We start from the raw sequence: 56,103 nt of genomic DNA, 5'->3' as shown, positions 1-56,103 counted from the left end.
TCGAGGCCGCCATCCGGCCGGAAACCCGGATGCTGTGGGTGGAGACGCCGACCAACCCGCTGCTGAAGCTGGCCGATCTGGAAGCGCTGGCGGCTCTGGGGCGCAAGCACGGGCTGATCACCGTCTGCGACAACACCTTCGCCAGCCCCTGGGTGCAGCGGCCGCTTGAGTTCGGGTTCGATATCGTCTCCCACTCCGCCACCAAATATCTGAACGGCCATTCCGACATGGTCGGCGGGCTGGTGGTGGTGCGGGAAGCCGGCGAGCTGGCCGACAAGCTGGCCTTCCTGCAGAACGCCGTGGGCGGCATCCAGGGGCCGTTCGACAGCTTCCTGGCCCTGCGCGGCCTGAAGACGCTGGCGCTGCGCATGGAACGCCACTGCCAGAATGCAGCGGCCCTGGCGGACTGGCTGGAAGCGCATCCGGCCGTGGCCCGGGTGCGCTATCCCTTCCTGCCAAGCCATGCCCAGCACGATCTGGCCCGGCGGCAGATGCGGGCCGGCGGCGGCATGATCACCATCCATCTGAAGGGGGGCCTGGAGCCGGCCCGGCGCATGCTGGAACGCTGCGACCTGTTCAGCCTGGCCGAGAGCCTGGGCGGGGTGGAAAGCCTGATCGAGCACCCCGGCATCATGACCCATGCCTCGATCCCCGCCGACCAGCGGGCGGCGCTGGGAATCGATGACGGGCTGGTGCGTCTGTCCGTGGGCGTGGAGGATCTCGACGATCTGCGCCACGATCTGCAGCAGGCCCTGGGCTGAGACAGTGCCCGTCCCGCCGCCCGCAGGCGGCGGGACGGAGACCGGATCAGGCCCCGGCGTCCCGGGCCGCGCGCACGGCCTGCTTCAGCAGGGGCAGCCGGTCATTGCCGAACACCATTTCGCTGCCGCCGTCGGGGTGGTGGACCACGAAGCTGGGCACGCCGAAGCAGCCCGCCGCCACGGCCGCCTGGACGCTGGCGTCCAGCAGGGCGGCCGTCTCCGGATCGTCCATCTTCGGCTGGAACAGGTGCGGTTCGATGCCGGCGGTATCATTGGCGATAGACAGGCACAGCGCCTCATCGGCCGGGGTCCTGCCCTCGACGAAGATGGCCTTCATCAGGGCGCGGGCGAAGACCTGACCGGCATCGAAGCGCTTGGCGGCGACGCAGGCGATGGCCAGGCGCTGCGGATCGGGAATGACCACGTCGGCATGGTTGCGGAACGGCACGTTGTAGAGCCGGGCCCAGCGGGCGAGATCGGTGCTGCGGTATTCCGGACGGAACTGGCCGGATACGGCGGCGGCCTGCGACGGGTTGTAGCCGGCGGCATTGACCAGGGCCCGGCCCCAGAGCGGGTGCCAGTCCACGCGGCAGCCGGTTTCCACCTGCAACTGCATCATCTGAGTGCTGGCCAGGTAGGCGTAGGGACTGGCCGGGCTGAAATAGAAATCCACACGAATGGGGGCGGGCATGCGATCCGGCTCCTGCAACGATGATCGGCAGACGCTTTGCCAGTCCTGGCCGGCCGGCGCAACAGGGGAGAGGCCGCTTATGGCCTGTTCTCCCGCCGCCGCCGCGACGTGGATCCGTCATGCCGGCGTGGGGCGGCTCCATCGCGCAGCGATCCGGAGTTGAAATGTGGCGCCGCCCGTTGAAGCATGACGGATGCACCGCTGTCGTCGGAGACCGCTTCATGGCCTATCGCGAATACGACATCACCAGCCGCAGTGAAAGCCTGCGCAACGCGGCCCTCGTGGCCTGGATCTGCTATGCTGTCGGCCTGCTGACCGCCTGGGTGACCGGCCCCGTCGGCTTCATCATCGCCCTGGTCAAACGGGCGGATGCCATCAACACCGCCTATGAGAGCCATTTCAGCGCCATCATCCGCAGCGGCCTGATCATCTTCATCGGCAACGTGATCGGCTGGCTTCTGGTCTGGCTCGGGATCGGGTTCCTGATCCTGGCGGCCGTCTGGGTCTACAACATCTTCGTGGTGGTGAAAGGGCTGCTGCGTCTCAGCGAGCGCCGCCCCTATGGCTGACATTGTCTGCCGGCGTGATGCGGGCCATGGCTGGCGTCCGGCCCGCGGCGGGCGGGCCGGCGGCTGCAAGCGGGGTTGAGGCCAGGATCAGCGACGCTCAGTCCAGCGCGTCCACCGTGGCGCGGAAATCCTCCGTCGCCAGGCGCATCCGCCGGGCCACCACCCGTGCCTCCAGCGCGGCGTCGGCGAGACGGTGCGGCCCCCGTGGCAGGCTGGCCAGGAGGGCATCCAGCGCCATCAGCGTCGTCTCATGGCTGAGACGGATGAGCTCGGCCGTCGTCTCCCCCTGGAGATCGTCCAGCAGGCCATCCGATGTCGATTCCGTGAACCGTCCCATTGTCGTCACTCCCCGCCCGGGCCTGAAGCGGTTGGCCCGGGACATTCCCAGAGGGTTCGTGCGTTCTCATCCCGGAAGTGAAGAGTACCACATCCGGCGGATGCCTGCACAGGCATGGCTCGCGCGGCGAGCTGTGCATGGAGGGGGTTCCCCACGTCAAATCTGTGACCGGTTCGACCAAGGTCGCGTTGATTTGTCGGCCCGGCCCTGGTCTGACTGGTGCGGGTGACGGATCGGGGCCGCGCCACGGCGGCAGCCGGCGGCGTCCTGCTGGACCAGATCCCGGGCATGGTTCATTATTGCGAGGCCAAAGAAAATCGCCTCACCTTCATGCACCGTCGGTGCCGTCGGCGATCAAAACAGCCACGGCGGGGTGCCGGAGCCGAACAACCATTATCGGGGAGAGATACAGCCTATGAGCAACACGTCGTTCTTTCCGGTGCCCGATGCGCTGGCCCAGTCCGCCTGGGTGGATGCGGCCAAGTACCGGGAGATGTACGAGCGCTCCATCTCCGATCCCGAGGGGTTCTGGGGAGAGCATGGCCGCCGCATCCACTGGTTCAAGCCCTTCACCACGGTGAAGAACACCAGCTTCACCGGCGATGTCGGCATCCGCTGGTACGAGGACGGCACCACCAATGTCGCCTACAACTGCGTCGACCGGCATCTGGCCACGCGTGCCGATCAGACGGCCATCATCTGGGAAGGCGACAGCCCGTCGGACTCCAGGCACATCTCCTATGCCGAGCTGCACCAGAATGTCTGCCGGCTGGCCAATGTGCTGAAGAAGCATGGGGTCAAGAAGGGCGACCGGGTCACGATCTATCTGCCGATGATCCCGGAGGCGGCCTACGCCATGCTGGCCTGCGCCCGCATCGGCGCCATCCATTCCATCGTCTTCGGCGGTTTCTCCCCCGACAGCCTGAAGGACCGTATCCAGGATTGCGGCGGCTCGCTGGTCATCACGGCCGACGAGGGCCTGCGTGGCGGCCGCAAGGTGCCGTTGAAGGCCAATGTGGACGCGGCGCTGAAGGGGCTGTCCGGCGTCAGCTCCGTCCTTGTGGTCAAGCGCACCGGCGGCAGCGTGGCCTGGACCGATGGCCGCGATTACTGGTACGACGACGAGATGGCGACGGTCAGCTCCGACTGCCCGGCGGAGGAGATCAACGCCGAGGACCCGCTGTTCATCCTCTATACCTCCGGTTCCACCGGCAAGCCCAAGGGGGTGCTGCACACCACGGGCGGCTATCTGGTCTATGCGTCGATGACGCACCAGTACGTCTTCGATTATCACGATGGCGACATCTACTGGTGTACGGCCGATGTGGGCTGGGTCACCGGCCACAGCTACATCGTCTATGGGCCGCTGGCCAACGGCGCCACCACGCTGATGTTCGAGGGCGTGCCCAACTATCCCGATGTCAGCCGCTTCTGGCAGGTCATCGACAAGCACCAGGTCAACATCTTCTATACCGCGCCCACAGCCATCCGCGCCCTGATGCGCGAGGGCGAGGAGCCGGTGAAGCGCACCAGCCGCCAGAGCCTGCGCGTGCTGGGCTCGGTGGGCGAGCCGATCAATCCGGAAGCCTGGCTCTGGTACTACAATGTGGTGGGCGACGGGCGCTGTCCCATCGTCGATACCTGGTGGCAGACCGAGACCGGCGGCATCCTGATCACGCCGCTGCCCGGCGCCATCGGCCAGAAACCCGGTTCCGCCACGCTGCCCTTCTTCGGCGTCAAGCCGGTGGTGGTGGACAATGAGGGGACGGTGCTGGAGGGCGAGACGGAGGGCAACCTCTGCATCGCCGACAGCTGGCCCGGCCAGATGCGCACGGTGTTCGGCGACCACCAGCGCTTCATCCAGACCTATTTCAGCACCTTCGGCGGCAAGTATTTCACCGGCGATGGCTGCCGCCGCGACAAGGACGGCTATTACTGGATCACCGGTCGTGTCGATGACGTCATCAACGTGTCCGGCCACCGGCTGGGCACGGCGGAGATCGAAAGCGCGCTGGTGGCCCATCCCAAGGTGGCCGAGGCGGCGGTGGTGGGCTATCCCCACGACCTCAAGGGCCAGGGCATCTATGCCTATGTCACCCTCAATGCCGGTGAGGAGCCCAGCGAGGAGCTGCGCAAGGAGCTGGTGACCTGGGTACGCAAGGAGATCGGTCCCATCGCCACCCCGGACCTGATCCAGTGGGCGCCGGGCCTGCCCAAGACCCGCTCCGGCAAGATCATGCGCCGCATCCTGCGCAAGATCGCCGCCAACGAGCATGAGGCGCTGGGCGACACCTCGACCCTGGCCGATCCGGGGGTGGTCACCGATCTGGTCGGCAACCGGATGAACCGCAGCTGAGCCGGTCCGCAGACGGAAGGAACGGGGCGGCCGGGTGATCCGGCCGCCCTTTCCTATCGCAGCACCCCTTTCCCGCCGGACAGCGCCTCAGCGCGTGGCCGTGGTGGCGGTGGGCGGCAGGCCGGGCGGCAGGCTGAAGCCGTCCGGGAACAGCTGCTGGGCCGTATCGCGGACCAGGAAGCGGAAGCCGGCCTGATCCGGCCGCACTTCACCGGAGAGCTGGTTGCGGGCCGTGCTGAGCGCCTGATCATTTTTGCAGAAGGCCGCTGTCAGGCGCGTCGTGGTGGTCAGGGCCTGGAATTCCGGCGCTTCCGCCGGCAGGGCGGTGTCCTGTGCCACCGTGCGGCAGAGGCGGGCCGGATCCGGACCCCGGGTCCCGGTGGCACCATCCGCCGGCCCCTCATCGCCATGGAACAGCATGACCAGCCGGTAATCGGCGTTGCGGTCGAATGATTCATGCCGGGTGAAATTGGCTTCCGGATTGCGCAGCTGCTCCGGCAGGGACTGCATCACCAGATCGGCGAAGGCGTCCGGCTCCATGCCGGGCATGGCGCCCTGGACCTTGACGACGAAGCCGGGACCGGCCGGGCCTGCCGCGGTCGAGGTCGCACCGACAGGCGGCGTCTGCTGGGCCGCTGCCGGCCATGCCAGCAGCAGCAGGGCAAAAGCGATGGGTCGCAAGGTGGTCTCCTCCGTTGCGGCGCCTGGGGGCGGAACGGAAGGGGGGCGTGCTTGTTCCCGCGCGTGGCCCGGTCAGCTGCACCAGGGCTTGCGCTTGCCGCCGTTGTAGCTGCGGGCAAGGCCGCTGGCGATGAGGGCATGGGACAGATCGGTTCCGTCGGCCAGCAGCACCCGGGCGCGCACACGGCCGCCGAACTTGTCATCGACCACGTTGACCAGCCGGACCTGATCGGCCCCGGTGCGGACCAGCTCCTCCAGCTTCCGGCGCGCCTCCGCCGCCATGGCTTTTTCCTGGGCGCATTTGGAGCGGGATTCGGGCGTGTCGATGCCGTCCAGCCGCACGCGGGTCTGTACTTCCTGCCCCAGCCAGACGCGGGCGCTGACAGCCAGCGTATCGCCATCCACCACCTTCAGCACCGTGGCTTCCACCGGGCCGGGCAGCATGTCGGCGGCATCGGCCACGGCCGGGGCGAACGGGAGCAGGCAGGACAGCAAGAGGGCAGGGAACGGGCGCACGGGACGACATCTCCAGACGATGTCGAGGATTTTACGCCGCGTTCTAGAAAAACAAAAGAGCAACTATGACGACGATCCTATTGCGACAAAAAGTTGAGGAATTGTGGCTTATGTTCGTGTTGAGGTTGCCGTCCGGCGGCGCTGCGAACCGGGTGTCGCGCGGCGGGAGGCGATGTGGAGGAAGGGCGGGCGGCAGACCGCCCGCCGGGAATGCTCAGGCCGCCGCGCGGGTCCGGGCCAGATCGCGCAGATCGGCGGCCAGGGCATCCACCTGGGCCGGATCGGCATCCCAGGCGAACATGAAGCGGGCACCGCCGCCGATAAAGGTGTAGAAGCGCCAGCCGCGCTGGCGCAGCCCGTCGAGCAGCGGTTCCGGCGCCCGCAGGAACACGGCGTTGGCTTCCACCGGGAACATGGGCTCCACCCCCGGCAGGCCGCTGATCTGACGCAGCAACCGCTGGGCACACTCGTTGGCGTGGCGGCCGTTGCGCAGCCAGGCCCCGTCCTGGAGCAGACCGACCCAGGGTGCCGCCAGGAACCGCATCTTCGATGCCAGCTGGCCGGCCTGCTTGCAGCGATAGTCGAAATCCTCCGCCAGGGCATGGTCGAAGAACAGGATGGCCTCACCCACGCCCATGCCGTTCTTGGTGCCGCCGAAGCAGAGCACGTCCACGCCGGACTTCCAGGTCATCTCGGCCGGGCTGCAGCCCAGGCTGGCACAGGCGTTGGCGAAGCGGGCGCCATCCATGTGCAGGTGCAGGCCCAGCTCGCGGCAGACGGCCGACAGCGCCCGGATCTCCTCCAGGGTATAGACCTGTCCCGTCTCGGTCGGCTGGGTGATGGTGACGGCGCGCGGCTTCGGGAAATGGATGTCGGAGCGGCCGGTGGCAACGGCGCGCACCGCCTCCGGTGTCAACTTGCCGTTGCTGCCGGGGGCGACCAGCAGCTTGGAGCCGTTGGAAAAGAACTCCGGTGCGCCGCACTCGTCCGTTTCCACATGGGCCGTCGCCGAGCAGATGACGCTGTGATAGGACTGGCAAAGCGCGGCCAGAGCCAGGGAATTGGCGGCCGTGCCGTTGAAGGCGAAGAAGACTTCGCACTCCGTCTCGAACAGGGTGCGGAAGGCATCCGCGGCCCGCTGCGTCCACGGGTCCTCGCCATAGGCCGGAACATGCCCGCTGTTGGCTTCGGCCATGGCGGCCCAGGCTTCGGGACAGATGCCGGCATAATTGTCGCTGGCGAACTGCTGCGGATGCGTGGTCATGGCGGTTGACAGCCTCTTTCGTCACTCACAGGGCGTGAGCGGGCTGACGCGTCTGTGGCTGGGGCCCGTTGTTGCCGGATCGGCCACATCCTCCCCCGCGGGGAGCGCCACCTTGCTGGGGAGCAGGTTGGCGTTGGGCGTCAGCCCAACTCTTGATGCGGGGGCGACCATAGCGGCGGTGCTCCGCGCCGGCAAGTTGCCGGCGGCGCAGAACTGGGCTGCACAAGTCAGAAGTCGCTGCAGCGCCCCTTGTTCTCCCAGTCGCCGTACCGGGTGGGCTCGGGACCGGCAGGGCCACCGATCTCCCCGGCGGGTTGGGCGGCGGGTTGGGCGGCCGGCTGTGCGCCGGCCTTGGCGGCGGGCGTGCCGGAGGCTGCGGGGACCGGCTCTTCGGCCGGCGAGGGGACGGGGGTGGTTCGGGGCGTCTGTATCATGGCCCCGAGATATGGCGCAGGAAACCGCGTCCGCCAAGCCTTTGCGCAGGCCGGCCGCCATGCCCATATGTCGGTGATCCGGGTCCTGGGCGGCCCGTCCAGTCCGAGGGTATGAGACGCCATGCACGGCTATTTCCGCACCGCGATGCTCCTGGCCGGTCTGACCGGCCTGTTCCTGGCGGTGGGATACATGATCGGCGGCCAGGGCGGCATGATGATCGCGCTGCTGGTCGCCATCGCCACCAACGCCTTCGCCTATTGGAACGCCGACACCATGGTGCTGCGCATGTATGGCGCGCGCCAGGTCGATGCCGCCACCTCCCCCCAGTTCTACGGCATGGTGCAGCGGCTGGCCGCCAATGCCGGCCTGCCCATGCCCAGGGTCTATGTCATCGACAATGACCAGCCCAACGCTTTCGCCACCGGCCGCAACCCGCAGAACGCGGCCGTGGCCGCCACGACGGGACTGCTGCGGCGCCTGACGCCGGAGCAGGTGGCCGGGGTCATGGCCCATGAACTGGCCCATGTGCGCAACCATGACACGCTGATCATGACCGTGACGGCGACCCTGGCCGGTGCCCTGTCCATGCTGGCCAATTTCGGTCTGTTCTTCGGCGGGAACAGCGACAACCGCAACAATCCGCTGGGCATGGTCGGCGTGGTGCTGACGGCCCTGCTGGCGCCTCTGGCAGCCATGCTGGTGCAGATGGCCATCAGCCGGTCGCGCGAGTACGAGGCCGACAAGGGCGGAGCCGAGATCTGCGGCAACCCGGACTGGCTGGCTGACGCCCTGATCGGCATCCACAATGGTGCCGCCCAGACCGTCAATGTGCAGGCCGAGCACAACCCGGCCACGGCCCATCTGTTCATCATCAATCCGCTGCATGGCCGCTCCATGGACAGCCTGTTCTCCACCCATCCCAGCACCGAGGAGCGGGTACGGCGGCTGCGCGCCATGGGCGCTGGCCGTGGACAGGGCGGGCCGACGGCGGCGACCACGGCACCCGTTTCGAGTCCACCGCACCGGGCCGGCCGCGGCAGTGTTCCCTCCGCCGGCAGAGGCAGCCGGGGACCCTGGGGGTGAGCCATGTCCAGCCGCGTCGTCGATAGTTTCCGCACCCAGATCGGCTGGTGTCGGACGCTGGGGTCGCCCTTCACTGCGGCGCTGCTGGAACAGGCCCTGGCCGATCTGGAGCGGGGCGGTCCGGTGGCGGCGCTGCTGGGCGACTGGCCGGGTGACCCCACGGCGGATGCACTGCCGCTGCGGCTGGCCGGGGCCGCGCATGCGCTGGTGCTGTCGGGCGCGTCCCCGGCCCTGGCCGCCTGTTATCCGCCACAGGCGGAAACGGACAGGGTGGGGGCCGTGCTGGCCGCTGAGATCGCGTCCCGGCCCGCCTGGTTCCGCGCCGTCCTGCGCACGGCGCCGCAGACCAACGAGGCGCGGCGGTCCGTGGTGCTGCTGGGCGGGTTCCTGACGCTGGCCGCGGAGACCGGGCTGCCGCTGCGGCTGCTGGAGATCGGGGCCAGCGCCGGCCTGCTGCAACACTGGGACCGGTTCCGCTATCGGTTGGGTGATGCGGTCTGGGGGCCGGCGAACGCGGGCGTGCAGGTGATCACTGACTGGTCAGGGCCGCTGCCGCCGCTGGACGCCGTGCTCACCATCGCGTCGCGGGCCGCCTGCGACCGTGATCCCGTGGATCTGGCATCGGACGAGGCCGTGCTGCGGCTGCGTGCCTATGTCTGGGCCGACCAGACGGAACGGGCGGCCCTGCTGGATGCCGCGATTGCGCAAGCGCGGACGGCAACGGTGCAGGTGGAGGCGGCCGATGCCGCCGACTGGGTCGAGGCCCGGCTGGCCGAGCCGGTGCCGGACCAGCTGACCGTGCTTTATCACACCATCGTCTGGCAGTACCTGCCGGAGGCCACCAAGGACCGCATCCTGACGGCGCTGGAGCACTACGGCGCCCGCGCGCCGCTGGCGCATCTGGCCTTCGAGCTGTCGCCGGAGGGCGGGCCGCCGGCCCTGACCCTGAGCGTCTGGCCGGACCGGCGGCGCCGGGTCCTGGCCCATGCCCATCCCCACGGGGCGGCGGTGACGTGGCTGGCGGGATGAACCGCCAGCCACCCCAGTTCCGCGGGTGTCCGCTTACCGGTGTTATTCGGCAGCCGTGCGGCCCTCGTCGCCGAGCACCCAGTCCGGGCGCACCCAGTGGCAGGTGTAGCCGCCGGGATTCTTCTCCAGATAATCCTGATGGTAGTCTTCCGCCGCCCAGAAGGGGCCGGCCGGGACGATTTCCGTCGCCAGCCGCCCCGGCCAGCGGCCGGACGCCTGGACCTTGGCCATGACGTCGCGGGCCGTTTCCTCCTGCTCCGGTGCCGTCACGAAGATGGCGCTGCGGTACTGGCTGCCGATGTCGTTGCCCTGGCGGTTGACCGTGGTCGGATCGTGGATCTGGAAGAAGAATTCCAGCAGCCGGCGATAGCTCAGCCGGGCGGGATCGAAGCGGATCTCGATGGATTCGGCATGGCCCGTCGTGCCGGTCTTGACCTCCTTGTAGGTGGGGTTGGCCAGACCACCGCCGGTATAGCCGACGCGGGTATCGACCACGCCCGGCACCTTGCGGATGAGATCCTCCATGCCCCAGAAGCAGCCGCCGGCCAGGATTGCCGTCTCGATCGCCATGGTGCGCCTCCTTGATGCTGCGGTTTGTTGCCCTTCAGCTAGTCGTCCGCATCCCGCCTGTCCAGGGCGGCCATGCCGCGGAAGCGGTCACCTGTGCGTGATCGGCGTTTCACAATCGCTGTGTCCCGCGCTACATCGGCCGTCATGACCGACAAGATCCCCGACAGTGCCGATAGCCTGGGCGCCCGTGCCGCCGCCCTGGACCTCCTCACCGCCGTGCTGCGCCGGCAGGTGCCCTTCGATGATGCCCTGGAGGCCAACAAGGCCGTCAAGGAGCTGGAGCCGCGCGACCGCGGCTTCGTCCGCCTGCTGGTCGCCACCCTGTTCCGCCGCCTGGGGCAGCTGGATGCGGTGATCCAGGCCAGCCTGGCCAAGCCGGGGCAGCAGCTGAAGGCCCTGGTGCAGGACCTGCTGCGGCTGGGCGCGGCCCAGCTGCTGTTCCTGGGCACGCCGGCCCATGCGGCAGTGGACACCACGGTGGACCTGGCCGTCGCCCGCGGGCAGGCGCCCTACAAGGGGCTGATCAATGCCGTGCTGCGCCGCCTGTCGCGGGAAGGGGCGGCCATGCTGGCGGGCCAGGATGCGGGCCGGCTGAACACGCCGGACTGGCTCTGGCTGGCCTGGCGCCAGGCCTATGGCACCGGCGCCACCCGCGCCATCGTCGAGGCGCATCTGCAGGAAGCGCCGCTGGACCTGTCGGTGAAGGGGGATGCCGCCGCCTGGGCCGAACGGCTGGAGGCGGAGCTGCTGCCCACGGGCAGCCTGCGCCGGGCCGCCGGCGGGCAGGTGACCGACCTGCCGGGCTTCGCCGAGGGGGCCTGGTGGGTGCAGGATGCCGCCGCCGCCCTTCCGGCGCGGCTGTTCGGCGATCTGGCCGGCAAGACCGTTTACGATCTGTGCGCGGCGCCGGGTGGCAAGACCGCACAGCTGGCCGCCCTGGGGGCCGTGGTCACGGCCGTGGACCGCAACGGCAAGCGGTTGCAGCGGGTGACGGAGAATCTGGCCCGTCTGGGGCTGACCGCCGCCACGGTGACGGCGGATGCCGTGACCTGGACTCCCGACACGGCGGCGGACGCCATCCTGCTGGACGCGCCCTGCAGCGCCACGGGCACCATCCGTCGCCATCCCGATGTGGCACGGCTGAAGGGGCCGGAGGATGTGGAGACGCTGGCGCGGGTGCAGGCCCGCATGCTGAACCATGCGCTCGACCTGCTGAAGCCCGGCGGGCTGCTGGTCTATGGCACCTGTTCGTTGCAGCCGGAGGAGGGGGAACAGCAGATGGCCCGGATCCTGGAGCGGCGCACCGATATCGAGCGGGTGGCGGTGACGGCGGCCGAGGTCGGTGGCTTGGCCGAACTGATCACCGCCGAGGGCGACGTGCGCTGCACCCCCGGCGTGCTGAAGGACAAAGGCGGAATGGACGGCTTCTTCATCGGACGTCTGCGCCGCATCGGCTGAGCCATGGCCCGGCCGGGGGTTACGGGCAGGTGGCCTTGCCGGCGATCCAGCGGTCGGAATAGAGCGGCTGCCGTCCCTGTTCGATCAGCCACTGGTTCTGCAACCGGTAGGCGTCTGCCTCCATGGCGTTGTTGCAGGGGAAGCTGCGGCCGGAGCTGACCTGCACATGATGTACCAGCTCGTGCAGCAGATAGCTGACCTCATCCGTGTCGTCCCACTGGAACGCCTGTGGATCGAGGATGACGATGCCGGGCACATAGAGCGCCTTGACCCGCTCGCCGGGCCGGGTCAGGGCGGCCATGCCGGACACCGCGCCCAGCGCGGTGCGGTCGGCAACAACGGCGGGGGCCGGCAGTTCACCGGTCGCGAACTGGGCTTCGACCCACCGTTGCAGCGTGGCGACGCGATCAACCTCAGTCTGCGCCGTCTGGGCCTGCGCCGTCTGGGCCTGTGCCGTCTGAGTCTGTGCCATCGTGGCGCCAGCCAGGAGCAGGGCGGCCGTGAAGGCGGCCGCCGCCAAAAGCATCCGGTTCATTTGTCCTCCGTCTGGCAACCCCGCTATCCGGACCCGTCGGGGTCTGAGGACCGGAGGCTTTGCGTCCCGCCGTTTCCGACGGTTTGCCCTTGAACACACGAGGTCGCCGAACCGGCGTCCTCACTTCCTGTCGCCCTTATATAAATCGGGATCCGTGCTTGGCCGATCTATCCAGAAGACGTTTTGGGGCGCTTCTCCTCTATCTTGAAGCATAGGATCGGGATGGCACGCCACCGAAACCAGATGTTGGACTATGTCCCGCATCTGCACCAATCCGTATGCGGCATGACAGCCCGTCCGATCGCGACCGGCCTGCCCCGGAAAGCAGGATCGTTTCCCGGCTCCGCCCGTCCGGATGTGACATGAAGGTCAGTGCGACTTTTGCTAGAAAAAGATTTTATCTTCACCGCCTGTTAGCGCCGCGTTAAAGTTTCCGCCGGGTCGGTGCTGAGAGACGACATGCGTTGTATTGGTGCGCGGAGGCGGCTTGCGGCCCTGGGCGGGCCGTTGTTGCTGCTGGCGGCTCCCCTGACGGCCGCGGCGCAGGGGGCAACCGTGCTGGTGCAGGAGGCGGGGCAGCTCTATGCCCTGTGCGTGGGCGACGGGCGGGTGGCCTGTCTGGCACAGATCAGCGCCTATCGGGCGGAACTGGAGCGGGCCAGCGACGCCCTGACATCGATCCTCGGTCCCTCGGCGCCCACGCCCTACCGGAAGGTCTTCGGCTGTCTGCCCCGCTCGGTCCCGACCGAAATCGTGGCCGCAGACTTTGTCGCCGGGGTCGATGCCGATCCCGATCTGCGCAGCCGCAACCAGACCTATGTCTTCAGCCGGCTGTTCCCGCAGAAATATCCCTGCACGCCGTGAGCGGGCACCCGGCCGGCGTTCAGGAACTCATGTCCCACTGGCGCCAATCCTCCAGCAGACGATCGATGGCGGCGCTGGGCGGGGCCGGCGAGGGCGGATGCACGGGTCTGGCGCTGGCGGATTCAGCCTGCTGGTCGATGCCACGCAACGCACGGGCTGCGGCGCCGAGACCGGAGCGGTGCGCACGCGCCAGCGCCAGAACATCGCGCACCGCCTGTCGGCTGTCCTGCCCCATAACGCCCCCCCACCGGCTGCTCCCTTGCCAAGGTCCAGAATGTCGGCGTCCGACGGTTCTGGCGACGGCGCGAAGGGGGGAGACGGCGGAACAGTCGCCGTACTGCTGGCCATGGGGCGGGCCGGCGCCTGCGGATGGAACCGGACCGCCCGCGATCCGGTTGCGGCGATGGGCTTTGCCCTTCCCCCATCGCCGTCAGAAAGAGGCCCATGCCGATGGCTGCGTCCCGTCCCGACGGATCGGCGGCCGGCCTGTGGGCCGGCGGCCTTCTTGGAGTCGCGCTCGGCGGATTCTTCGATGGAATCCTGCTGCATCAGGTGCTGCAATGGCACCACCTTCTGAGCGGGCTGGAGGGGGAGCCATGGCGCGATCTGCGGGTCCAGGTGCTGGCCGACGGGCTGTTCCACGCCGCCCTGTATGGGATCGCCGTCGCCGGTCTGGCGCAGCTGTGGCGGTTGCGCGGGCGGCTGGCATGGCCGGGCATGGGGCGGATCCTGGCCGCCGGAGTCCTGATCGGGTCCGGTCTCTGGCATCTTGTCGACGCCGTGGTGAGCCATTGGCTGCTGGGGCTGCACCATATCCGCATGGACAGCGGCAACCGCCTGCTCTGGGACCTGCTGTTCTTCGTCCTGGGACTGGCCCTGACGGCGGCGGGTGTCCGGCTGCTGCGGATCCCGTCCGGCGGGAAGGCCGGCGGGAAGGCCGGCGGTGGCGGGCGGGTGGCCCTGTTGCTGGCGCTGCTGGTGCCGGTCGCCGCCGGCGTGGCGGCCCGGCCGGGAGGGAACGGCATGTCGCTGCTGCTGACGCCGCGGGACCTGCCGGCCACGGTGGTGCTGCAGCGGGTGGCCGCTTTGGACGGACGACTGGTCGACGGCGATGCGGCCAGCGGCGTCTGGATCGTGCGATGGCCGGACGGGACCGGCCTGGCCCGGCAGTTGGGCCTGGGCGCCGTGCCGCTGGCCGGCCCGGTGCTGGGCGCGGGCTGCTTCCAGGGGCGGTAGGGGCAGGGCGCCGGACCGCCGGCCCGAAGACGGATGCCTTCCACCAGGGAAAACCACACATGCACGGGCCCCATCGACCTTGCGGCTGGGCGTCCGTCTTGGTAGGACACCGGCCATGCCGCAGCAGCCCGTGAAGATCGCCCCCTCCATCCTCTCCGCCGACTTCGCCAAGTTGGGGGAAGAGGTCCGCGCCGTGGACGCGGCGGGGGCCGACTATATCCATATCGACGTGATGGACGGCCATTTCGTGCCGAACCTCACCATCGGCCCCGGTGTGGTCAAGGCGCTCCGCCCGCATACGGCGAAGCCCTTCGACGTGCATCTGATGATCGCGCCGGTCGACGCTTTCGTCGGCGCCTTCGCCGAGGCCGGTGCCGACATCATCAGCTTCCATCCCGAGGCCGGTCCGCATCCGCACCGCACGGTGCAGCTGATCCGGTCGCTGGGCAAGAAGCCGGGCATCGTGCTGAATCCGCACACGCCGCTGTCGATGATCGACTATCTGCTGGGCGACATCGATCTGGTCCTGGTCATGTCGGTCAATCCAGGCTTCGGCGGCCAGAGCTTCATCCGCAGCCAGCTGGACAAGATCCGCGAACTGCGGCGGCGCATCGAGGCCATGTCGGAGAGCCAGGGCGGCCGGATCATCGATCTGGAGGTCGATGGCGGCGTCAATGTGGAGACGGCGCGCCTGTGCATCGAGGCCGGCGCCGACGTGCTGGTGGCCGGCACCTCCACCTTCCAGGGCGGGCCCGCGGCCTACGCGCCCAACATCCGATCCCTGCGCGGGCAGGGGGCCTAAGCGCCCATGGCCGCCGGCGGCAGCCTGCACCGACGGTTCCAGCCCGGCGCGCGGGGCTCCTGGTATGCCAGCCCGGTCTACGGGCTGATGCGCCTGTCCGGTCCGGCCCCCCAGCAGCTTGAGGTGGTGCCGCCCGACCCCTGGCCCGGCGACGCCACCACCGGGCAGGAGCTGCTGAACAACATCTTCCGCTTCGCCGGGCAGTCGATCCCCGGCGAGCTGCCCCCCTGGCTGGCAGCGGATGCCTCCGCCGCCTGGCTGGCGGAGATGCACGGCTTCGACTGGCTGCGCCATCTGCGCGCCACCGGCGGCGATGCCGCCCGGCGGCAGGCGCGGGTGCTGGTCAGCCTGTGGGTCGACCAGTTCGGCAAGCGCTGGCATCCCGTCGCCTGGGCCCCCGACGTGGCCGCCGCCCGCGTGGCCGCCTGGATCGGGCAGCATGATTTCTTCCTGGCCAGCGCCGATGACGAGCTGCGCGCCCGTGTGCTGGACAGCCTGGCCCGGCAGGTCCGCCATCTGGGCCGGGTCGTGCCCGGCCGGCTGAAGGGCGAGGCGCTGCTGCTGGGGCTGAAGGGGCTGACCTATGGCAGCCTGTGCCTGCCCGGCCTGATGCCGCTGGCCGAGCGCGCCCGCTCGGCGCTGACGCAGGAACTGCCGCGGCAGGTGCTGCCCGACGGCGGCCATGTGGAGCACTCCCCGGCCCGGCAGCTGGCCGTGCTGCGCCACCTGATCGATCTGCGGGGCTGCTACCGCGCCGCCCGCGTGGAGGTGCCGGAGCCGCTGCAGCACGCCATCGACCGCATGACGCCGACCCTGCGCTTCTTCCGCCACGGCGACGGGGGGCTGGCCCTGTTCAACGGCTCCCAGGAAGGGGAGCCGGTGATGCTCGACACCGTGCTGGGGCAGGCCGACGCCCGCGGGCGGCCGCTGAAATCCATTCCCCATGTGGGGTTCGAACGGCTGACCGCCGGCCGGACCTGCATCCTGCTGGATGCAGGCGTGCCGCCGCCGCCGGGGCTGGACACCCATGCCCATGCCGGCAGCCTGAGCTTCGAGATGAGCGTGGGGCGCGAGCGGCTGGTGGTGAACTGCGGCAGCCACCCCTCCGATGCCGGGCGCTGGCGCACGGCCCTGGCGGCCACGGCCGCCCATTCCACCGTCACCGTGGCCGACACCAACTCCGCCGCCGTGCTGGAGGAGGGGGGCCTGGGACGGCGCCCGCGCAAGGTGGAGGCCGTGCGGGCCGACGTGCCCGGCGGGCAGCTGGTGGATTGCGCCCATGACGGCTATCAGGAGACGCACGGGCTGCTGCACCGCCGCCGGCTGTACCTGGCCGAGAGCGGCGAGGATCTGCGCGGCGAGGATACGCTGGAGGGCGCCGGCGGCCGCGATTTCGCCGTGCGCTTCCACCTGCATCCCGGGGTGCAGGTGGCGCCGCTGGACCATGAGCCGGCGGTGATGCTGCGCCTGCCGTCCGGCCATCTGTGGAAGGTGCGGGCCGCCGGCGGCGACATCGACGTGATGGACAGCATCTATCTCGGCAGCGGGACCGAGCCGCGCCGCAGCTGCCAGCTGGTGATCCGTGGCGTGACCCAGTCCGGCAAGACCACGGTGAAATGGGCCTTCCGCCGCGAGGGCACCGATCTGGAGACCTGAGCCTTTCGCCTGACCGGACCGGGCCGGGGCAGGGCTCCCCCGGCGGACAACCGGGCCGGCCCGTTCCCCCTGCCGCCGACGGCGTCCCCGACCGTCGCGGCATCAACCTGGACCGCCTGTCATGACCCTTGATCTCGTTCCCATCCGCCGCGCCATCATCTCCGTCTCCGACAAGACGGGGCTGGTCGATCTGGGCAAGGCCCTGGCCGCCCGCGGCGTGCATATCCTCTCCACCGGCGGCAGCGCCAAGGCGCTGGCCGATGCGGGGGTGCCGGTGACCGAGGTCTCCGACCATACCGGCTTCCCGGAGATGATGGACGGGCGGGTCAAGACCCTGCACCCGAAGATCCATGGCGGCATCCTGGCCCGCCGCGATCTGGCCGGCCACACCCAGGCCATGGCCGACCACGACATTCCCGGCATCGATCTGGTGGTGGTCAACCTCTATCCGTTCGAGGCCACGGTGGCCAAGGGCGCGGATTTCGAGACCTGCATCGAGAACATCGACATCGGCGGCCCGTCGCTGATCCGCGGGGCGGCCAAGAACCACGATTTCGTGGCCGTGGTCACCGATCCCGCCGATTATGCCGAGCTGGTCGGGCAGATGACCGTGCATGACGGGCAGACCACCCTGGCCTTCCGCCGCACGCTGGCGGCCAAGGCCTATGCCCGCACCGGCGCCTATGACACCGCCATCGCCGCCTGGTTCGCCGGGCAGCTGGGCGAGGCCTATCCCGAGCGGCTGGGCTTCGGCGGCGTGCTGAAGCAGACCCTGCGCTATGGCGAGAACCCGCACCAGAGTGCGGCCTTCTACACCAGCGGCGAGACGCGGCCGGGCATCGCCACGGCGACCCAGCTGCAGGGCAAGGAGCTGAGCTACAACAACCTCAACGACACCGATGCCGCCTTCGAGCTGGTGTCGGAGTTCGAGGCCCCCGCCATCGCCATCATCAAGCACGCCAACCCCTGCGGCGTGGCCGAGGGGACCGACCTGCACGCGGCCTATGCCCGCGCCCTGGCCTGCGACCCGGTCAGCGCCTTCGGCGGCATCATCGCCTGCAACCGCACGCTGGATGCGGCCACGGCCGAGGAGATCGCGAAGCTGTTCGCCGAGGTGGTCATCGCCCCCGACGCCGATGAGGGCGCGCGCCGGCTGCTGGCGTCGAAGAAGAATCTGCGCGTGCTGCTGACCGGCGCCATGGCCGATCCTGCGGCGCCGGGGCTGACGGTGAAGTCGGTGTCCGGCGGCTATCTGGTGCAGACCCGCGACAATGGCCGCGTCAGCCTGGACGGGCTGAAGGTGGTGACCAAGCGGGCGCCGACCGACAAGGAGCTGGCCGACCTGCTGTTCGCCTTCCGCGTGGCCAAGCATGTGAAGTCCAACGCCATCGTCTATGCCAAGGACGGGGCCACGGTGGGCATCGGCGCCGGGCAGATGAGCCGGGTGGACAGCGCGCGCATCGCCGCCTGGAAGTCGGCCGACGCGGCCAAGGCGGCCGGGCTGGCCGAGCCGGGCACCAGGGGCAGCGTCGTCGCCTCCGACGCCTTCTTCCCCTTCGCCGACGGGCTGCTGGCGGCGGCCGATGCCGGCGTGACGGCGGTGATCCAGCCGGGCGGCAGCATGCGCGACGCCGAGGTCATCGCCGCCGCCGACGAGCGCGGTCTGGCCATGGTCTTCACCGGCATGCGCCATTTCCGGCATTGAGTTTGTAGCGGTCCCTCAGGCGCCGGGCGGCGGCATCCGCCGCCTTGGCTTACGCGGGCACGAGCCCGCGGGCCGGCGGTCGCCGGCCTGGTGCGGTTCCCCTCAACGGCTGGTGCGGGCGGGGGCGGTCAGAAGCGGAGCCGGGTGCCCAGGCGCAGCCGGGCCGAGCCGTCCTGCTGCCATTCCACATCGGCATTGACCGGCAGCGAGCGCACCGGCAGCAGGCTGGCCGGCAACAGGCCCCGGTCCAGCCGGCCGTCAAGGCCGATGCTGCCCCCCGTCTCCGTCACCGTGGCGCGCACGGCGCTGAGGCCGCCCAGGCTGCCGGTCGGGCGCGGCCGGTATTCCAGGCCCAGGCTGCCGTCGGCGTCATGGGCCAGATCCTGCATGGCGGCGGTGAAGCGCCAGCCCGGCTGGCCGGCGGCGCAGGCGCTGCCCCAGCTGGCGCGGGCCTGCCCGTTCCAGTCGTCGCGGCCCGGCATGCCGGAGACGCTGCCGCTGACCTGGTGCGGCAGCCAGCGGCTGCCGCAGCCGGCGGAGACGGCCATGCTCTGGCGCATGGTCCGGGTGCCCAGCTGGGTTTGAAGCGTGCTGGACAGGCCCAGCGGCGCCAGATGCGCCGCGGCCTGCACCCCCCGGTCGGCATAGGCCCGCGGATCGGCCTTGAGCGCCAGCCGCCGCTGCGCCGCGTCCACCGCCGGGGTATCGCCGCGCAGCTTGGCCATGGCCCCGTCATAGAGCGTGCCCAGCCAGTCGGTCAGCGTGGCCAGACTGGCCTTGCGGCCCTGTTGCTCCGCCGCTTCATCCCGCGCCGGCAGATCCTCATGCCCCAGGGCCGGGGCCAGATCGTCCCAGGCCCCGTACTGGTCCGGCCAGCCGGCGGCGGCAGGCCCGGCCAGCAGGGCCAGGGCGGCGGCCAGCATCAGGGCCGCCAAGGGCAGAGGCAGCAGGATCCTGCGCATCGTTCGGGTCCTCCAGATCAGGGGGCCTGCCCCGGTGCGGCACCGGTCCGCCGGGGCGCCGGTACCCTATCCATCCCCGCCCGGATTACCCCGTGACCAGCAGAGGGCACGGCGTCCGGACAGGAAAACCACAGCAGAGCGGGAAACTACCTCCTTCGCGCACAGTCGATCTGCGTGCCGCTGCGCTGCGGCATAAGTAAAACCGGAGAACAGCCCGCTGTCCTGTGACAACCGGGCGGCGTCTGCACTGGTGACGGAACGATGACGACCCCTGCCTGTTCTGGCCGCCTGTTCTGGCCGCCTGTTCCGGCCTGCCGGTCCCGTCCTGGCCGCTGCCGGCCGGGCCGGGACCTGTGCAGTGTGGGCGACAAAGGTGACCCCGGCATGACGCAAAGGTGACAAACGCGACATGTCCCGTCCGGCCCGTCGCCATTCACACCCGCGGCTTTCCTGGCGAAATCCGCTTAAGGCGACAAAGATGACGCCGCCGCGGCCGGCGTGCCCGCCGTCGCCTTTGCCGCGGGCATCCGGACGCCCGCGGCGATGCGGGGCGCCTGTGGGGCCGGGCGTTGCGGCGCCGGCCCGAGGGTCACCGGCAGCGGTGCCCGCAGGGGGAGCGGTCCGCCAGCCTGGGGCCGGCCGGTGCGGCGGCCGCCGGGGGAAGCCCAGGGCGCCATGCCCGCCGCCAGGGGCGGAACCGCCGGCCAGCCAACAGGCGGATCGGCGGGAGGATCGCCTGGGGGATTCGCGGCAGGGCGGGCAGCGTCCCGCCGCAGGGCATCAGGCGGCGCCGCGCCGGTCCCCGGACGGTGCGGGCGGCGCACGGCGTCGAGACCCCGGGCCAGCCGCGTATAGTCGGCGCCCTCGCCCAGCCGCATCATGCGCGACAGATGCACCAGCACCGTGGGGTTGCGGTCATGGCAGGCCGCCAGGATCAGGCTTTCCAGCACGGCGCCGCGGGCCCCGTCCAGGCGGGCGGCGAAGTCGGCGGCCCGCTTCATCCGCTCCTCCTCCACCAGGGCGCGCAGCTGTGGCGCGATCTTCAGCGCCCGCCACAGCGACTGGCGCGAACAGCCCAGCTCCAGCGCCACGGCGGTGACGCTGTGCCCCTGGCCCAGCAGCATGGCCCCCCGCGCCCAGTCGAAGCGCTTGGTCCGCCCGCGGGCAGGCGGGGCGGCGGGACAGTCCGGCTCCGGCCCCGGGCGCGGGCGGGCGGAGCACACGGGCGGCGGCGCGGCGGGCGTGGCCCCGGACCAGGGGCCGGCGGGCGGGCGGGCGGCAGGCGGGGGGACGGCGGGCCGGGGCGTGTCAGGCTGGTGCGGGGCGGGCCGGGACGCCGCGTGCCCGGCCCAGACCAGCCCCGGCATGTCCACATCGGGGGGCGGGATCAGGTCGGTGTAATCATGGCCCAGCGTCGGCTCCGGCGTGAACACCACCACCCCGTCGCGCACCCGCAGCCGGCAGCCGGCGAAGCCCGGCGGCAGCGTATCGTCGAAGCTGCCGTCCAGCGGCACGGCCCAGCCGCGCCGGAAGGCATGGATGTCCGACATCTCGCCCTGGCCGGTGCAGGCCCGCACCAGCAGCTCGTGCGCCACCTCGGGATGCAGCAGCAGGAACAGCCGGTTGGCCGCATCGTTGGGCGCCGCGGAACAGGCGGCATGCCGCCGCCGCTCCCAGTCGCCATAGGGCCGGGGCGGCCAGGCGGCGAGAGGATGATAGTCCTCCGGCCGCGTGGCCGGCAGCCGGTCCGCCGGCGGCGGCCCCTCCGCCCCCCAGGGCAGCATCGGGCTGTCAATGGGCGAGCCGGCAGGCGGCTCCCGCATGATCCGCACAGGCATCGACATGGGGCGGTACTCCTTCCGCTGGAGGGGGGAAGGGGCAGGATATAGGAAAATAAGCCTTTACGCAATCAACGGGCGGGGTGGGGGAGGGACATGGAGGACACGGAGCGGAGGCGCGGACGGACGGTCCCGGCCCTCTCCGCGCCGTGGCTGCGCGGGGAGGGGCATGACGTGCTGGCGGCGCTTGCACGCGTGGCACCAAGCCGGTGTCTGGGAGCGTTTGCACCGGGTCCTCTTGGACTGGCTGGGCTATGCCAACGTGATCAACTGGAAGCGAGCCGCCGTGGACAGCGCCGCTGTCCCGGCAAAAAAGGGGGGGTGAGGAGACCGGGTCGAACCCGACGGACCGCGGCAACCCGGGGTCCAAGCGCCACCTCCCCGTCGATGCCAACGGGGCATCCCCTGGCTTTGAGGATGTCTCCAGCCAACCGGCACGACAGCAAGTTGCTGGAGGAGGTGGTCGATGCCGTGCCGGCGATCCGGCAATGCGCGGGCCGCCCACGACGACGCCCAATCAAGTTGCACGCCGACAAGGGCTATTATGATTTCGCCTTCTGCCGACAAGCGCGGCGACGCCGGGCCATCATTCCGCGCATCGCCCGCCGCGGCATCGACAACCGCGAGCGCTTGGGCCGACACCGGTGGGTCGTCGAGCGCACCTTGGCTTGGTTTGCCCGCTTCCGCCGCCTCGCCGTCCGCTACGAGCGCCGCGCCGACATCTTCACCGCCCTCCACCACATCGCCGCCGGCCTTATCTGCTGGCGCTTCGTCCAGAAATGGCTCTGTTCGACGCTCTTACTTGGTCAAATCTTCACGCCGTGTGTGGGAGCTTGACATTCGCGCTGCCGCCACTTACTTTTCCCGAAGTGGCGGCTTCTGGGTTGCCAGCGAGACAGCCAAAGCGTGTTTCCGGTCACTCCTGACGGCTTATAATGGAAAAAACCGGGTTAGAAAGCCGCTCCGTAACCGGGGCGGCTTTCGCTTTAGTTGCCAAGGATTAGCGCAGCGAACTGAAGGCGATCTTTCCAATTTCGGTGGCGCGTTTCGACGCAAACGCTGTGTATCCAGGACGTTTCAAACCTCCCCTTGTTTTATCGTAGTATACAGACAATATTCCTGAAAGAATAAATTGAAATCCTTGATGCAGTTCGTTGTCATCCAGTTCGGCATACATGTATTTCGCAAATCTATTATTATCATAAATTTTAAGTGGTGGGCGCGTTTTGAATACATGCCAAGAGGAAATGTCGCCCACGAACCCTATCATGTCGTCGAAAACACTGTCGCTCCCATATAGGGCTTCAAGCTTTTCGAATATTTTTCTTTCTTTCGGCTTTTGCTTATCAGCAAGGTCAGAGTTGGTTGCGACTAAGGCTAGGAAAGGCCCGCGGCGGCGCGCTTCCGGTTTTCTCTCGTCACAGCGGCAGGCCTTTGAAGCCTCCAGAAGCGCATTGCATTCTGCACTGATCTCTGTATCCCGAAGAGTCTTTTTTATAGACAACACTGCGACCACACCCTCGGGCGGGACAATAACCGTATCAACCATTCTCTGGAAAACGGGATAATTTCCGGTGTCATAGACAATTATATCAAGCTGCGTTGTATGAAAATCTTTCTCCTTGGATCTTGAGCGATCGTTGTTTCCCAGCTTAACTGCTGGGCGAAGGATAAAGCCTGTCAGTACCTCCAGGTCTCTTGGTAAATACTTTTGAAGGTACGAGCGCACTAGCGTTTCCACATACCGCCCGTCTTCGCCGCGGTGCTCTGCTCCCGCGGTCTTAGGATTCGGCAGCAAGGTTTCGAACTGCTTGTAGACAGCTAGGAGTGCTTTGACCTCCTGATTCCAGAAAACTTGAAGCCGTTGACCGTCCATATGACCCTTCTCGGCGATTATGTGGTTGTGCTGGTGCGGATACGTATCAAGGGTGGCAGTCCCGGCAGATTGATCAGAATCAGTTCGTCGAATGAAGGGATGTCGATGGTAGGATCCAACCTGCCACCGACTCAACCAGCCGGCTGCAAACATCACTACTATAAGCCGGACCTCACCACTGATGCGAGATGGGAAGGGGGCCGTCTCGGCCGTAACCGTCCCTGTGTTCCGCTGATATCAACGGCCATGCGAGGCTCGGTCAGCGCGTGCTATCGGTAAAGGGGCGTAAAGAGGAGGCAGAGTTGTTTCTTGCGAGATCGGTCGCGAGCAAATGACGGGACTAACCAGCTAGCTGCGGAGGGCGTTCCCGTGGGGAGCGCACCAGCAAAATCCACGCGCTTGTCGATGCACAAGGCCACCCCGTCGATCTGCGCCTGACCGCCGGGCAGGTTGCCGACTGCACCGAAGCCGACGCCCTGACGGAGGATCTCCGCGAGGGGGGGCTTGCCCGCATCCGCGTCATGCCTGGGCGGGCGGGGTTGAGGGTCACGGAGGACACGGGGCACGGACGGGCGCGGACGCTTACGGCCCTTTCGGCGTCGTGCCTGCGCAGGCGGGGCCACAGGCGAGCAGCACGACCGGAGATCGGCGACGCTGTCCGGGGAAGGCGGGGTGTTCGGAGGGGATTGGGCGGGTCCTGACCGGCGTGGGGGGGGCTGTGGCCCCTGGGTCCCCGCCTGCGCGGGGACGACGCCCATCGTCGAGCCCGAGCATATGGTCGGCGAGACGAGTCCCTGCCTGCGCGGGGCCACCTTCCGACTGGCGAAGAAGGCCCTTCATGGTCTGGACGAGTCCCTGCCTGCGCGGGGCCGCGTCCGGCAGCGCTCGCCCCGATCCGCGCCCCGGTCCGCGCCCCGGCCCGGAGAGGGGAGCATCCGCTGATTTCCCCTCGCGCATCCGGCCGGGTCCACCTTCTCGCATCCGGCCGGGTCCACCCTTGCCCGGCGGCACCCCGGCCCGCGCCCTGGCCGTCACCCCCGGCCGCGATGCGGCTACACGCATCCGGCCGTCACCCCGGCCGCGGCTTGCCGGCGGGGGCCAGGGTTACTCCTGGCCCATCTTCAGGGCGGCGATGAAGGCGCTCTGGGGGATTTCCACTTCGCCGAACTGGCGCATGCGCTTCTTGCCTTCCTTCTGCTTGTCCAGCAGCTTGCGCTTGCGGCTGATGTCGCCGCCATAGCACTTGGCCAGCACGTCCTTGCGCAGGGCGGCGATGGTTTCGCGCGCCACCACCTTGCCGCCGATGGCGGCCTGGATGGGGATCTTGAACAGGTGGCGGGGGATCAGGTCCTTCAGCCGCTCGCAGAGCTGGCGGCCGCGATATTCGGCCTGGCCGCGGTGGACGATCATGGACAGGGCGTCCACCGGCTCGGCATTGACCAGGATCGACATCTTGACCAGGTCGCCCTCGCGGTATTCCTCCAGCTGGTAGTCGAAGCTGGCATAGCCGCGGCTGATGCTCTTCAGCCGGTCGTAGAAGTCGAACACCACCTCGTTCAGCGGCAGCTCATAGACCAGCATGGCGCGGCCGCCGACATAGGTCAGCTCCTTCTGCACGCCGCGGCGCTCGGTGCAGAGCTGGAGCACGCCGCCGAGATATTCGTCCGGCAGCATGATGGTGGCCTTGATCCACGGCTCCTCGATATGGTCGATCTTCACCACGTCCGGCATGTCGGCCGGGTTGTGCATGTCGATGACGTCGCCGTTGGTCATGTAGAGCTTGTACACCACCGACGGGGCCGTGGTGACCAGGTCGAGGTTGAACTCGCGCTCCAGCCGCTCCTGGATGATCTCCAGATGCAGCAGGCCGAGGAAGCCGCAGCGGAAGCCGAAGCCCAGCGCCGCACTGCTTTCCGTCTCGAACTGGAAGCTGGCGTCGTTGAGGGCGAGCTTGCCCAGGCTTTCGCGCAGATGCTCGAAATCGGCGGCATCAGCCGGGAACAGGCCGCAGAACACCACGGGGATCGAGGGCTTGAAGCCCGGCAGCGCCGTGGGCGCCAGCCGCCGCTCCTCGGTGATGGTGTCGCCGACCTTGGTGTCGCGGATGTCCTTGATGGCGGCGGTGATGAAGCCCATCTCGCCGGGGCCGAGCCGGTCGGTGACGACCTTCTTCGGCGTGAAGATGCCGACGCGGTCCAGCTCCCGCGTGGCGCCGGTGGCCATGAAGCGCACCTTCTGGCCCAGCCGCAGCTCGCCATTGACGACGCGGACCAGGATGACCACGCCGAGATAGGGATCGTACCAGCTGTCCACGATCAGCGCCTGCAGCGGCGCCGCGGCGTCGCCCTTGGGCGGGGGCAGGCGGGTGACGATGGCCTCCAGCACGCCGACGATGTTCTGGCCGGTCTTGGCCGAGATCTCCACCGCGTCGGCGGCGTCGAGGCCGATGACATCCTCGATCTGCTGCTTGACCCGCGGCACGTCGGCCGCCGGCAGGTCCACCTTGTTGAGGACCGGCACGATCTCGTGGTTGGCGTCGATGGCCTGATAGACATTGGCCAGGGTCTGCGCCTCCACACCCTGGGAGGCATCGACCACCAGCAGCGAGCCCTCGCAGGCGGCGAGCGAGCGGCTGACCTCGTAGGCGAAGTCCACATGGCCCGGCGTGTCCATCAGGTTCAGCTGATAGGTCCCGCCGTTCTGGGCCTTGTAGTTCAGGCGCACGGTCTGCGCCTTGATGGTGATGCCGCGCTCCCGCTCGATATCCATGTTGTCGAGGATCTGCGCCTTCATCTCGCGCGCCTCGAGCGCGCCGCAATATTCGATCAGCCGGTCCGCCAGGGTGGACTTGCCATGGTCGATATGGGCGATAATGGAGAAATTGCGGATGTGGGACAGGTCGGTCATGGAGCTCGGGCCAGAGAAAGGTTTGCCGGAAGATAGGGGCTGCGCCGTGCGGACGCAACGTCCGCGCAGGCCGGGGCGCCGGGCGCTGCCCTGCGTTCTTGCCCTGCTGGCCGGATTGGGGCTGGCGCCGGAGTCGGTGGCGGGGCCGGCCGGCCCCGCAACGGCCATCGCCGCCAGCCCCGGCGCGACCATGCCCTCCGGCATCTGGATCATGCAGAACGGCAAGGCCGCGGTCGAACTGATGCCCTGTGCCGGCGCCGGGCGCAGCCTGTGCGGGCGGCTGGTCTGGGGCCGCGCCGACCAGTGGCCGCAGGGCCAGCGCCGCGACATCAACAACATGGACCCGGCCCTGCGCGGCCGCGACCTGTGCCACGCCCCCATCATCTGGGGCCTGGAGCCGGAGGGCGACGGGGAATGGGGCGGCGGCCGCGTCTATGACCCCCATTCCGGCCGCGTCTACCGCGCCCGGCTGACGGCGCAGGGGCCGGACAGGCTGACCGTGCGCGGCTATATCGCCATCCCCTGGATCGGCAAGAGCCAGACCTGGACGCCGGCACCGGCCGGTCTGGAGCTGTGCCGGCCGCTGCCGGATTCATGAACCTTTTGTGATCGGGCCTCCCCCTTGATCCCGGTCAAGGTTGTCACACCGGGAACGCACCCATGCTGTTGCGTGTGCAACGACACAGCCGGGAGGAATGGCCATGGACGGGATGATGGCGGGCGCGCCCGGAACCGACGGGGCCGGAGCGCAAACGCCGGAGGCGGCACAGGCGCGCCACGCCGCGGCGCTGCTGGCGGAGATGGGCGAGCTTCTGGCGCAGGTGCGCCGCGACGGCGCCGCCACGCTGGCGGGATGGGGGCCGCGGCTGGAACGGCGGCGCTTCCGCCTGTCGGCCGGGAACTTCGCCCGCTATCTGGCTCTGCGCCACCATGATCTGCGCCCGCTGCAGACGGCGCTGATGCCGCTGGGCCTGTCATCGCTGGGCCGCTGCGAGGGCCGGGTGGAAGAGACGCTGTCGGCCGTGATCCTGGCCCTGGCGGCGCTGGCCGGCCAGGGCATGGCGCCGGCGGGCGCCGGGCCGGCGGCGCCGCCGGCCGGCGTGCGGGCGCCGGGGGCGCGGCGCTATTTCCGCGGCGAGCGCTGGCTGCGCGCCAATACGGCCCGGCTGTTCGGCCCGCGCCCCGATCCCGCCCATGATCCCGGGCCGGCGGGGCGGCAGGTGCGCATCCTGGTGACGCTGCCGCCGGAGGCCGCCACCGACCCCGCCCTGCTGCACGATCTGGTGGCCGCCGGCACCGACGCCGTGCGCATAAACTGCGCCCATGACGGGCAGGCGGCCTGGGCCGCCATGATCGCCAATCTGCGCGCCGCCGAGGCGGCGTGCGGCCGCCGCGTGGCCGTGCTGATGGATCTGGCCGGCCCCAAGGTGCGCACCGGGGCCGTGCTGGCCGCGCGCAAGCGCGTGCGCCTGGGCGAGCGCATCCTGCTGACCCGCGCCGCGCCGGAGGCACGCGCCGACGCGCCGTTCCAGGCCCAATGCTCCATCCCCGCCATCCTGGACCGGGTGCGGGTGGGGCAGCCCGTCTTCATCGACGATGGCAAGCTGGGCGGCACGGTGGAGACGGTGGACGCCGCCGGCGTCTGGCTGCGCCTGACCCGCGCCGGCCCCGAGGGCGAGAAGCTGAAGCCGGAAAAGGGGCTGAACTTCCCGGAGACCGATCTGGGGCTGGCGGCGCTGACCGAGGAGGACCGGCGCGACCTGGATTTCGTGGCCGCCCAGGCCGACCTCATCGGCTACAGCTTCGTGCAGTCGCCCGCCGATGTGGCCGAGCTTCAGGCCGAACTGGAGCGGCGCCGGCCGCTGGACTGGCGCCAGCTGGGCCTGATCGCCAAGATCGAGACGCCCAAGGCCGTGCGCAACCTGCCCGGCATCATCGTGGCCGCCGCCGGCCGCCAGCCCTTCGGCCTGATGATCGCCCGCGGCGACCTGGCGGTGGAGCTGGGCTTCGAACGCACCGCCGAGATGCAGGAGGAGATGCTGTGGCTGGCCGAGGCCGCCCATGTGCCGGTGATCTGGGCCACCCAGGTGCTGGAGACGCTGGTGAAGAAGGGCCTGCCCACCCGCGGCGAGATGACCGACGCCTTCATGGCCGGCCGCGCCGACTGTGTCATGCTGAACAAGGGGCCGCGCGTGGTGGACGCCGTGCAGGCGCTGGACCGGCTGCTGTCCCGCCTGGCCGAGAACCAGGTGAAGAAGACCCCCAAACTGCGCGCCCTGCGCAGCTGGTGAGCGGCCGCGATGACGGCGGCCCGGAGACGGGCCGCAAGGGGGCCGCAAGGGGGGGGCCGCACGGAGAGGCGGCCCGGAGAGGGGCGGACCGGCGGCGGGCGCCAAGCCTGTTGCATCCGCCGCCCCTCCTGGGGCACAGTGCGCGCCGCGTGGGGCCTGTAGCTCAACGGTTAGAGCCGGCCGCTCATAACGGTCTGGTTGCAGGTTCGAATCCTGCCGGGCCCACCAATATTTTCAAAGACTTATGGTTTCGCCGCCCGGGCCGCCGGATGCCCGTCAGTGCGCTGTAAGGGCGGCGCTGGACCGCGATCTCTGAGCGGCTATCATGCGGGCGGCGCTGCCGCGGTCGCTGTGTCCGTTGCCGCTGGACCGCGATCTCTGAGCGGCTATCATCCTGCCGCCACTGCGTCCGCAACCCTCACCGTTGCCGCTGGACCGCGATCTCTGAGCGGCTATCATCGGCGGGGGAAATGCGACTGGAACGATTTAGTTGCCGCTGGACCGCGATCTCTGAGCGGCTATCATCTGTGCGCAGCCCGCGCACGCAGCGCCAGTGTTGCCGCTGGACCGCGATCTCTGAGCGGCTATCATGTCGCTCCAGGTGTCGCCACCGTCCTCGCAGTTGCCGCTGGACCGCGATCTCTGAGCGGCTATCATCGCGGACATGGTGTATGAGAGCCTGGAGGCGTTGCCGCTGGACCGCGATCTCTGAGCGGCTATCATGCCCGGGGCTGATCCTGGGCGCCCCGCGCGGTTGCCGCTGGACCGCGATCTCTGAGCGGCTATCATGCAGCCAATCCACGCCGGCGCCATGTGTTCGTTGCCGCTGGACCGCGATCTCTGAGCGGCTATCATCGCGGGCAGTCGTGGGCGCCTCCTCCCTGGTTGCCGCTGGACCGCGATCTCTGAGCGGCTATCATGAAAGGGTTTGCGTTCGCGAACCTCCTGCGGTTGCCGCTGGACCGCGATCTCTGAGCGGCTATCATGGATCGGCGGTCATGTCCTTGATCCATAAAGGACATGACCGCCTTTTCCGCCGACGAAACGGAAAGGCCCGTTCAGAACAGGGCGAGCTGGCCGGGATTTTTCTGCTGCTTGCGCCGACGTCGGCCGGAGAAGCGGACGATATTCTCATACTGCCGGTCGGTGAAGGTGAGGATGTGGACCTCCCCTTGCGATGGCAGGTTGGCCTCGATCCGGCGGATATAGGCATCGAACTGCTCCTTCCCGCTGCAGAAGCGGGCATAGACCGAAAACTGGCTTTTCTCGAATCCCTCGTCCAGCAGGAATTCCCGGAATTTCGTGGCCGCCCGCGATTCGGCCTTGGACGTGACGGGCAGATCGAACATCACGAAGATCCACATGAGCCTATATCCGCTGAGCTGTGGAGGCTGGCGCGTCATGGGAGCAACCCGTCGAGATCGGCCAGAACGGCGGCCGTTGGTGGAAGCGGAAGCTCCAGGGAATCGGCCTGGCCGAGGGTGAAGGCCGTGGCCAGCGACTGCGCCGCCCGCATCGCCGCGAGCGTGGCGGTGGTGGTGCCGGCCGGGCCGGGAAGGTCGACCGCGATCAGGCCGGCATAGGCGTGTTTGGCCACGGGCGTCACCTCTGTCACCCCCCGGTCCAGAAGCCGGAGCGTCAGCGCATCGACCAGCGGCCGGAACGGTTCCACCAGATCGTCGGCAAGGGCGAAGGCATTGGTACGATTGGCATGGTGGATGCCGATGGAGGGATGCAATCCCGCCGCGACCACCGCCCGCGCGCAGAGGGAGCGCATGACGGTGTAGCCGTAATTCAACAGGGCGTTGGCATCCGGGGCCTGCCGGTCACGGCGGAAGTCCGGCCCCATCAGCAGGGGCCAGTAGCGCCGTGCCGCCTGGGCCTCCACATTGCCGGTATCGCCGGATGCCACCTGCCGCGCCAGCAGGTCGAATCCGTCCGCCGGCCGGCCGAAGGCGGCCAGGACCGCCGCCTGCCAGCGGATCTTGGCAACCACCACCCGACGCCAGAGTTGCTTGACCAGGGGGCGTCCGGCCTGCCACTGGGCGCGCAGGCGGGCGTTCTGGGCGTGATGCCCGTCCAGCGGCAGGCAGAGGGCGACGGGGGCGTGATTGCTGCCGCACAGCACCATCACAGCGCCCCGCTCGGCCAGGGCCACCAGCAGGCTGGTGGTCCAGGTGACGCCATGGGCATGGACGATGACCGCCGCCACATCGTCCAGGGGGATGCGGCCCACCTCCTGCCGGTCGGCGCTGACCACCAGGAACCCGCGCGAGGCCGACAGATGCCGGCCCTCGGTGGCAATGTCCACGATCCGCTCCACGGCGACCCCCGTCACGTCCCGACCTTGGCGCGGGTGCGGCGGCGGACCTTGCGGGCAGGGAACCCGGGGTCCTGGACGCGGCCCAACTCGTCCACCCGCACCTGCCGGGCTTTCAGCCGCTTCAAACCGCCGGCCGTCGGGGAGCTGTAGACAAACGGGTCCTGATCCAGCGGCAGGTCGTTGCGCCGTTTCAGGTCGCCGGCCTCATTCGGGGCTGCCAGCGTAATCTGACCATTCTGGCCGAACTTGACGACACGCTTCAGTTCGCGGCTTCCCCCCTCGCTCTCGATGGCGATGATGTCGTCCTGATGCAGGCTGAGGACCTTGCGCGCGGTGGGACAGCCGGCCCGCACGGCCGAGGTCCAGCCGGGCTGGTGTGCATCGAACATGGACAGCACCTCCGCTTTCCAGGTGCCGTCCGGGAGTTCCCAGACGTCGTAGCGGTAGTTGCTGTCGCCCTTGTAGCCCTTGTAGGGCAGGCCGTCCGCCCCCCGGATGGGAATGACCTTCAACGGTTCGATGCGGCGGACGCGGCGGATGCCGCGGAAGGGCAGGGGGCCGTCCTTGGCGAAGGCTGCCAGGGCCTGGAGGAAGGCCTTGCCGTCATGCCCGCAGGTGAAGCGATGCAGAGCCCGGCGCAGCGCCGGGTCGCGGACGCCGGTCGTGATGGCGGTGCCATCGGGCACGGGTTCCAGATCGGCGGGTTTCAGGGCGGTGAGGGGCTTGCGGCTGACCACCAGATCATTGCCGCGGCTGTCCTTCAGCCCCGTCAGGCCATAGGCGGTATCGTTGTGCAGCCGGCCCGCCGTCTGATCCCGCCCCTTCGGCAGGCCGGCCTTCGACGCCGTGCCATGGTCGGACCGGTGGCTGACCGTCATGACGGTCAGAACATCGCGCAGATCGTCGTGGAAGCTCTCCCACGGCGGGATCACCACCACGCGTTCCCGTCCTTCATCCCCTTCCAGCGCCGAGGCGCGGGCCATGCGCTGCAACAAGGAGCGATCGGTGATGGCGACCACCGCCGCGTCGATGGCGTGGTGGCGATGGTCCAACCTGTTCTTGCCGGTGGTGTAATTATGGTCAGGCAGCAGTTCGTTCAGCCCCAGCTTGCGCCGGATCAGCTCGGTCAAGCGGCCGGGTGTGGCCCAGACATGGCTGCTGCCCTCCCCGCGCTCGGGGTAGAGGGCCTCCAGATATTCCCGCGCCAGCCGCGACATGTACTGGGTGTCGACCAGATGGCGGGCGATGAAGCCGCCCTTTTCATCGAAGCGCTGCATGGCCTCCGGCTCGAAGCGCCAGCGTTTCTCCCGTGGCAGGCGGGCGGCGCGGGCGGCGATGTCGGGCCAATCCGGCGTGTGGCCCCAGGCCTGGAAGGGGGATTGTTTGCGCTTGCGCCGGTTCCATTCCCGCAGGCACAGGATCTTGTTGGCGTGGCTGTCATCCCAGGTGGAATCGAAGGGCAGGATGTGGTCCACCTCCACCACGTCGGTGAAGAGCATGGCCGGTGAAATCTGGACGCCACTGTAGACGCAGCGACGGTCCAGCACATTGTCCGGGTTCAGTTCCTCCCACAATTTCAACCGGGCGCGGTTGGCGCCGGTATCGGGCTGGCCCAGCTCCGCCAGTTTCCTGGATCGGACCTCGGCCTCGGCGCGGTTGCGATTATTTTCCTTCGATAGCCGCTGTTTTTCCTCTGCGGTCAGCTTCAGCTCACGGGCAAGCTCGATGGCGATCTCCGCCGGCCGGCCATAGGTGCGGATCAGGCGATTGACCACCCGGCGCAGGCGGTTCAGGGCGATATGCACCGTCGGATTGGTCAGGCGCCCGATGCGCATCTCCTCCGGATCGGAGCGGTCCCCCGTTCCCGGCAGAAGATGACGTTCGAGTGTGATGCCGTAATAGGGCAGGTCGTCCAGGACCTCGCCGGTGCGCCGGTCGCTGTGATGCCCCAGCCCCGCGGCCACCACCGCCTTGTCGTAGGTGATGACGTCGGCGGTCAGAGCCTCGATCAGGCGGCGCGTCGCCGTCTCGCCGAACCGGCCATAGCCCTGGGGCAGCCGGGCGCCGGCAACGGCCTTTGCCCGCTCCGCATCCAGCCCATGTTCGGCTTGCAGCCAGGCCAGCAGGGGTTCGGTTTCCTCCTCCTCCAGGACGCGGGAGATGACGGCCCACTGGGTCTCCACGGGCAGATGTGCCCAGGCCGTGCCGAACCGGGTCCTGGCTGCCATCTGGGCAAAGACCTCGTCGCCCGCCAGATCCCTGCGATGCTCGCTTTCCTTGTTGAAGCGGGCCTCGGGCTGAAGTTTCAGCAGCTTGCGCAGACTCTCGAAGCCGACCTTGGCCTTGTCCTTCAACTTCAGCAGCAGCAGGTCGCGCTGCATCCGGGTGAGGGGGGCCGCCGCTGTCCCCGGCCGCACAATACGCAGGGCATTGACCTCTTCCAGCAGCCTCCGGCGCTGAAACAGGGGGTGCGCCTTGGGCAGACGCTGTTCGCCATCGACCAGCGTACAGGTTCCGATTCGGGGACGGAGCAGCGGGCGTTGGTGGAAAATGGTCCGGTGCAGCAGATCATGCACCGCGGGGGTCAACACCGCCGGGTGATGCGGGACCTGGGCGGCCCAGATGGCCTTGAACTCCTCCTCGACCAGATCGCGGCCGGGATAGAAGTCATAGCCGTCGCCCTTGGCATCTTCGCCGGTTTCGGGACGAAGCCGGGTGCGCACGCTGGGGATGGCGTTGGCATCGGGGGCGGAGAGGCGCCGCCGATGCAGGAATTCGCCCATGGTCCGGGCGCCCGCATCGCGCATGGCGGCACGCAGCCGATCCACGCCGACGGCGATCTTTCCCGCTTCCTCCTCGGCGCCGCGATCGGTCTTGCGGTTCGATTTGAAGCCCCGCCGCTGGTTCAAATGGAACAGGGCGCGGCCGAGATGCTCAAGCGGCAGCGGCTGGTCCAAGGCCCTGGTTCGCAGTTCATAGGGGTCCAGCAATTCCAGGGCTTTGGCGCGCACCGGGTCGGCCGGGAACAGGCCGTGGGCCGCCAACTGTGTCAGCAAGGCTGCCTGCCGCCGCTTGAACCGATCCCGCCGGCGACGCATGGCGCGCGCCGCCCGACGTTCCACCGCCAAGGGCGTACCCTGTTGGTCTCCCCGCGCAGGGGTGCGCCCGTCACCGAAAATGTGAGCCCCGGCTGCCAAAATGCCAATGGGCTGTCCCTGCTCATCCAAGCGAACCGCGCACCAGCCGAGTGACCCGGCGCCCATATCCAGACCCAAACGCCACGGCATGATCATATCCCCATCAAATTCGTCCTGTGCCGACGCTTGACCATTATTTCAATTCTAAGGTAAGAATGGCAAATCAGAGATCGCGGTCTGGCTGTTAACAAGCAGTCAAACGCACCAGATAAGGGCGGCGCTCCGGCGCCGCCTTTTTTGTCGGTCCACTGCACGGCGCTTCCGCGTGCTGATCATCTGCACTGCGCACGGTCCGGTGACCGGCGAAGTGGAGCATCCCCATTGCGGTGCAGAGCGCCAGCGGGGCGCCGCCCCGGGCGCGGGTTGCCGGGGGGGAAGGGCGGTGTTAGGGTGCGGGCCGCCCGGGGCCGGGCGGCGGGCCGCCGCCGGGGCTGCCGGGCGCACCCCGATCCCCCTGACGTGACGAGTCATCGTGCCCCTGCCGCCTGTCCCGCCCGTGCTGTCCGTGACCGACCTGTTCACCGTGGGCATCGGCCCGTCCAGCTCGCACACGGTGGGGCCGATGCGGGCGGCGGCGGCCTTTGCCGAGATGGCCGCGGGCGAGGCGGCGCCGCCGCTGTCGGTGCGCTGCGACCTCTACGGCTCGCTGGCGCTGACCGGCCACGGCCATGCCACCGATACCGCCATCCTGCTGGGCCTGTCGGGCTGGCAGCCCGAGGCGGTGGACCCCGACACCGTGCCGGGCCTGATCGCCGAGATCCGCGCCAGCCAGAGCCTGCCGCTGGCCGGGCGCGCGCCGCTGCGCTTCGTCGAGGGCGAGCATCTGTGCTTCCGCATGGGCGAGTTCCTGCCCGGCCACGCCAATGCCATGCGCTTCACCGCCGACTATGCCGACGGGCGGCAGATCGAGCGCATCTGCTATTCCATCGGCGGCGGCGCCGTGGCGGTGGAGGGCGGCGAGCCCGCCAGCCGGCCCAACGTGGCCCTGCGCCACCCGTTCGGCTCGGCCGCCGAGCTGCTGGAGATCGGTGCGGCGCACGGCCTGTCGATCCCCGACATCGTCTGGGCCAATGAGGAGGCCTGGCGCTCCCGCGCCGAGACCACCGCCTTCATCGACCGGGTGCGGCAGGCCATGCTGGACTGCATCGACCGCGGCTGCCGCCAGGAGGGCATCCTGCCCGGCGGGCTGAAGGTGCGGCGCCGCGCCCGCGCCCTGCATGAGGCGCTGATGAAGCGGGTGCCGCGCACCGACCCGTCGCAGGTGTTCGAGTGGGTCAGCCTCTATGCCCTGGCGGTCAACGAGGAGAACGCCGCCGGCGGCCGCGTGGTCACGGCCCCCACCAACGGCGCCGCCGGCATCCTGCCGGCCATCGTGAAATATTACGAGGTGTTCACCCCCAACGCCACGCCGGACGGCACGCGCACGCTGCTGATGACCGCCTCGGCCATCGGCTTCCTCTATAAGATGCGCGCCTCGATCTCCGCCGCCGAGATGGGCTGCCAGGGCGAGGTCGGGGTGGCCTGCTCCATGGCCGCGGCCGGGCTGGTGGCCGCCCTGGGCGGCAACAACCAGCAGATCGAGAATGCCGCCGAGATCGGCATGGAACACAATCTGGGCCTGACCTGCGATCCCATCGGCGGTCTGGTGCAGATCCCCTGCATCGAGCGCAACGCCATGGGCGCGGTCAAGGCCATCAACGCCGCCTATCTGGCCCTGCGCGGCGACGGCACCCATATCGTCTCGCTGGACGCCGTGATCGAGACCATGCGCCAGACCGGCGAGGATATGCGCACCAAATACAAGGAAACCAGCCTGGGCGGGCTGGCTGTCAATGTGGTGGGCTGCTGACACCGGCGTGCGGCCGGCCCGGGTGCTGGCGGCCCGGGTGCGGCCGGGACGGGCGCTGATCGGCCGCAGGCAATTTCCGGTGGCATAAAGGGGCGGGCAGGCGGATGCTGGCGCATCGGCAGGCAACGGGGCCGGCCGCCGCCTGTTGGCCTGGGTGCCCGGCACCGACCGCGGTTGTGCCCCCCTGCCCAGCAGCCAGGCCCAGCAGCCAGGCCCGGCAACCAGCCCTGCACCCAGGCCCAGAAACCAGGCCCAGAAACCAGAAGGACCGATCATGAGCCGCACGCCCGATGCCCGTCTGTCCGGTACGTTCACGCTGCCCACCGGCACTGGCCCCGCCGGCAAGACCGTCAACCGGCTGGGCTTCGGCGCCATGCGCATCACCGGCCCCGGCATCTGGGGCGAGCCGGCGGACCGGGCCGAGGCCCTGCGCACGCTGCGCCGCCTGCCCGAGCTGGGCGTGACCTTCATCGACACGGCGGATTCCTATGGGCCGGACGTGTCGGAGAAGCTGATCCGCGAGGCGCTGCACCCCTATGACGGGCTGGTGATCGCCACCAAGGGCGGGCTGACCCGCACCGGCCCCGATGTGTGGAAGCCGGTGGGGCGGCCGGAATATCTGATCCAGCAGGCCAAGAAGAGCTGCGTGCAGCTGGGCGTGGAGCAGATCGATCTGTGGCAGCTGCACCGCATCGACCCGGCCGTGCCGCGGGACGAGCAGTTCGGCGCCATCCGCACCCTGCTGGACGAGGGCGTGATCGGCAGCGCCGGCCTGTCGGAGGTGTCGGTGGAGGAGATCGAGGCGGCGCGCGCCGTCTTCCCCGTGGCCACGGTGCAGAACCTGTACAATCTCGGCAACCGCCGGGCCGAGGCCGTGCTGGCCCATTGCCAACAGGCCGGCATCGGCTTCATCCCCTGGTATCCGCTGGCCGCCGGCGATCTGGCCAAGGCGGGATCGACCCTGGACAGCATCGCCAAGGCCCACGGCGCCGGCCCCAGCCAGATCGCCCTGGCCTGGCTGCTGCAGCGCAGCCCGGTCATGCTGCCGATCCCCGGCACCTCCAAGGTCCGGCATCTGGAGGAGAATGTGGCGGCCGCCGGCATCCGCCTCAGCGATGACGAGTTCGCCGCCCTGGACCGGCTGGCGGTGTGAGGCGGGGGAACGAAGAACGGGCCGGATGAATCGCGGCATCGGCTGTTGAGGCCCGGCAGACCGGCTGACACCCAGCCGGCCGGTCAACCAAAGCAGCCAAGGGCCCGGGACCACCGGGCCGGGAGGAGATGCCGATGACCACGCTTCGCCTGATGCCGTTCCGCCGCGGCGGATTCCGCGGGATGACCGCCGCCTGCGCCCTGCTGTTCGCCGCCGCCCTGCCGGCCGCCGGACAGTCCACCGGCGGCAGCTCCGCCATGCCCGCCGACCGGACCGGGACCGATCAGGCCGGGCCGGGCCAGAGCGGGCCGGGCCAGGACGCCCGCAGCGGGGCGGAGCGCAACCGGGTGGATCAGGGCGGCACCACGGGCGCGTTGCCCGACGGGTCCCTGGCTGAAAAGCGTCAGGGGGCGGCGGCGGGCGGCACCGCGTCACAGGGCACCGAGACCCCGCCGGGCCAGGACGCCACCGCCACGGGCAATACCGATTCCGACATGCCGGCGGCGGGGGACAGGCAGTCCAGCGGCAAGGCCTCCGGCAGTTCGACCTCCGGCAGTTCGACGTCCGGCAGTTCGAGCACCGGCAGTCCGGGTTCCGGCAGCGCCGGGACGGGCAGCGGCGGGCAGGATCGCGCCGCCACGGGACCTGCGGCCACCGGCAGCACCGATACCGGCGGCACCGGCAGCACGGCGACGGGAACCCTGCCCGACCGCTCCCTGGCCGGGCAGCGGCAGGGCGCCATCAGCGGCGGGGCCGGTGACGGGGGGGCGGTGACCCAGACCGACCGCAACGCCACGACACAGGGTACGGGGTCCCAGGGCACCGGACGCCAAGGTACGGGAAGCCAGGGATCTGGCGGGCAGGGGAAGACCGAACGGAGCGGGACGGGCCAGTGACGGTCGCGGCCGGGTGACGCGCGGCCGGCGCTGTCAGGAGCCGCCGGCCGCGGCGGCCGCGGGGGCGGGGCGGGGCACGGGCCAGACGACGGGAATGGTCAGGCGCAGTTCGCTGCTGTCCGGCTTCAGCACCGGTGTCGCCCCCAACTGGCCCAGCAGGGCGGCGACGACCATGCTGCGGACGCCCATCTCCTGTCCACCCGGCGCATCCCAGTCACCCGTCCGGTCCAGCCGGTGCGGCCCCAACAGGTCTTCGGGCAGGCAGCCGGCGGGATCGGTCAGGGTGAGCAGGATCGCCTCCCCCTCGCGCCGCAGCGCCAGCCGCAACGGACCGGGTTCCGCTGACCCACGGGCCAGCAGGGTGGCCGCGGCCAGTTCGTTGATCAGCAGCGACAGGGCCACGCCGGTTTCCACCGGCACGACGATGCTGCCCCGGACACGGCTGTCGATCTGCCCGGTGCGGTCCAGCGCCAGGACGATCTCGTCGCACAGGGCCGGCAGATGCTCGGCCAGATCCAGCGTGTCCACCGTGCCGGCGTTCATCAGCCGCTGATGCACGCGCCCGACGGCGGTGACCCGTGCCCGCGCCTCCTGCAGGGCGGTGCGGATGCGGGTGTCGGCGGCGCCGGTGGTCTGGATGTGCAGCAGGGCGCCGACCATGGCCAGGCTGTTGCCGACACGGTGGTTGATCTCCCGCAGCAGGCCCAGCTTCTCCTCCAGAACGCGTTCCAGGTTGGCCCGCTCGACGATTTCCCGCTCCGCCTCGCTGACGGCCCGGCGGAACTGGCGCCACAGCAGCAGACCCAGCAGCACGGCCATGGCGATGCCGCCGGCCAGGAAAACCAGCCGCAGGATCTCAACCCGCCCCTCGCGCTCGGCCAGCAGCTTTCCCTCCGCCGCCTGGATGGCGGCCAGCCGCTCGGGGATCGGCAGGGCGCGCTGGGCGGCCTCGCGGGCGAAGGTGATCGCCGCATCGCGGGCGCCGCCCCCGGCCAGATCCAGGGTCCGGGCCAGATCGGTGAGGCGCCGTTCCACCAGCGGGCGCAGGGCGGCAACGGCGGCCACCTGGTCCGGATTGTCCTGGACCAGGCGGTGCAGCCGGTCCAGTGCCTCGATGGTGTCCTGCCGGGCCAGCTGGTAGCGGGGAAGGGAGAGATGGTCGCCGAACAGCAGCTGGGCGCGCTGGGCCGCTTCGGCTGTGCCGAGGGCGGTGGCGAGGCGCTGGGCCGTCAGCCGCACATCATGGGTGTGATCGACCCAGCGTTCGCCGCCGACGACGACGGCGAAGATGCCCTGGAGCAGGATCAGCAGCAGCGCCAGGGCCGCCAGCGTGCCGAAGGCGGCCCGCCGGACCCGGAGCTTCAGTTCCTCGGACATGGCCCCTCCATGCACCGTACCGGCTGAGCGCCAATTTTCTGCTGTCAGCCTAGGAGATTGAGACGGGTGGAAGCCAGCCAAAGTTCCACCGCTAGGCGGTCTGGCCCCGGCGCAAGAGGGTGCCATACGGGAGAATGCCGTTCGCCCGGCAGACGATTTCCATGCGCCGCGCCCTTGACAGGGGGGCGGGGTCTTCCCACGTCTGCAGCGTTCGGATCCGGGCCCCTCTGGCGACATAGACGTAGTCGCGATGTCGGATCTCTTCACCTGCTCTTGCGCCGACGGGCGTGACCGCACTTGGAGTGATCATATGACCAGCCTGCATCGACCCTTCCCCAGGCACTGACCCGCTTTACCCCCTGTCGCCGGCGTCTGCCGCAGGGCGGCAGGGTCCCCGACGGAATGAGCGCAGATCGATGCCAAGCGCCGCGGCCGCAGCGGTTCCGCCCATGGCGGTTGCTGCCCTGCCGCCGGTGACTGCGGAATCTGTGCGTCCGGCGGAACCTTCCCCTCTCCCTATCCGAGACGATTCTTCGAGACGACCATGGATCAGACCGAACGTCAGATCATTGATGACCTGTTCGCCAAGCTGCGCCAGGCCGACAGCGGCCCGCGCGACCCCGAGGCGGAGGCCTATATCCGCGACCAGGTGAGCCGCCAGCCGGCGGCCCCCTATCTCATGGCCCAGAGCCTGGTCATGCTGGAGCAGGCGCTGGCCGCCACGCAGCAGCGGGTGACGGCGCTGGAGCAGCAGGTGCAGCCGTCGCGCAGCGGCGGGCTGTTCGGCAGCCTGTTCGGCGGATCGCGTCCGCCGTCCCGGCCGGTGCAGACGGCCGCCGCGCCGGCTGCGGCCCCCTGGGGGCAGCCGGCCCAGACCGATCCGCGGCTGGCAGCCTATGCCGCCCAGCCGCGGGCCGGCGGCGGCTTCCTGGCCGGTGCGGCGCAGACCGCCATGGGTGTGGCCGGCGGCATGCTGCTGGGCAATGCCCTGGCCGACATGTTCTCCGGCGGGGAGGCCGTGGCCCAGGAGGCCATGAATGCCGCCGGTGAACACCTGCCGGCCGAGGCGGCGGCCTTCGATGAGGGCGGCTTCGACGAGGGCGGCTTCGGCGACGAGGAGATCTGATCGCCATGGGCGGCCCGCTGCCGGGCCGCTGACAGAAACGGACCGGACCGCGGGCGGTGTGGCCCCCGTGCCCCCCTCTCACCACATCGCCGGCCCCGGACCGGGCGCCGCGACCTTCCCCAGAGGTCGCGGCGCTTTTTCGTGTGCGCCCAACCCCCGCCGTCTCCGCCCCGTGCCGTTTTCGTCCCCTACCGTTTTCGGTTCCGCGCCGCCGCGCTGCCTGCTGCAACGGGAGTGGCGCCCGCGGTGCGCTTATTGTACCAGTCCGATGCGGCGGCGCGTCATAGGCTCCGCCCGTCTTTCCGCTGTTTCCCGGTGAGGATGTTAATCCATGGATAGCCTGATGCTTCTTCTGGCCGACCCGGCCGCCTGGGCGGCCCTGGCGACGCTGATCGCCATGGAGGTCGTGCTCGGCATCGACAATCTGGTCTTCATCTCCATCCTGACCAACAAGCTGCCGGAGGCGCAGCGGGCCAGGGCGCGCCGCTTCGGCATCGGCGGGGCGCTGGTGCTGCGGCTGGCGCTCCTGGGCACGGTCGCCATCATCGTGCAGCTGACCGAGCCGGTGGTCAGCATCCTGGGCAAGGGCTTTTCCTGGCGCGACCTGATCCTGATCGCCGGCGGCCTGTTCCTGGTGTGGAAGGCCACCAAGGAGATCCATCACACTGTGGACCCGGATCCCGGCCCCGACCTGTTCGACGGCAAGACGGCCACGCTGGGCTTCGGCGCCGCCATCGGCCAGATCCTGCTGCTGGATCTGGTGTTCTCCATCGACAGCATCATCACCGCCGTGGGCATGACCGAGCATGTGCCGATCATGGTGGTGGCCGTGCTGGTGACCGTGGCGGTGATGCTGGTGGCGGCCACGCCGCTGGCCACCTTCATCCACAACAACCCGACCGTGGTCATGCTGGCCCTGGGCTTCCTGCTGCTGATCGGCACCACGCTGATCGCCGAGGGCTTCGGCGCCCATGTGCCCAAGGGCTATATCTACGCCGCCATGGCCTTCTCGGCCCTGATCGAGGGGCTGAACATGATGTCCCGCCGGGCCAGGCGCCGGGCTCAGTAGGCCCGGCAGCGGCGCCCCCTCCGATCCGCCGTCAGCGGCCCCGCCGGGCGTCGTTGACGGCCTGGTCCAGGGCCTGGAGGAAGCGGGACTTGTCCTGCCGGCTCATGGGCGGGCCGCCGCCCTGGACCAGCCCCATGTCGCGCAGATCCTGCATCAGCGCCCGCGAAGCCAGCGCGCTGCCGATATTGGCCGCCGTGAAGGGGCGGCCGTTGGGGCCGACCACCCTGGCCCCGCGGTCCAGGCAGCGCTTGGCCAGCTGGATGTCGGCGGTGACGACGATGTCGCCCGCCCCGCAGCGCTCGGCGATCCAGTTATCGGCGGCATCGAAACTGTCCTGCACCACCACCAGCTGGACCTTGCCCTCCGCCGGCACGCGCAACGGGCCGTTGGCCACCAGATAGAGCTGAAGGTCGTAGCGCAGGGCGACGCGGAAGCTCTCCTCCTTCACCGGGCAGGCATCGGCGTCGATATAGATGTCCAGCATGGCTCCTCCAGATCCGGCCCTTGCTGGCACGAAGCCGGCGGCGAGGCGAGCGGAAAATGGCGGTCCGGGGATGGCGGAGCTGTCGTCCATGCCCGCCGCCCTGTCGCGGCGCGGCGGGTCAGCGGCCGGGTTCGCGCGGGGGCAGGGTGGCCTGTCCCGGCGTCTGCCGCCGGTGCTCCAGCCGGTCCAGCTGGTCGTCGCTGAGGAAGATCACCGGCACCCGGTCGGGCAGGCGGGTGGTGCCGCAGCTGTCGGGGCCGTCATACCAGGCCCCGGCCAGATAGCCGGCGGTGCCGCCGATGATGGCGCCGGCCGCCTGGGCGGCGCGCTGGTCGTCGCGGCCGTCATCGTCATCGGACAGGGCGATGGCCGCGGCCAGCCCGGCGAGGCCGCCGATCAGGCTGCCGATCTCCCGCCCCGCATGGCTGCGGCCGGAACAGGGCGGCGGGCGCAGGGCGGCGTCCCGCGCGGCCGTCTGCACCTCCTCCGGGTTGAGCAGCGTGAACCCGCCCGGGGACGGGCCGGCCGGGGCGGTGCGGGGAATCATGATGGTGGTCACGCCGCCGAGGCGGGCTGTGGCCGGGCCGGACTGGGCCGGGCTGATCTGGGCCAAGCCGGACTGGGCCAAGCCGGATTGGGCCTGGGCCATGGCCGGAGCGCCCGGCACGGCCTGTTCGGCCAGGGCGCCGGGTGTAGTCAGCAGGACACACAGGACAGCGGAGCCCCATGCGTCCCGGCGCATCAGTCCCGCCAGAGCGTGGACGGGGCGCTGACCGACGGCACGCCCGCGATGTTGCCATTGTAGCGGTAGCGCAGATACGATTCGTTGTAGGCCATGTGCGGCGTCTGGCCGTAGCCGAAGCCGTAATAGGGACCGGTCTCGATGCCGCGGCTGTCATAGACGGCGACGCCGTCGCCCAGATAATGGTCGGCGCGGGCGCCGGTGGTCCTGCCGCCCATCATGCGGGTGCCGGTCATGGAGAAGCGGACCGGCTGGTCATCCTCCGCCGCGTCCCGGCTCTGCTGCAGCGCCAGGGCGGTGTCGGTGCCGGGCAGGGCCGGGGCCGCCTGGGCCAGACCGGCGGCGCGCTCACCCGGCAGCGGCGCCCGCGGCGGCAGGCGCTCGAACCCGTTCACCGTCTGCGCCATGCCCGCTTGCGCTGAACCCGGCTGCTGGGCCGCAGCCGGCGCGGAAACGGCGGCCACGGCGACCATCACCGCCAGGGGCAGGGCCGCCAGGCGCAGGGTCGTGAGGAATTTGGCCGATGTCATACCAACGCTCCCGTCAAACCAGAGGGGACAGCCATATCCCCGCATCCCCAAAGGTCGGCCCTGCCGGGCCGTGCGTCAAGACCCCAAAGGACGCGCGCGGCGCGGTTTTTCCCGCCGCCGTCCCCGCCGTGCGGGCGACGGCAGGATGTGCGGCCCTTACTCCCGCCACAATGGCCGTGCTAGGGTGCCCGCCGCCATCGCCGCCGACCCGGCCCGATCCTGTCCCCCTCCCGCCCTGACCCTTGTCCCCGCCTTGATCCTCGACCTGCTCTATCGCGGCCTCACCTGTCTGGCCGCCCCCGCCGTCCACCTGCTGCTGCGCCGCCGCACCGCCCGCGGCAAGGAGGACCCGCTGCGGCGGGGCGAGCGGCTGGGCCGGACCGCCTGTCCGCGCCCGGCCGGACCGCTGATCTGGCTGCATGCGGCCAGCGTGGGCGAGAGCCTGGCGGTGCTGCCGCTGATCGGGCGGCTGCTGGCCCGCGACCCGGCCCTGTCGATCCTGGTGACCACGGGCACCGTCACCTCCGCCGACCTTATGGCCCGGCGGCTGCCGCCGCGCGCCTTCCATCAATATGTGCCGGTGGACCTGCCGGCGGCGGTGGAGCGCTTCCTGGACCATTGGCGGCCCGATCTGGCGCTGTGGGTCGAATCGGAGTTCTGGCCCAACCTGCTGGGCGGCGTGCGCCGCCGCCGCATCCCCTGCGCCCTGGTCAATGCCCGGCTCAGTGCCGGCAGCTTCGCCCGCTGGCGGCGGGTGCCGAAGACGGTGCGCCACCTGCTGTCGGGCTTCACCCTGGCCCTGGCGCAGACGGCGGTGGAGGCCGAGCGCCTGCGCCGGCTGGGGCTGGCCGACACGCGCTGTGTCGGCAATCTCAAATATTCGGCCGAGCCGCTGCCCTGTGACGATGCCGAGCTGGCCCGGCTGGCCGACGCCCTGACCGGGCGGGCGGTGTGGGCCTTCGCCAGCTCCCATCCCGGCGAGGAGGAGATCGCCGCCGGGCTGGACCCGGTGCTGCGGGCGGCGCGGCCGGACCTGCTGACCATCCTGGCGCCGCGCCATCCCGAGCGCGGCGACGCCATCGCCGCCCTGCTGGCGGCGCGGGGCCTGCGCGTGGCCCGGCGCTCCGCCGGGGAAAGCCCGGCCGCCGACACCCAGGTCTGGCTGGTGGACACGCTGGGCGAGCTGGGGCTGGTGTTCCGGCTGGCGCCCATCGCCGTGGTCGGCGGCTCCTTCACCCCCGTCGGCGGGCACAATCCCATCGAGCCGGCCCTGCTGGGCAGCGCCGTGCTCTATGGTCCGCATATGCACAATTTCGCCGAGGTGGCGGCCGAGCTGGAGGCGGCGGAGGGCGCGCTGCGGGTGCATGACGCCGACGCCCTGGGCACCCAGCTCTCCCGGCTGCTGGCCGATCCCGCCGCCTGCCGGGCGCAGAGCCAGGCGGCGCTGGAGGTGGCGGAGCGCAACCGCCATGCCGCCGACCGCATGGTGGAGGCGCTGGGGCCGCTGCTGGCCCGCGCCGGCATCGGGCAGGGGGCGGGCTGATGGGCGGGGCCGCAGGCGGGGGGCGGGCGTGAGGGCGCCGGGCTTCTGGAGCCGGCCGCCGGGGCCGGCCGCTGTCCTGCTGGCGCCGCTGGCCGGGCTGTGGACCCTGGCCACGCGGCGGCGGCTGGCGCGCCCGCCGCGCTATACGGCGCCGGTGCCGGTGCTGTGCGTGGGCAATCTCGTGGCCGGCGGCGCCGGCAAGACGCCGGTGGTGCTGGACCTGGCCCGGCGGCTGCGCGCGCGCGGCATCGATGCCCGCACCCTGTCGCGCGGCCATGGCGGCCGGCTGGCCGGACCGCTGGCGGTGGACCCGGCCCGGCACGGGGCGGCGGCGGTGGGCGACGAGCCGCTGCTGCTGGCGGCGCGCGGGCCGGCCTGGATCGCCCGCGACCGCGCCGCCGGGGCCGCGGCCCTGGTGGCGGCCGGGGCCGGCGCCATCATCATGGATGACGGGTTCCAGAACCCGGACCCGGCCAAGTCCCTGTCGCTGCTGGTGGTGGATGGCGCGGCGGGCTTCGGCAATGGCCGGGTGATCCCGGCCGGGCCGCTGCGCGAACCGCTGGCCGACGGGCTGGCGCGGGCCGACGGGCTGGTGCTGCTGGGCGAGGACCGGGCCGGGGTCGCGGCCCTGCTGGCGGCGCGGGAGGAGCGCCGCCGGCTGCCGCTGCTGCGCGGGCGGCTGGCACCGGACCCGGCCGCGGCGGCGGCCCTGGCCGGGCGGCGGGTGCTGGCCTTCGCCGGCATCGGCCGGCCGCAGAAATTCTTCGCCACCCTGGCGGATCTGGGGGCGGTGCTGGCGGAAACGCTTGCCTTCGCCGACCATCACCCCTACAGCCGGGCCGAGATCGAGGATCTGCTGCGCCGGGCGGCGCGGGACGGGCTGGTGGCGGTGACGACGGAGAAGGACGCGGTGCGGCTGCCCGCGGATCTGCGGGATGCGGTCCATGTGCTGCCGGTGACGGTGGAGTGGGCCGACGCGGCGGCGCTGGAGGGGCTGTTGGATCGCATGCTGGAACGGGGCCATGGCCAGGCACAGTGAGGCGCGGCGGCGCTGGGACCGACGGGTGGGCTACCGGCTGGAGGCCGCGGCGGCGTGGCTGTTCCTGGGGCTGCTGCGGCGGCTGGGGATCGACCGGGCCTCGGCCCTGGGCGGCTGGCTGGCGCGGACGCTGGGGCCGCGGCTGGGCGCGTCGAAGACGGTGCTGCGCAACATCGACCGGGCCTTCCCGGCCATGACGGCGGCGGAGCGGGCCACGGTGCTGGCCGACGCCTGGGAGAATTTCGGCCGCACCATGGCCGAATATGTGCATCTCGGCACGCTGGCGGCGGAATGGGACCAGCGGGTGGAGATGGTGGGGGCGGAGCATCTGCAGGCCCTGGCCGGCGACGGCCGGCCCGGCATCGCCATGACCGGCCATTTCGCCAACTGGGAGCTGACGGCCCTGGCCTGCGCCCGCGCCGGGGTGGAACTGACCTTCGTCTTCCGCCAGCCCAACAATCCCTATGTCGCCCGCATGCTGGCCGAGGCCCGCGCGCCCCTGGGCGGCGCCATGGTGCCGAAGGGGCGCGAGGCGGCGCGCGGGCTGATGCTGACCATGCGCCGGGGCGGCCATGCCGGGCTGCTGGTGGACCAGAAGCTGAACGAGGGCATAGCGGTGCCCTTCCTGGGCCGCGACGCCATGACCGGCACCGTGCTGGCCGATCTGGCCCTGCGCTATGACGCGCCGGTCGTGCCGATCCGCACCACCCGGCTGGGCGGCGCCCGCTTCCGGGTCGAGGCCTTCCCGCCGCTGGACTTCGCCCGCAGCGGCGACCTGCGCGCCGACGTGGCCGCGGCCATGCGGCAGGTCAACGATCTTCTGTCCGACTGGGTGCGGCGGGCGCCGGGCCAGTGGCTGTGGCAGCACCGGCGCTGGCCGGACTGAGCACTGTTCCGCCCGGCCCGCGGGGCATCCGTGGTCAGGGCCAGGGGCAGGGCCAGGGTCAGGGCCAGGGGCAGGGCCAGGGTCAGGGCCGGGATCAGGGCCGGTCGATGCCGGGGATCCGGGCGATGCTGGCGGCCAGGAAATCCGCCAGCAGGCGGACCCGGGCGATGCCGGCGCGCTCCGGCAGGATCAGCATGGTCAGCGGCACCGGCGGCAGGGCATAGCCGGTCAGGATCGCCTCGACCCGGCCATCGGCCAGCAGGTCATCCACCAGCCAGTGATGGGTCGGGGCGATGCCGCGGCCGGCCAGCAGCGCCTCCCGCACGGCCAGCCCGTGGTCGAGGCGCAGGCGCCCGCCGAAGGGGACAGCATGGCGTGTCCTGTCGGCCCCGGTCAGCACCAGCATATCGCTGCCGGCCACGTTCGCCATGCGGATGCCTTCCTGCGCCGGCAGGTCCTGCGGGCCGGCGGGCCTGCCCCGTGCCGCCAGATAGGCGGGGGCGGCCACCAGCAGCCGCCGGCTGTGGCCCAGGGCCCGCCGCTTCAGCGCGCTGTCGTTGAGCGGGCCGAGGCGCAGGGCGATGTCCACCCCCTCGCGCAGCAGGTCGATGCGTTCGTCGGTCAGGCTGAAATCAATGCCGATCTCGGGATAGAGGTCCTGGAAGGCGAAGATCAGCCGGCTGATGCAGCGGACGCCGAAGGCCGCCGTGCAGGACACGCGGACGGTGCCGGCCGTGGCACCGCGGGTGCTGCGGACCTCGTCGCCGGCCTGCTCCACCAGACGGAGGATCTGCAGGGCGTTGGCGTAGTAGCGGCCGCCTTCCTCCGTCAGGACGACGCGGCGCGTGGTCCGGCCCAGCAGCGGTACGCCGAGGGCCGTTTCCAACTCCTGCACCTGGCGCGTGACCGTGGACTGGCCGATCCCCAGTTCGCGGGCGACCGCCGACAGGCTGCCGCGCTCGGCCACACGGACGAAGGTCCGCAGACGGTCCAGGGTGATGTCCACGCGCTGTCGCTCCCGTGCGATTTATCCGCTTACCAGCATAATCCTATCCATTCATGCCATCTGATGGAACAGCGGGACATTGTCTAGGGTGGGCGCCTCGGTTGTCGTCCAGGAGCGTGCGGCCATGAATGTCCTTCTTGTCTTTGCCCATCCCGAACCGCGCTCGTTGACGGGCGCCCTGCGCGATGTCGCCGTGGCCGAACTGACGGCACAGGGCCACCGGGTGCGCCTGTCCGATCTGTACGCCCAGGGCTGGAAGGCCCAGGTGGACCGCGCTGATTTCCCGGTGCTGGAGCCGGAGGAGCGGCTGATGGTGGCCGCCGCCTCCGGCCGGGCCTTCGCCGCCGGCGCGCTGACGGCGGATGTGCGGGCCGAGCAGGAGAAACTGCGCTGGGCCGATGCGGTGCTGTTCCAGTTTCCGCTCTGGTGGTTCGGCATGCCGGCCATCCTCAAGGGCTGGGTCGAACGGGTCTATGCCTACGGCTTCGGCTATGGCGTCGGCGAGCACAGCGACCGGCGCTGGGGCGACCGCTATGGTGAAGGCACCCTGGCCGGCAAGCGGGCCATGCTGCTGGTCACGGCCGGCGGCTGGGCGGAGCATTACGGTCCCCGCGGCATCAACGGCCCCATCGACGACCTGCTGTTCCCGATCCAGCACGGCGTGCTGTTCTATCCCGGCTTCACGGTGCTGCCGCCCTATGTCCTGTACCGGGCCGACCGCCTGGATGCGGCCGGCTTCGCGGCGGCGGCGGCGCATCTGCGCGAGCGGATGCGCACGCTGGAGACGACGGCGCCGATCGCGTTCCGCCGGCAGAATGGTGGAGATTACACCATTCCCGCCATGCAGCTCCGCCCCGGTCTGGAAGCGCCGGGCGCCACCGGCTTCGCGCTGCACCGGACGGAGCGTTAGGATGGGGACTCACATGGCCTCGGCTGCGCGTCCCGCATCCACATGGGACGTTTCAATCATGAGGCGTGCCCGATTCCAGCCGTTTTCAGACAGCCTCTCATGGGCGCGATGGCGCCGCGAAACGAAACAGCTTTGCGGTCGGCCCATCACTTATAACCAGAAGCCATTCCCCAGTTGAATCAAATGCCGCTGCTTCAATTCTGTGCTTCTCGCCGACAGAAATACGAACAAAGCTATTGATGTTGCTCTGCCCTAAAGACGCGATAACAACCTCATGCCACCGGATTGCCGCTATCCTGTGTGGGCTTGAGGCGAATTGTGCGCTGCTGTCTATTGTTTTAAATCGCTCGCAGACGGCACTGTTCATGATCATGTTTTTTTCTGGATCAAAAATAAAAAGGCGAGAGACATCTTTGCTCTCTCCTGGAGCAATGTATGCCCATATGCCCATGCTTTCTTTGGTCGCGCCTACTGAGATTAATTTAGTCGCGGATATGTTGATTTTCCTCTGGCCACCATCTTCTCCGATGTAGACGGCGTTTTCATGGTCTATTAAGGCTAGTGTTCGACCATAATCATCTGCAGAAACGTTCGAATAATTAGTTTTATTTTCTGTTGTTAAATTGGAGCGGCGCTGGCCAGATAAAATGTCAAATGTGCCAAACGAGCCGTTTTGAAGTGCGCACGAAATAAAATTTCTGGACAAAGAAGGACCTGGAATTATCGTTTGGCACACAGAATTAAGCCATGGAATTTCCTTAAACGAAAAATCATTAAGGTCTATAATGAAATGGCTACTCTTTCTATAGGATTCATTTTTTATCACAAGTCCAAGGGGCGTAATCATAATTGGCTCGTAGCCATCTGGCAATTCAGCTTGGAAAGGCGCGTGCTCCCCGGTGGTCGAGATAAAAATTCCTGTCCACCTTTCGCTTCCATTTCTCATCAGGAGAAAGCGACCATTTCCGACTGAAAATAGTCTTTGTTCATAACTTTCTTTAAACATGCCTTTTTGTTCTATTGCAAGTTCTCTTTGATCGAGTATAGTTTCATTTTGCGTTTCAGAGACCTGTGGAATTGGACCGGCGTCAAATATAGTCTTTATCGTTTTAGATATGACGACAGGTGGCCCCCACAGCGGCGCTGTCACCAGGCTGATCGCACCTACGCTCGCAATAGCGCATGTGGGCTCCTGACGACAGGACCGTCCACATCCGGTGAGCGCCGTGGCAACCAGGACCGAGGACAACATGAACAAGGTTGTTGTCGTGGCTCTCATTCGCAGTGCCTCATCGAATCGGCATTCAATGACAGCGACGGCGGAGGTGTAATAGATCCAGCCATCAGACAGTCGGACATACCGGCCAGGTGCTTCGCCTCGTCGCCCAGGTTGGGAGGGGGAGTGGGCAGGTCGGTCTGCAAAGTGGTGTGCCTCCCATTTGCCGGGGTGGTGATTGGGGCGGGACCGGGAGGCGACTTCAAGGCCCGCGCGGACGAGATTGTCCGTGCGGCCCTACAGGCCCGGGTCTTTCGTCTTCGGCACGGTTGGCTCCTCTGTCGAATTCGCGGCTCCGCAAGGCTCTTTTGGGGGCTGCGGACGGCAAACCCACCACGGGCACGACCGGCACAGCGATGCCCTCCCTTCAATTGTACCTTGCCGGAACGAAAGCGACAAACTGCTATGTGATAGGTCCGGGAGTGGACGCAGGCTGACGGCGGAACGGTCCGGCCGCCGATGACGGAACAGAGATTGCGGGTGATCGGGGCGACGTGCGGGGCGGCGCCCACGGTGATGCGGTGGCGGACTGGAATGGCCTCGATCAGGGTGACCGCTGCCTCACCGCGCGGCAGTGCCGGTAGCCGGCGCCGACCGTACATCCACCGCCAGGGTGTGGCGGTTCTCCATCAGTGCGTGGCCCATGCAGGACAGCTTTGCCGCCTGTCATGCCACTGCCTGGATCATGCGCTGGCGGCCGAGATGGGCGGAGATCAGGGGAAGATCCGTGCCCCGGCCGGGGATGATCAGCGGCCTGTCCACCCGGCGGTCCGGCGCCCGGCGGGGTGAGCCTGCCCCGCTCTGGCGGGACGGATCAGGGTACGGCGGAGGTGGTCATATTATATATTTGACCGATGCAACCATTGCGATTACCACCTTTGGTGGGCGTTGAGGCCCAGCATCAAGCGCGGGAGAACAAGGATGGCGGAAGAACATCGCGACGAGACGCCGTCACAGCCGGAGCGCCGGCCATGGACCGCTCCGGCCGTGTCCACGCTGGCGGTGGAAGAGCTGACGCAGGCATTCAACGGCGGTCTGGGCGACGGCAATACCGGCAGCTGAGGCCCCTGCCGGGGGCGTGCGGCGGCGCCCCCGGACCCGCAGCGGCCGCGGATCAGACGGCGGGCGTGCCGGGAACGGGATCGGTGTCCCTATCGGGGGGCATATCGGGACCCGCATCGGGGCCGGCGCCGGCAATGAGGTCCAGCCATTCCTGTTCGGTCAGGGTCTTGACCCCCAGCGCCGCGGCCTTGGCCGCCTTGCTGCCGGCATCCTCCCCCACCACGAGGTAATCGGTCTTGCCGCTGACCGAGCCGGCGACCTTGGCACCCAGGGACTCGGCCCTGGCCTTGGCCTCCGACCGGCCCATGGTGGTCAGGGTGCCGGTGAAGACCACGGTCTTGCCCAGCACCGGCGAGGCGGCGACGCGCGGCGGTACATAGGGCTGCACCGTGGTCAGTGTGGACAGCAGGGCGTCCAGCGCCTCCACATTGTGGGCCTCGCGGAAGAAGTCGCAGATGTCGTCGGCCACGCTCATGCCGATCTGCTCGATGGCGCAGAGTTCGGCATAGGCCTCGCCCACCAGCTCGGGCTTCTTCTCCGCCGGCTTCTCCCCGCGTTCGGCGGCGGCGGCGCGCATGCGCTCGCCCCAATGCTCCACCGTGCGGTAGCTGCGGGCCAGCAGCCGCGCCGTGGCCTCGCCCACCTGGCGGATGCCGAGCGCGAAGATCAGCCGGTCCAGGGCGATGGTCCGGCGGGCGTCGATGGCCTTGAACAGGTTCTCCACCGATTTCCGGCCGAAGCCGGTCATGGCGATCAGCTTGTCCAGCCGCCCGGCCTCCCGCGCTTCCAGGGTGAAGATGTCGGCGGGCTGGCGGATGCGGCCCTGCTCGAAGAAGAGCTGGATGCGCTCGATGCCCAGACCCTCGATGTCGAAGGCGTTGCGCGACACGAAATGGCGCAGCCGCTCCACCGCCTGGGCCGGGCAGACCAGACCGCCGGTGCAGCGCGTGACCACCGCCCCCTCCTCGCGCACGGCCAGCGAGTCGCATTGCGGGCAATGGTCGGGGAAGGTGAAGGGCGCCGCCCCCTGCGGCCGCTTGTCCGGCACCACGCCGACGATCTGGGGGATGACGTCGCCGGCGCGCTGGACGATGACGGTGTCGCCCACCCGCACATCCTTGCGCTCGATCTCGTCGCGGTTGTGCAGGGTGGCGCGGCTGACGACGACGCCGCCGACGGTGATGGGCTCCAGCTCGGCCACCGGGGTCAGCGCGCCGGTGCGGCCGACCTGGATGGTGATGGCCTTCAGCACGGTGCGGGCCTGTTCGGCCGGGAATTTATGGGCCGTGGCCCAGCGCGGCGTGCGGGTGCGGAAGCCCAGCCGCTCCTGCAGGGCCAGATCGTTGACCTTGTAGACGACGCCGTCGATGTCGAAGGGCAGGTCCGGCCGCTCGGCGCCGATGCGGGCGTAATAGGCCAGCAGCCCCTCCACATCGGTGCAGAGGATGCTGGGCTGGGAGATGGTGAAGCCCAGGGCCGCCAGCCGCTCCCGCGCACCCCATTGCGTGTCGGCCAGCGGTGCCGACAGCTCGCCCCAGGCATAGGCGAAGAAACGCAGCGGCCGCGCCGCCGTGATCCGGGCATCGAGCTGGCGCAGCGAGCCGGCGGCGGCGTTGCGCGGATTGGCGAAGACCTTGTCGCCGCGCCCGGCCTGACGGCGGTTGAGGTCGAGGAAGTCGGCGCGGGTCATGTAGACCTCGCCGCGCACCTCCAGCAGGGCGGGGGCATCGGCCGGCAGGGTCTGCGGGATGTCCCGGATGGTGCGGACATTGGCCGTGACATCCTCGCCGGTCTGGCCGTCGCCGCGGGTGGCGGCCTGGACCAGCCGCCCGGATTCGTAGCGCAGGGACAGCGACAGCCCGTCGATCTTGGGCTCGGCCACGAAGGCCAGCCCCCCGGCATCGCGCCGGTTGAGGAAGCGGACGATCTGATCGACGAAGCCGCGGACATCCTCCTCCTGGAAGGCATTGTCCAGCGACAGCATGGGCACGGCATGGGTGACGGTGCCGAAGCCGGCGCCGGGGGCGGCGCCCACGGTCTGGCTCGGGCTGTCCTCCGTCACCAGTTCGGGGAAGCGCGCCTCCACCGCGGCGAGCCGCTGCTCCAGCCGGTCATAGTCGGCGTCGGCGATCTCCGGCGCGTCCTTGCGGTAATAGAGCGCGCGGTGATGCCGGATCTCCGCGGCCAGGGCGTCATGCTCGGCCTTGGCCTGCTCCAGGGTGAGGTCGTCGACGGGGATCGGGCGCAGATCGGACATGGGGGCCGCTTCAGGCTTCGGACGGGAAGGACCCCCTGTCTTACGGGGCTTGGCCGCCGCTGCCAAGGGGCGCGGCGCGCCCTTGCCGCTGCCCGGGGGGCGCGGATCGCGCCCTGCCGCGGCCAGGCTGGGGCGGGGCACGCCGCCCGCCCGCCGCCGATGCCGCCCCCGGGACCCGCGGGCGCAATCAGCCCACCGGCAGCACCGTGCGCCCGGCCTTCTCATTCAGCACCTCGGCCATGGCCAGATAGACGGCGGAGGCGCCGCAGACGATGCCTTCGAAGCCGGCGATGCGGCCCAGCGCCTCGGAATGGGTCCAGTCGCGCGCCGCCAGCAGGAAGAACAGCACGGTCAGGCTGCCGAACACCACCTGCATGGCCCGCGGCGCCGACAGGGTGCCGAAGAACATGAAGGCGGTGAACACGCCCCAGAGGCAGAGGAACCAGCCCATGAAGCCTTCCGGCGTGGCCTCGGCCAGCCCCAGCTTGGGCAGCAGGATCAGGGCCACCAGCGTCAGCCAGAAGCAGCCATAGGAAATGAAGGCGGTGGTGGCGAAGGTGTTGCCCTTCTTGAACTCCAGCAGCCCGGCGATGATCTGGGCGATGCCGCCATAGAAGATGCCCATGGCCAGGATCATGGAGGCCATGGGGAAGAAGCCGGCATTGTGGATGTTCAGCAGGATGGTGGTCATCCCGAAGCCCATAAGGCCGAGGGGCGCCGGATTGGCCGTCTTGTCCATCGGAAAAAGGTCCTTGTCGCGGGGAAACAAAAAGCCCCCGGGGATGCTGTCCCGCGGGGGCCTGCTGAGGTGAGGGCGCAAGGAACCATGCGTATGCAGGCGCCACAACGGATCAAAGGGACGCAGGGCCTGCGGCATCTGCGCCGGGGTGCGCGTTGACGGCAGGCGGGGCTTGGATTAGAGGCTGGGGATCATGACCGAGACGCCCCCCGCCGCCACGCCGCCCGCTTCCGCCACCGGCCCCGCTGCCGGACCCGCCACCACACCCGCGGCCACACCCGCTGGCGGGCCTGTGGTGGAAACCCTGTTCGCCACCCGGATCTACCGGGCCGAGCTGGCCGAGGCCCTGGCCCTGAACCCCGAGCTGGCGGCCAGCTGCCGCAGCGCCGCCGAGGATGACGGTGCCGGCCAGGACTGGTCGGCGCGCAACCTCTATCCCGGCTACACCTCCTACGCCTCGGTGGACGACCTGCCCTGGCGCTATCCCGCGGTGAAGACGCTGAAGGGCCTGATCGACCGCCACGTCAAGGCCTTCGCCAAGCTGCAGGACTGGGACCTGGGCGACCGCAAGCTGGTGCTGGACAATCTCTGGATCAACATCCTCGATCCCGGCGGCTTCCATGGCAGCCACATCCACCCCAACAGCGTGGTCAGCGGCACCTATTATGTGGAGATCCCGCCCGGGGCCAGCGCACTGCGACTGGAGGACCCGCGGCTGGGGCTGATGATGGCGGCGCCGCCGCGCAAGCGCAAAGCCGCCCGCGAGACACAGCCCTTCGTCGCCCTGGAGCCGAAGCCGGGCACGCTGCTGCTGTGGGAAAGCTGGCTGCGCCATGAGGTGGTGATGAACGCGGCGGAGAGCGAGCGCATCTCCATCAGCTTCAACTATGCCTGGCGGTAGGGGCGGGGCACAGGCGGAGGGCGGTCTCAGAGGGCGCGCATCGTTCGCCGCGCCGGGACATGCCGGCCCACCGGCGTCAAACGCAAGACAGCCGTCTGATGGGTTAAGCAGAGGGGGCGACTGTCAGGGGATTGCTGAATCTGTACACCCTTCCAGAATTGCGCATTCTTCCGATTTCTCTAATGATTATTTCATTCCATTAATAAATAATTCCATTTCTTTTTCCATTTCTCGCGCACAATCATCATTGCTATAGTTGTTGCGAAGACAATTCGCCTCAACCATATTCATTATATGGTTTCTTCTTGACTTGAAATCGCTATACTCTTTTTCTGAAAATTTCAGTACAATATGATTCTCTCCAAAATGATTAGTCTTTGGCGCGTCTTCGCTCAATTCCAGCAGAAAAATCACATTGTCTCGTGCCGATTCGACGACAATTTTATTTTTATCAATTTCAAATATTTCTCCATATATTGAGGAAATTAGGAATGTCTTGCTGGTATCGTCTGGAATGCATTCATTGCCGAGCAGATGCTTGGCGAACCGACTTTTCGCTATAAACATAAATCGGCTTCTAATTGAGGAATTTTTATCGTACACGGCAAGTGTCATTCCAAAAGGATATTTGCAAACATCTTCGATTTGTTCCCAGTTTAAAAAAAGTCCGCTCGACAAGGCAGATATATTGCTTATGTATTTTTTCGCTGCGTCATCGGGGCCAATGAAAACAAGAATATTATCTATTTTATTGCCATCCGGAATGTAATATCGCGGCTTTTCGATTAATTCTTTCTCGATGCTATGTTCGTCAGCATCATTCATGAAATATGCATTTCCCTGGCTGAGTATAAAAACTAGATTTTCTTCGTTTTTGTAAAGCCCGGAAAACTCATCCGTATCATACCACAACAGAGATCTGCCTCGACCATCATGTTCCGGCACGTATCCGATACTTCTCAGAAAGAAATCTCCCGCTACCGCAGAATGTGAGGTAACGGCGCAGATGAGAATTATGAAAATCTTCCAATATCTGTTTGTTCCAAGGGAAATTATGCCTATAATTTTGTCAAATTTATTTGAATTATGGAATATCACCTTTCCCTCTCCGCCTCTTGCGTCGCCCGGACGATGGGTGACAACAGATAATCCGCCACCGTGCGGTGACCATTTCTGCCACCACAGCCACCCCGGGCACAAGCGTCACCGCATCACCACCCATCCGATCCGTCCCGTCCAGGACCGCCCGGGCCGGGCAGCCTTGCCGGCTATCGCTCGTCCCTCGACCGCCGCCAGGGCCACCTGGACGGGCTATT

At 69.0% G+C, this 56,103-nt stretch carries 49 protein-coding genes, 1 tRNA gene, 3 pseudogenes, 1 CRISPR repeat array and 2 riboswitches (1 of these 56 only partly in view); of the genes and pseudogenes, 27 read left to right on the top strand and 26 right to left on the bottom strand.

Annotated elements, in window-relative coordinates; all coding sequences use genetic code 11:
• On the top strand, positions 1–761 hold the 3' portion of the coding sequence (locus DK368_RS14405) for a trans-sulfuration enzyme family protein (protein ID WP_114394662.1). 403 nt of this gene lie to the left of the window's left edge; the window shows 761 of its 1,164 coding nt (coding positions 404–1,164); its start codon lies beyond the left edge, outside the window; the stop codon is at positions 759–761.
• Positions 762–807: 46 nt separating this feature from the next.
• Here DK368_RS14405 and DK368_RS14400 read toward each other — a convergent pair whose 3' ends face one another.
• Complete coding sequence (locus DK368_RS14400) at positions 808–1,452, bottom strand: 2-hydroxychromene-2-carboxylate isomerase (protein ID WP_114394661.1); 645 nt, start codon at positions 1,450–1,452, stop codon at positions 808–810.
• Positions 1,453–1,673: 221 nt separating this feature from the next.
• On the opposite strand from DK368_RS14400, the gene DK368_RS14395 reads away from it, so the two are divergent.
• Positions 1,674–2,021 carry a DUF4870 family protein gene (locus tag DK368_RS14395; protein ID WP_155524586.1) on the top strand — a complete coding sequence of 116 codons (348 nt, stop codon included), beginning with the start codon at positions 1,674–1,676 and terminating at the stop codon, positions 2,019–2,021.
• Between the two features lie 97 nt (positions 2,022–2,118).
• On the opposite strand, the gene DK368_RS14390 is transcribed toward DK368_RS14395, so the two are convergent.
• On the bottom strand, positions 2,119–2,358 hold the full coding sequence (locus DK368_RS14390) for a hypothetical protein (protein WP_114394659.1): 240 nt from the start codon (positions 2,356–2,358) through the stop codon (positions 2,119–2,121).
• Between the two features lie 415 nt (positions 2,359–2,773).
• On the opposite strand from DK368_RS14390, the gene acs reads away from it, so the two are divergent.
• The gene (gene acs / locus DK368_RS14385) at positions 2,774–4,714 is read left to right on the top strand and encodes an acetate--CoA ligase (RefSeq protein ID WP_114394658.1); all 1,941 of its coding nucleotides are present in this window, start codon (positions 2,774–2,776) and stop codon (positions 4,712–4,714) included.
• 87 nt (positions 4,715–4,801) lie between these two features.
• Here the strand turns inward: acs and DK368_RS14380 are convergent, their stop codons facing one another.
• The 4 genes from DK368_RS14380 to DK368_RS14365 all read right to left on the bottom strand — a co-directional run bounded on the left by DK368_RS14380 (position 4,802) and on the right by DK368_RS14365 (position 7,609).
• The gene (locus tag DK368_RS14380) at positions 4,802–5,395 is read right to left on the bottom strand and encodes a hypothetical protein (RefSeq protein ID WP_114394657.1); all 594 of its coding nucleotides are present in this window, start codon (positions 5,393–5,395) and stop codon (positions 4,802–4,804) included.
• A 72-nt stretch (positions 5,396–5,467) separates the two neighbouring features.
• Positions 5,468–5,911 carry a thermonuclease family protein gene (locus DK368_RS14375; RefSeq protein ID WP_240002505.1) on the bottom strand — a complete coding sequence of 148 codons (444 nt, stop codon included), beginning with the start codon at positions 5,909–5,911 and terminating at the stop codon, positions 5,468–5,470.
• 214 nt (positions 5,912–6,125) lie between these two features.
• Positions 6,126–7,175, bottom strand: coding sequence for a threonine aldolase family protein (locus DK368_RS14370; protein WP_114394656.1), 1,050 nt, complete (start codon positions 7,173–7,175; stop codon positions 6,126–6,128).
• 57 nt (positions 7,176–7,232) lie between these two features.
• A riboswitch (SAM-I-IV-variant riboswitch) is annotated at positions 7,233–7,339 on the bottom strand.
• 63 nt (positions 7,340–7,402) lie between these two features.
• Positions 7,403–7,609, bottom strand: a complete 207-nt coding sequence (locus tag DK368_RS14365; RefSeq protein ID WP_114394655.1) for a DUF1674 domain-containing protein — start codon at positions 7,607–7,609, stop codon at positions 7,403–7,405.
• Positions 7,610–7,730: 121 nt separating this feature from the next.
• Here DK368_RS14365 and htpX point away from each other — a divergent pair, with 121 nt between their 5' ends.
• Entirely contained in the window at positions 7,731–8,693 is a 963-nt protein-coding gene (htpX, locus tag DK368_RS14360; protein ID WP_114394654.1) for a zinc metalloprotease HtpX, read from the top strand.
• 3 nt (positions 8,694–8,696) lie between these two features.
• Positions 8,697–9,722 carry a DUF2332 domain-containing protein gene (locus DK368_RS14355; RefSeq protein ID WP_114394653.1) on the top strand — a complete coding sequence of 342 codons (1,026 nt, stop codon included), beginning with the start codon at positions 8,697–8,699 and terminating at the stop codon, positions 9,720–9,722.
• 42 nt (positions 9,723–9,764) lie between these two features.
• Here the strand turns inward: DK368_RS14355 and msrA are convergent, their stop codons facing one another.
• On the bottom strand, positions 9,765–10,292 hold the full coding sequence (gene msrA, locus DK368_RS14350; RefSeq protein WP_114394652.1) for a peptide-methionine (S)-S-oxide reductase MsrA: 528 nt from the start codon (positions 10,290–10,292) through the stop codon (positions 9,765–9,767).
• A 144-nt stretch (positions 10,293–10,436) separates the two neighbouring features.
• Between msrA and rsmB the strand changes: the two genes are divergently transcribed.
• Positions 10,437–11,750, top strand: coding sequence for a 16S rRNA (cytosine(967)-C(5))-methyltransferase RsmB (rsmB, locus tag DK368_RS14345; protein ID WP_114394651.1), 1,314 nt, complete (start codon positions 10,437–10,439; stop codon positions 11,748–11,750).
• Between the two features lie 19 nt (positions 11,751–11,769).
• Here the strand turns inward: rsmB and DK368_RS14340 are convergent, their stop codons facing one another.
• A complete protein-coding gene (locus DK368_RS14340; RefSeq protein WP_114394650.1) occupies positions 11,770–12,285 on the bottom strand; it encodes a DUF6647 family protein in 516 nt (171 codons plus the stop codon).
• Between the two features lie 10 nt (positions 12,286–12,295).
• A riboswitch (cyclic di-GMP riboswitch) is annotated at positions 12,296–12,383 on the bottom strand.
• Positions 12,384–12,744: 361 nt separating this feature from the next.
• Here DK368_RS14340 and DK368_RS14335 point away from each other — a divergent pair.
• Positions 12,745–13,149 carry a Rap1a family protein gene (locus tag DK368_RS14335; RefSeq protein WP_155524585.1) on the top strand — a complete coding sequence of 135 codons (405 nt, stop codon included), beginning with the start codon at positions 12,745–12,747 and terminating at the stop codon, positions 13,147–13,149.
• 19 nt (positions 13,150–13,168) lie between these two features.
• Here DK368_RS14335 and DK368_RS14330 read toward each other — a convergent pair whose 3' ends face one another.
• Positions 13,169–13,384 (bottom strand): hypothetical protein, encoded by a 216-nt coding sequence (locus DK368_RS14330; protein ID WP_114394648.1) that lies wholly within the window; start codon positions 13,382–13,384, stop codon positions 13,169–13,171.
• 215 nt (positions 13,385–13,599) lie between these two features.
• On the opposite strand from DK368_RS14330, the gene DK368_RS14325 reads away from it, so the two are divergent.
• From DK368_RS14325 to purH, 4 genes are all read left to right on the top strand, one after another.
• Entirely contained in the window at positions 13,600–14,385 is a 786-nt protein-coding gene (locus DK368_RS14325; RefSeq protein WP_162306038.1) for a DUF2243 domain-containing protein, read from the top strand.
• A gap of 115 nt (positions 14,386–14,500) precedes the next feature.
• Positions 14,501–15,187: a ribulose-phosphate 3-epimerase gene (gene rpe, locus DK368_RS14320; RefSeq protein ID WP_114394646.1), complete on the top strand. Its 687-nt coding sequence runs from the start codon at positions 14,501–14,503 to the stop codon at positions 15,185–15,187.
• A gap of 6 nt (positions 15,188–15,193) precedes the next feature.
• On the top strand, positions 15,194–16,843 hold the full coding sequence (locus DK368_RS14315; RefSeq protein ID WP_114394645.1) for a heparinase II/III family protein: 1,650 nt from the start codon (positions 15,194–15,196) through the stop codon (positions 16,841–16,843).
• 121 nt (positions 16,844–16,964) lie between these two features.
• On the top strand, positions 16,965–18,548 hold the full coding sequence (gene purH / locus DK368_RS14310) for a bifunctional phosphoribosylaminoimidazolecarboxamide formyltransferase/IMP cyclohydrolase (protein ID WP_114394644.1): 1,584 nt from the start codon (positions 16,965–16,967) through the stop codon (positions 18,546–18,548).
• Between the two features lie 128 nt (positions 18,549–18,676).
• Here purH and DK368_RS14305 read toward each other — a convergent pair whose 3' ends face one another.
• Together DK368_RS14305 and DK368_RS21445 are read right to left on the bottom strand one after the other, a co-directional pair.
• Entirely contained in the window at positions 18,677–19,510 is an 834-nt protein-coding gene (locus DK368_RS14305; protein WP_114394643.1) for a hypothetical protein, read from the bottom strand.
• Between the two features lie 464 nt (positions 19,511–19,974).
• Positions 19,975–21,354, bottom strand: a complete 1,380-nt coding sequence (locus DK368_RS21445) for a helix-turn-helix domain-containing protein (RefSeq protein WP_155524584.1) — start codon at positions 21,352–21,354, stop codon at positions 19,975–19,977.
• 154 nt (positions 21,355–21,508) lie between these two features.
• Between DK368_RS21445 and DK368_RS14295 the strand changes: the two are divergent.
• Positions 21,509–22,185, top strand: a pseudogene (locus tag DK368_RS14295) (IS5 family transposase); the annotation flags it as partial.
• 163 nt (positions 22,186–22,348) lie between these two features.
• Here the strand turns inward: DK368_RS14295 and DK368_RS14290 are convergent.
• Positions 22,349–23,224, bottom strand: a complete 876-nt coding sequence (locus DK368_RS14290) for a DUF6602 domain-containing protein (RefSeq protein WP_114394642.1) — start codon at positions 23,222–23,224, stop codon at positions 22,349–22,351.
• A 359-nt stretch (positions 23,225–23,583) separates the two neighbouring features.
• On the opposite strand from DK368_RS14290, the pseudogene DK368_RS21855 reads away from it, so the two are divergent.
• A pseudogene (locus DK368_RS21855) lies at positions 23,584–23,925 on the top strand (transposase); the annotation flags it as partial.
• A 403-nt stretch (positions 23,926–24,328) separates the two neighbouring features.
• Here the strand turns inward: DK368_RS21855 and lepA are convergent.
• The gene (gene lepA, locus DK368_RS14280) at positions 24,329–26,131 is read right to left on the bottom strand and encodes a translation elongation factor 4 (RefSeq protein ID WP_114394641.1); all 1,803 of its coding nucleotides are present in this window, start codon (positions 26,129–26,131) and stop codon (positions 24,329–24,331) included.
• A gap of 46 nt (positions 26,132–26,177) precedes the next feature.
• On the opposite strand from lepA, the gene DK368_RS14275 reads away from it, so the two are divergent.
• The 3 genes from DK368_RS14275 (at position 26,178) to DK368_RS14265 (ending at position 28,650) form a co-directional block, all read left to right on the top strand.
• On the top strand, positions 26,178–26,729 hold the full coding sequence (locus tag DK368_RS14275; protein ID WP_114394640.1) for a DUF2147 domain-containing protein: 552 nt from the start codon (positions 26,178–26,180) through the stop codon (positions 26,727–26,729).
• Between the two features lie 103 nt (positions 26,730–26,832).
• Positions 26,833–28,422: a pyruvate kinase gene (locus DK368_RS14270; RefSeq protein WP_240002504.1), complete on the top strand. Its 1,590-nt coding sequence runs from the start codon at positions 26,833–26,835 to the stop codon at positions 28,420–28,422.
• Positions 28,423–28,574: 152 nt separating this feature from the next.
• Positions 28,575–28,650, top strand: a tRNA-Ile gene (locus DK368_RS14265).
• A 63-nt stretch (positions 28,651–28,713) separates the two neighbouring features.
• Positions 28,714–29,408: direct repeats of the CRISPR family, unit length 36 nt; unit sequence GTTGCCGCTGGACCGCGATCTCTGAGCGGCTATCAT.
• 72 nt (positions 29,409–29,480) lie between these two features.
• Here DK368_RS14265 and cas2 read toward each other — a convergent pair.
• The 3 genes from cas2 to cas9 are packed head-to-tail and all read right to left on the bottom strand — an operon-like array spanning position 29,481 to position 34,032.
• Positions 29,481–29,786, bottom strand: coding sequence for a CRISPR-associated endonuclease Cas2 (gene cas2 / locus DK368_RS14260; protein WP_193552297.1), 306 nt, complete (start codon positions 29,784–29,786; stop codon positions 29,481–29,483).
• A 35-nt stretch (positions 29,787–29,821) separates the two neighbouring features.
• Entirely contained in the window at positions 29,822–30,760 is a 939-nt protein-coding gene (gene cas1 / locus DK368_RS14255; protein ID WP_240002503.1) for a type II CRISPR-associated endonuclease Cas1, read from the bottom strand.
• A complete protein-coding gene (gene cas9 / locus DK368_RS14250; RefSeq protein ID WP_114394759.1) occupies positions 30,757–34,032 on the bottom strand; it encodes a type II CRISPR RNA-guided endonuclease Cas9 in 3,276 nt (1,091 codons plus the stop codon). Before cas9 ends, cas1 begins: the two co-directional genes overlap by 4 nt.
• Before the next feature lie 382 nt (positions 34,033–34,414).
• Between cas9 and DK368_RS14245 the strand changes: the two genes are divergently transcribed.
• From DK368_RS14245 to DK368_RS14235, 3 genes are all read left to right on the top strand, one after another.
• Entirely contained in the window at positions 34,415–35,791 is a 1,377-nt protein-coding gene (locus DK368_RS14245) for an L-serine ammonia-lyase (RefSeq protein WP_420818903.1), read from the top strand.
• A 274-nt stretch (positions 35,792–36,065) separates the two neighbouring features.
• Complete coding sequence (locus tag DK368_RS14240; RefSeq protein WP_114394638.1) at positions 36,066–36,944, top strand: aldo/keto reductase; 879 nt, start codon at positions 36,066–36,068, stop codon at positions 36,942–36,944.
• 134 nt (positions 36,945–37,078) lie between these two features.
• Positions 37,079–37,840, top strand: a complete 762-nt coding sequence (locus DK368_RS14235) for a hypothetical protein (RefSeq protein WP_114394637.1) — start codon at positions 37,079–37,081, stop codon at positions 37,838–37,840.
• Between the two features lie 33 nt (positions 37,841–37,873).
• Here the strand turns inward: DK368_RS14235 and DK368_RS14230 are convergent, their stop codons facing one another.
• Positions 37,874–39,217, bottom strand: coding sequence for a sensor histidine kinase (locus DK368_RS14230; protein WP_162306037.1), 1,344 nt, complete (start codon positions 39,215–39,217; stop codon positions 37,874–37,876).
• A gap of 544 nt (positions 39,218–39,761) precedes the next feature.
• Between DK368_RS14230 and DK368_RS14225 the strand changes: the two genes are divergently transcribed.
• Both DK368_RS14225 and DK368_RS14220 read left to right on the top strand, forming a co-directional pair.
• On the top strand, positions 39,762–40,343 hold the full coding sequence (locus tag DK368_RS14225; RefSeq protein WP_114394635.1) for a DUF2076 domain-containing protein: 582 nt from the start codon (positions 39,762–39,764) through the stop codon (positions 40,341–40,343).
• Positions 40,344–40,674: 331 nt separating this feature from the next.
• Complete coding sequence (locus tag DK368_RS14220; RefSeq protein WP_114394634.1) at positions 40,675–41,412, top strand: TerC family protein; 738 nt, start codon at positions 40,675–40,677, stop codon at positions 41,410–41,412.
• A 31-nt stretch (positions 41,413–41,443) separates the two neighbouring features.
• Here the strand turns inward: DK368_RS14220 and DK368_RS14215 are convergent, their stop codons facing one another.
• The 3 genes from DK368_RS14215 to DK368_RS14205 all read right to left on the bottom strand — a co-directional run bounded on the left by DK368_RS14215 (position 41,444) and on the right by DK368_RS14205 (position 43,168).
• Entirely contained in the window at positions 41,444–41,893 is a 450-nt protein-coding gene (locus tag DK368_RS14215) for a YaiI/YqxD family protein (RefSeq protein WP_114394757.1), read from the bottom strand.
• A gap of 121 nt (positions 41,894–42,014) precedes the next feature.
• The gene (locus DK368_RS14210; RefSeq protein ID WP_114394633.1) at positions 42,015–42,638 is read right to left on the bottom strand and encodes a hypothetical protein; all 624 of its coding nucleotides are present in this window, start codon (positions 42,636–42,638) and stop codon (positions 42,015–42,017) included.
• Positions 42,638–43,168 (bottom strand): hypothetical protein, encoded by a 531-nt coding sequence (locus DK368_RS14205; RefSeq protein ID WP_114394632.1) that lies wholly within the window; start codon positions 43,166–43,168, stop codon positions 42,638–42,640. Before DK368_RS14205 ends, DK368_RS14210 begins: the two co-directional genes overlap by 1 nt.
• 184 nt (positions 43,169–43,352) lie before the next feature.
• Here DK368_RS14205 and DK368_RS14200 point away from each other — a divergent pair, with 184 nt between their 5' ends.
• From DK368_RS14200 to DK368_RS14190, 3 genes are read left to right on the top strand one after another with little or no spacing between them, the layout of a single operon-like run.
• Positions 43,353–44,711 carry a 3-deoxy-D-manno-octulosonic acid transferase gene (locus tag DK368_RS14200; RefSeq protein ID WP_240002502.1) on the top strand — a complete coding sequence of 453 codons (1,359 nt, stop codon included), beginning with the start codon at positions 43,353–43,355 and terminating at the stop codon, positions 44,709–44,711.
• Between the two features lie 28 nt (positions 44,712–44,739).
• Positions 44,740–45,750, top strand: coding sequence for a tetraacyldisaccharide 4'-kinase (lpxK, locus tag DK368_RS14195; protein WP_114394631.1), 1,011 nt, complete (start codon positions 44,740–44,742; stop codon positions 45,748–45,750).
• Complete coding sequence (locus DK368_RS14190) at positions 45,734–46,636, top strand: lipid A biosynthesis lauroyl acyltransferase (protein ID WP_114394630.1); 903 nt, start codon at positions 45,734–45,736, stop codon at positions 46,634–46,636. The genes lpxK and DK368_RS14190 overlap by 17 nt, the downstream gene beginning before the upstream one ends.
• Before the next feature lie 94 nt (positions 46,637–46,730).
• Here DK368_RS14190 and DK368_RS14185 read toward each other — a convergent pair whose 3' ends face one another.
• Positions 46,731–47,642, bottom strand: a complete 912-nt coding sequence (locus DK368_RS14185) for a LysR family transcriptional regulator (protein ID WP_114394629.1) — start codon at positions 47,640–47,642, stop codon at positions 46,731–46,733.
• Positions 47,643–47,766: 124 nt separating this feature from the next.
• Between DK368_RS14185 and DK368_RS14180 the strand changes: the two genes are divergently transcribed.
• The gene (locus DK368_RS14180) at positions 47,767–48,552 is read left to right on the top strand and encodes an NAD(P)H-dependent oxidoreductase (RefSeq protein WP_114394628.1); all 786 of its coding nucleotides are present in this window, start codon (positions 47,767–47,769) and stop codon (positions 48,550–48,552) included.
• Between the two features lie 97 nt (positions 48,553–48,649).
• On the opposite strand, the gene DK368_RS21665 is transcribed toward DK368_RS14180, so the two are convergent.
• Both DK368_RS21665 and DK368_RS22075 read right to left on the bottom strand, forming a co-directional pair.
• On the bottom strand, positions 48,650–49,702 hold the full coding sequence (locus DK368_RS21665; protein ID WP_162306036.1) for a hypothetical protein: 1,053 nt from the start codon (positions 49,700–49,702) through the stop codon (positions 48,650–48,652).
• 572 nt (positions 49,703–50,274) lie between these two features.
• Positions 50,275–50,494 (bottom strand): annotated as a pseudogene (locus DK368_RS22075) (IS5/IS1182 family transposase); the annotation flags it as partial.
• A 255-nt stretch (positions 50,495–50,749) separates the two neighbouring features.
• Between DK368_RS22075 and DK368_RS21440 the strand changes: the two are divergent.
• Positions 50,750–50,890, top strand: a complete 141-nt coding sequence (locus DK368_RS21440; RefSeq protein ID WP_155524583.1) for a hypothetical protein — start codon at positions 50,750–50,752, stop codon at positions 50,888–50,890.
• A 52-nt stretch (positions 50,891–50,942) separates the two neighbouring features.
• On the opposite strand, the gene ligA is transcribed toward DK368_RS21440, so the two are convergent.
• Positions 50,943–53,147: an NAD-dependent DNA ligase LigA gene (ligA, locus tag DK368_RS14165; protein ID WP_114394627.1), complete on the bottom strand. Its 2,205-nt coding sequence runs from the start codon at positions 53,145–53,147 to the stop codon at positions 50,943–50,945.
• Between the two features lie 187 nt (positions 53,148–53,334).
• Entirely contained in the window at positions 53,335–53,886 is a 552-nt protein-coding gene (gene satP, locus DK368_RS14160) for an acetate uptake transporter (protein ID WP_114394626.1), read from the bottom strand.
• A 193-nt stretch (positions 53,887–54,079) separates the two neighbouring features.
• On the opposite strand from satP, the gene DK368_RS14155 reads away from it, so the two are divergent.
• Positions 54,080–54,787, top strand: a complete 708-nt coding sequence (locus DK368_RS14155) for a TIGR02466 family protein (RefSeq protein ID WP_114394625.1) — start codon at positions 54,080–54,082, stop codon at positions 54,785–54,787.
• 186 nt (positions 54,788–54,973) lie between these two features.
• Here DK368_RS14155 and DK368_RS21435 read toward each other — a convergent pair whose 3' ends face one another.
• Positions 54,974–55,987, bottom strand: a complete 1,014-nt coding sequence (locus DK368_RS21435) for a hypothetical protein (RefSeq protein ID WP_155524582.1) — start codon at positions 55,985–55,987, stop codon at positions 54,974–54,976.
• Positions 55,988–56,103 lie beyond the last annotated feature (116 nt).

The sequence above is a fragment of the Oleisolibacter albus genome, assembly GCF_003336875.1.
GTDB lineage: Bacteria > Pseudomonadota > Alphaproteobacteria > Azospirillales > Azospirillaceae > Niveispirillum > Niveispirillum album.
This window is presented reverse-complemented; position numbering and strand designations above follow the sequence as displayed.

Coding starts and splice junctions, on each gene's coding strand:
- DK368_RS14400 (WP_114394661.1), bottom strand. CDS start 1,452: ATGCCCGCCCCCATTCGTGTGGATTTCTATTTCAGCCCGGCCAGTCCC.
- DK368_RS14395 (WP_155524586.1), top strand. CDS start 1,674: ATGGCCTATCGCGAATACGACATCACCAGCCGCAGTGAAAGCCTGCGC.
- DK368_RS14390 (WP_114394659.1), bottom strand. CDS start 2,358: ATGGGACGGTTCACGGAATCGACATCGGATGGCCTGCTGGACGATCTC.
- acs (WP_114394658.1), top strand. CDS start 2,774: ATGAGCAACACGTCGTTCTTTCCGGTGCCCGATGCGCTGGCCCAGTCC.
- DK368_RS14370 (WP_114394656.1), bottom strand. CDS start 7,175: ATGACCACGCATCCGCAGCAGTTCGCCAGCGACAATTATGCCGGCATC.
- DK368_RS14365 (WP_114394655.1), bottom strand. CDS start 7,609: ATGATACAGACGCCCCGAACCACCCCCGTCCCCTCGCCGGCCGAAGAG.
- htpX (WP_114394654.1), top strand. CDS start 7,731: ATGCACGGCTATTTCCGCACCGCGATGCTCCTGGCCGGTCTGACCGGC.
- DK368_RS14355 (WP_114394653.1), top strand. CDS start 8,697: ATGTCCAGCCGCGTCGTCGATAGTTTCCGCACCCAGATCGGCTGGTGT.
- msrA (WP_114394652.1), bottom strand. CDS start 10,292: ATGGCGATCGAGACGGCAATCCTGGCCGGCGGCTGCTTCTGGGGCATG.
- rsmB (WP_114394651.1), top strand. CDS start 10,437: ATGACCGACAAGATCCCCGACAGTGCCGATAGCCTGGGCGCCCGTGCC.
- DK368_RS14340 (WP_114394650.1), bottom strand. CDS start 12,285: ATGAACCGGATGCTTTTGGCGGCGGCCGCCTTCACGGCCGCCCTGCTC.
- DK368_RS14335 (WP_155524585.1), top strand. CDS start 12,745: ATGCGTTGTATTGGTGCGCGGAGGCGGCTTGCGGCCCTGGGCGGGCCG.
- DK368_RS14330 (WP_114394648.1), bottom strand. CDS start 13,384: ATGGGGCAGGACAGCCGACAGGCGGTGCGCGATGTTCTGGCGCTGGCG.
- DK368_RS14325 (WP_162306038.1), top strand. CDS start 13,600: ATGGCTGCGTCCCGTCCCGACGGATCGGCGGCCGGCCTGTGGGCCGGC.
- rpe (WP_114394646.1), top strand. CDS start 14,501: ATGCCGCAGCAGCCCGTGAAGATCGCCCCCTCCATCCTCTCCGCCGAC.
- DK368_RS14315 (WP_114394645.1), top strand. CDS start 15,194: ATGGCCGCCGGCGGCAGCCTGCACCGACGGTTCCAGCCCGGCGCGCGG.
- purH (WP_114394644.1), top strand. CDS start 16,965: ATGACCCTTGATCTCGTTCCCATCCGCCGCGCCATCATCTCCGTCTCC.
- DK368_RS14305 (WP_114394643.1), bottom strand. CDS start 19,510: ATGCGCAGGATCCTGCTGCCTCTGCCCTTGGCGGCCCTGATGCTGGCC.
- DK368_RS21445 (WP_155524584.1), bottom strand. CDS start 21,354: ATGTCGATGCCTGTGCGGATCATGCGGGAGCCGCCTGCCGGCTCGCCC.
- DK368_RS14290 (WP_114394642.1), bottom strand. CDS start 23,224: ATGGACGGTCAACGGCTTCAAGTTTTCTGGAATCAGGAGGTCAAAGCA.
- lepA (WP_114394641.1), bottom strand. CDS start 26,131: ATGACCGACCTGTCCCACATCCGCAATTTCTCCATTATCGCCCATATC.
- DK368_RS14270 (WP_240002504.1), top strand. CDS start 26,833: ATGGACGGGATGATGGCGGGCGCGCCCGGAACCGACGGGGCCGGAGCG.
- cas2 (WP_193552297.1), bottom strand. CDS start 29,786: ATGTGGATCTTCGTGATGTTCGATCTGCCCGTCACGTCCAAGGCCGAA.
- cas9 (WP_114394759.1), bottom strand. CDS start 34,032: ATGCCGTGGCGTTTGGGTCTGGATATGGGCGCCGGGTCACTCGGCTGG.
- DK368_RS14240 (WP_114394638.1), top strand. CDS start 36,066: ATGAGCCGCACGCCCGATGCCCGTCTGTCCGGTACGTTCACGCTGCCC.
- DK368_RS14235 (WP_114394637.1), top strand. CDS start 37,079: ATGACCACGCTTCGCCTGATGCCGTTCCGCCGCGGCGGATTCCGCGGG.
- DK368_RS14230 (WP_162306037.1), bottom strand. CDS start 39,217: ATGTCCGAGGAACTGAAGCTCCGGGTCCGGCGGGCCGCCTTCGGCACG.
- DK368_RS14225 (WP_114394635.1), top strand. CDS start 39,762: ATGGATCAGACCGAACGTCAGATCATTGATGACCTGTTCGCCAAGCTG.
- DK368_RS14220 (WP_114394634.1), top strand. CDS start 40,675: ATGGATAGCCTGATGCTTCTTCTGGCCGACCCGGCCGCCTGGGCGGCC.
- DK368_RS14210 (WP_114394633.1), bottom strand. CDS start 42,638: ATGCGCCGGGACGCATGGGGCTCCGCTGTCCTGTGTGTCCTGCTGACT.
- DK368_RS14205 (WP_114394632.1), bottom strand. CDS start 43,168: ATGACATCGGCCAAATTCCTCACGACCCTGCGCCTGGCGGCCCTGCCC.
- DK368_RS14190 (WP_114394630.1), top strand. CDS start 45,734: ATGGCCAGGCACAGTGAGGCGCGGCGGCGCTGGGACCGACGGGTGGGC.
- DK368_RS14180 (WP_114394628.1), top strand. CDS start 47,767: ATGAATGTCCTTCTTGTCTTTGCCCATCCCGAACCGCGCTCGTTGACG.
- DK368_RS21440 (WP_155524583.1), top strand. CDS start 50,750: ATGGCGGAAGAACATCGCGACGAGACGCCGTCACAGCCGGAGCGCCGG.
- ligA (WP_114394627.1), bottom strand. CDS start 53,147: ATGTCCGATCTGCGCCCGATCCCCGTCGACGACCTCACCCTGGAGCAG.
- satP (WP_114394626.1), bottom strand. CDS start 53,886: ATGGACAAGACGGCCAATCCGGCGCCCCTCGGCCTTATGGGCTTCGGG.
- DK368_RS14155 (WP_114394625.1), top strand. CDS start 54,080: ATGACCGAGACGCCCCCCGCCGCCACGCCGCCCGCTTCCGCCACCGGC.